Annotated in this window: 43 protein-coding genes (2 of these 43 cut by a window edge); 21 read left to right on the top strand and 22 right to left on the bottom strand. The window is 60.9% G+C overall.

The features are described from left to right. Positions 1–1,764, top strand: partial view of a sodium-extruding oxaloacetate decarboxylase subunit alpha gene (gene oadA / locus HDC30_RS12795; protein WP_097089427.1) — the 3' portion only. 45 nt of this gene lie to the left of the window's left edge; 1,764 of the gene's 1,809 nt are visible here — the last part of the coding sequence; its start codon lies off the left edge, out of view; it ends in the stop codon at positions 1,762–1,764. A 131-nt stretch (positions 1,765–1,895) separates the two neighbouring features. Here the strand turns inward: oadA and HDC30_RS12790 are convergent, their stop codons facing one another. Continuing rightward, the gene (locus HDC30_RS12790; RefSeq protein ID WP_183783307.1) at positions 1,896–4,064 is read right to left on the bottom strand and encodes an autotransporter domain-containing protein; all 2,169 of its coding nucleotides are present in this window, start codon (positions 4,062–4,064) and stop codon (positions 1,896–1,898) included. A gap of 509 nt (positions 4,065–4,573) precedes the next feature. Here HDC30_RS12790 and HDC30_RS12785 point away from each other — a divergent pair. Beyond that, positions 4,574–5,926: a HipA domain-containing protein gene (locus HDC30_RS12785; protein WP_183783305.1), complete on the top strand. Its 1,353-nt coding sequence runs from the start codon at positions 4,574–4,576 to the stop codon at positions 5,924–5,926. Continuing rightward, a complete protein-coding gene (locus HDC30_RS12780) occupies positions 5,923–6,201 on the top strand; it encodes a helix-turn-helix domain-containing protein (protein WP_027610348.1) in 279 nt (92 codons plus the stop codon). Before HDC30_RS12785 ends, HDC30_RS12780 begins: the two co-directional genes overlap by 4 nt. A gap of 31 nt (positions 6,202–6,232) precedes the next feature. Here the strand turns inward: HDC30_RS12780 and HDC30_RS12775 are convergent, their stop codons facing one another. Together HDC30_RS12775 and HDC30_RS12770 are read right to left on the bottom strand one after the other, a co-directional pair. After that, on the bottom strand, positions 6,233–7,069 hold the full coding sequence (locus HDC30_RS12775) for an amino acid ABC transporter permease (protein WP_183783303.1): 837 nt from the start codon (positions 7,067–7,069) through the stop codon (positions 6,233–6,235). Continuing rightward, a complete protein-coding gene (locus HDC30_RS12770) occupies positions 7,066–7,887 on the bottom strand; it encodes an ABC transporter substrate-binding protein (protein ID WP_027610350.1) in 822 nt (273 codons plus the stop codon). Before HDC30_RS12770 ends, HDC30_RS12775 begins: the two co-directional genes overlap by 4 nt. 111 nt (positions 7,888–7,998) lie before the next feature. On the opposite strand from HDC30_RS12770, the gene HDC30_RS12765 reads away from it, so the two are divergent. Beyond that, positions 7,999–8,898 (top strand): homocysteine S-methyltransferase family protein, encoded by a 900-nt coding sequence (locus HDC30_RS12765; RefSeq protein WP_027610351.1) that lies wholly within the window; start codon positions 7,999–8,001, stop codon positions 8,896–8,898. A 113-nt stretch (positions 8,899–9,011) separates the two neighbouring features. On the opposite strand, the gene HDC30_RS12760 is transcribed toward HDC30_RS12765, so the two are convergent. Genes HDC30_RS12760 through HDC30_RS12750 form a run of 3 tightly spaced genes read right to left on the bottom strand, consistent with a single transcriptional unit; the run spans position 9,012 to position 10,776 of the window. Further along, positions 9,012–9,683, bottom strand: coding sequence for a GNAT family N-acetyltransferase (locus HDC30_RS12760; RefSeq protein ID WP_183783301.1), 672 nt, complete (start codon positions 9,681–9,683; stop codon positions 9,012–9,014). Positions 9,684–9,695: 12 nt separating this feature from the next. Further along, positions 9,696–10,142, bottom strand: a complete 447-nt coding sequence (locus HDC30_RS12755; protein ID WP_183783299.1) for a GNAT family N-acetyltransferase — start codon at positions 10,140–10,142, stop codon at positions 9,696–9,698. A 10-nt stretch (positions 10,143–10,152) separates the two neighbouring features. Further along, entirely contained in the window at positions 10,153–10,776 is a 624-nt protein-coding gene (locus HDC30_RS12750; RefSeq protein WP_097089435.1) for an FMN-binding negative transcriptional regulator, read from the bottom strand. Between the two features lie 92 nt (positions 10,777–10,868). Here HDC30_RS12750 and HDC30_RS12745 point away from each other — a divergent pair, with 92 nt between their 5' ends. After that, a complete protein-coding gene (locus tag HDC30_RS12745) occupies positions 10,869–12,425 on the top strand; it encodes a PLP-dependent aminotransferase family protein (protein ID WP_183783297.1) in 1,557 nt (518 codons plus the stop codon). Positions 12,426–12,458: 33 nt separating this feature from the next. Here HDC30_RS12745 and HDC30_RS12740 read toward each other — a convergent pair whose 3' ends face one another. The 9 genes from HDC30_RS12740 to aspA all read right to left on the bottom strand — a co-directional run bounded on the left by HDC30_RS12740 (position 12,459) and on the right by aspA (position 34,563). Then, positions 12,459–17,012, bottom strand: a complete 4,554-nt coding sequence (locus tag HDC30_RS12740) for a hypothetical protein (RefSeq protein WP_183783295.1) — start codon at positions 17,010–17,012, stop codon at positions 12,459–12,461. Positions 17,013–17,040: 28 nt separating this feature from the next. After that, a complete protein-coding gene (locus tag HDC30_RS12735; RefSeq protein ID WP_183783293.1) occupies positions 17,041–21,615 on the bottom strand; it encodes a hypothetical protein in 4,575 nt (1,524 codons plus the stop codon). A gap of 152 nt (positions 21,616–21,767) precedes the next feature. Next, positions 21,768–22,868 (bottom strand): polyamine ABC transporter substrate-binding protein, encoded by a 1,101-nt coding sequence (locus HDC30_RS12730; protein ID WP_096795420.1) that lies wholly within the window; start codon positions 22,866–22,868, stop codon positions 21,768–21,770. Then, positions 22,865–23,890, bottom strand: a complete 1,026-nt coding sequence (locus HDC30_RS12725) for a histone deacetylase family protein (RefSeq protein WP_183783291.1) — start codon at positions 23,888–23,890, stop codon at positions 22,865–22,867. Before HDC30_RS12725 ends, HDC30_RS12730 begins: the two co-directional genes overlap by 4 nt. 269 nt (positions 23,891–24,159) lie before the next feature. Then, entirely contained in the window at positions 24,160–25,155 is a 996-nt protein-coding gene (locus tag HDC30_RS12720; protein ID WP_150370021.1) for an AraC family transcriptional regulator, read from the bottom strand. 103 nt (positions 25,156–25,258) lie between these two features. After that, complete coding sequence (locus tag HDC30_RS12715) at positions 25,259–29,875, bottom strand: hypothetical protein (protein WP_183783289.1); 4,617 nt, start codon at positions 29,873–29,875, stop codon at positions 25,259–25,261. A gap of 134 nt (positions 29,876–30,009) precedes the next feature. After that, positions 30,010–31,014: an asparaginase gene (locus HDC30_RS12710; protein WP_096795417.1), complete on the bottom strand. Its 1,005-nt coding sequence runs from the start codon at positions 31,012–31,014 to the stop codon at positions 30,010–30,012. A 171-nt stretch (positions 31,015–31,185) separates the two neighbouring features. After that, positions 31,186–32,631, bottom strand: coding sequence for a sodium:alanine symporter family protein (locus HDC30_RS12705; protein WP_027610363.1), 1,446 nt, complete (start codon positions 32,629–32,631; stop codon positions 31,186–31,188). Positions 32,632–33,138: 507 nt separating this feature from the next. Further along, the gene (gene aspA, locus HDC30_RS12700; RefSeq protein WP_027610364.1) at positions 33,139–34,563 is read right to left on the bottom strand and encodes an aspartate ammonia-lyase; all 1,425 of its coding nucleotides are present in this window, start codon (positions 34,561–34,563) and stop codon (positions 33,139–33,141) included. Between the two features lie 180 nt (positions 34,564–34,743). Here aspA and HDC30_RS12695 point away from each other — a divergent pair, with 180 nt between their 5' ends. From HDC30_RS12695 to HDC30_RS12675, 5 genes are all read left to right on the top strand, one after another. Next, the gene (locus HDC30_RS12695) at positions 34,744–35,652 is read left to right on the top strand and encodes a LysR substrate-binding domain-containing protein (RefSeq protein WP_007962273.1); all 909 of its coding nucleotides are present in this window, start codon (positions 34,744–34,746) and stop codon (positions 35,650–35,652) included. A gap of 333 nt (positions 35,653–35,985) precedes the next feature. After that, positions 35,986–36,477 carry a 5-(carboxyamino)imidazole ribonucleotide mutase gene (gene purE, locus HDC30_RS12690; protein ID WP_003229641.1) on the top strand — a complete coding sequence of 164 codons (492 nt, stop codon included), beginning with the start codon at positions 35,986–35,988 and terminating at the stop codon, positions 36,475–36,477. Positions 36,478–36,487: 10 nt separating this feature from the next. Then, positions 36,488–37,570, top strand: a complete 1,083-nt coding sequence (locus HDC30_RS12685) for a 5-(carboxyamino)imidazole ribonucleotide synthase (RefSeq protein WP_183783287.1) — start codon at positions 36,488–36,490, stop codon at positions 37,568–37,570. A 111-nt stretch (positions 37,571–37,681) separates the two neighbouring features. Continuing rightward, positions 37,682–37,927, top strand: a complete 246-nt coding sequence (locus HDC30_RS12680) for a GlsB/YeaQ/YmgE family stress response membrane protein (protein ID WP_003229635.1) — start codon at positions 37,682–37,684, stop codon at positions 37,925–37,927. A gap of 102 nt (positions 37,928–38,029) precedes the next feature. Further along, the gene (locus HDC30_RS12675) at positions 38,030–38,566 is read left to right on the top strand and encodes a DUF3299 domain-containing protein (RefSeq protein WP_027610367.1); all 537 of its coding nucleotides are present in this window, start codon (positions 38,030–38,032) and stop codon (positions 38,564–38,566) included. 151 nt (positions 38,567–38,717) lie between these two features. Here HDC30_RS12675 and HDC30_RS12670 read toward each other — a convergent pair whose 3' ends face one another. Both HDC30_RS12670 and HDC30_RS12665 read right to left on the bottom strand, forming a co-directional pair. Continuing rightward, positions 38,718–39,617, bottom strand: coding sequence for a D-hexose-6-phosphate mutarotase (locus tag HDC30_RS12670; RefSeq protein ID WP_183783285.1), 900 nt, complete (start codon positions 39,615–39,617; stop codon positions 38,718–38,720). Positions 39,618–39,675: 58 nt separating this feature from the next. Continuing rightward, positions 39,676–40,080, bottom strand: coding sequence for an acyl-CoA thioesterase (locus HDC30_RS12665; RefSeq protein ID WP_003229628.1), 405 nt, complete (start codon positions 40,078–40,080; stop codon positions 39,676–39,678). A 377-nt stretch (positions 40,081–40,457) separates the two neighbouring features. On the opposite strand from HDC30_RS12665, the gene HDC30_RS12660 reads away from it, so the two are divergent. The 8 genes from HDC30_RS12660 to HDC30_RS12625 all read left to right on the top strand — a co-directional run bounded on the left by HDC30_RS12660 (position 40,458) and on the right by HDC30_RS12625 (position 51,190). Then, on the top strand, positions 40,458–41,756 hold the full coding sequence (locus HDC30_RS12660; protein WP_183783283.1) for an MFS transporter: 1,299 nt from the start codon (positions 40,458–40,460) through the stop codon (positions 41,754–41,756). Between the two features lie 232 nt (positions 41,757–41,988). Next, positions 41,989–42,990, top strand: a complete 1,002-nt coding sequence (locus tag HDC30_RS12655; protein ID WP_011336616.1) for a phosphate ABC transporter substrate-binding protein PstS — start codon at positions 41,989–41,991, stop codon at positions 42,988–42,990. A gap of 425 nt (positions 42,991–43,415) precedes the next feature. After that, positions 43,416–45,449, top strand: a complete 2,034-nt coding sequence (locus HDC30_RS12650) for an ABC transporter permease subunit (RefSeq protein WP_183783532.1) — start codon at positions 43,416–43,418, stop codon at positions 45,447–45,449. A gap of 15 nt (positions 45,450–45,464) precedes the next feature. Continuing rightward, entirely contained in the window at positions 45,465–47,135 is a 1,671-nt protein-coding gene (gene pstA, locus HDC30_RS12645; protein ID WP_007962288.1) for a phosphate ABC transporter permease PstA, read from the top strand. A 144-nt stretch (positions 47,136–47,279) separates the two neighbouring features. Then, the gene (pstB, locus tag HDC30_RS12640) at positions 47,280–48,113 is read left to right on the top strand and encodes a phosphate ABC transporter ATP-binding protein PstB (protein ID WP_007962289.1); all 834 of its coding nucleotides are present in this window, start codon (positions 47,280–47,282) and stop codon (positions 48,111–48,113) included. Between the two features lie 70 nt (positions 48,114–48,183). After that, positions 48,184–48,945 (top strand): phosphate signaling complex protein PhoU, encoded by a 762-nt coding sequence (gene phoU / locus HDC30_RS12635; protein WP_003229617.1) that lies wholly within the window; start codon positions 48,184–48,186, stop codon positions 48,943–48,945. A 179-nt stretch (positions 48,946–49,124) separates the two neighbouring features. Further along, positions 49,125–50,084: a response regulator gene (locus HDC30_RS12630; RefSeq protein ID WP_027610371.1), complete on the top strand. Its 960-nt coding sequence runs from the start codon at positions 49,125–49,127 to the stop codon at positions 50,082–50,084. A gap of 209 nt (positions 50,085–50,293) precedes the next feature. Then, entirely contained in the window at positions 50,294–51,190 is an 897-nt protein-coding gene (locus HDC30_RS12625; protein ID WP_096795413.1) for a M23 family metallopeptidase, read from the top strand. A gap of 106 nt (positions 51,191–51,296) precedes the next feature. Here HDC30_RS12625 and HDC30_RS12620 read toward each other — a convergent pair whose 3' ends face one another. The 3 genes from HDC30_RS12620 to phoB all read right to left on the bottom strand — a co-directional run bounded on the left by HDC30_RS12620 (position 51,297) and on the right by phoB (position 54,811). Continuing rightward, positions 51,297–52,637 (bottom strand): hemolysin family protein, encoded by a 1,341-nt coding sequence (locus tag HDC30_RS12620; RefSeq protein WP_183783281.1) that lies wholly within the window; start codon positions 52,635–52,637, stop codon positions 51,297–51,299. A gap of 123 nt (positions 52,638–52,760) precedes the next feature. Next, positions 52,761–54,047: a phosphate regulon sensor histidine kinase PhoR gene (gene phoR, locus HDC30_RS12615; protein WP_207199136.1), complete on the bottom strand. Its 1,287-nt coding sequence runs from the start codon at positions 54,045–54,047 to the stop codon at positions 52,761–52,763. 74 nt (positions 54,048–54,121) lie between these two features. After that, complete coding sequence (gene phoB, locus HDC30_RS12610) at positions 54,122–54,811, bottom strand: phosphate regulon transcriptional regulator PhoB (RefSeq protein ID WP_003229608.1); 690 nt, start codon at positions 54,809–54,811, stop codon at positions 54,122–54,124. A 151-nt stretch (positions 54,812–54,962) separates the two neighbouring features. On the opposite strand from phoB, the gene HDC30_RS12605 reads away from it, so the two are divergent. Continuing rightward, the gene (locus HDC30_RS12605; RefSeq protein WP_183783279.1) at positions 54,963–55,346 is read left to right on the top strand and encodes a hypothetical protein; all 384 of its coding nucleotides are present in this window, start codon (positions 54,963–54,965) and stop codon (positions 55,344–55,346) included. Positions 55,347–55,459: 113 nt separating this feature from the next. On the opposite strand, the gene ubiA is transcribed toward HDC30_RS12605, so the two are convergent. Both ubiA and HDC30_RS12595 read right to left on the bottom strand, forming a co-directional pair. Next, entirely contained in the window at positions 55,460–56,350 is an 891-nt protein-coding gene (gene ubiA / locus HDC30_RS12600; protein WP_183783277.1) for a 4-hydroxybenzoate octaprenyltransferase, read from the bottom strand. Then, entirely contained in the window at positions 56,350–56,910 is a 561-nt protein-coding gene (locus HDC30_RS12595; RefSeq protein WP_183783275.1) for a chorismate lyase, read from the bottom strand. The genes ubiA and HDC30_RS12595 overlap by 1 nt, the downstream gene beginning before the upstream one ends. A gap of 200 nt (positions 56,911–57,110) precedes the next feature. Here HDC30_RS12595 and HDC30_RS12590 point away from each other — a divergent pair, with 200 nt between their 5' ends. Together HDC30_RS12590 and HDC30_RS12585 are read left to right on the top strand one after the other, a co-directional pair. Beyond that, the gene (locus HDC30_RS12590; protein WP_003437744.1) at positions 57,111–57,278 is read left to right on the top strand and encodes a rubredoxin; all 168 of its coding nucleotides are present in this window, start codon (positions 57,111–57,113) and stop codon (positions 57,276–57,278) included. Between the two features lie 20 nt (positions 57,279–57,298). After that, positions 57,299–57,671: the 5' end (the start) of an NAD(P)/FAD-dependent oxidoreductase gene (locus HDC30_RS12585; RefSeq protein ID WP_183783273.1), read on the top strand. The gene runs 776 nt beyond the window's last position; 373 of the gene's 1,149 nt are visible here — the first part of the coding sequence; its start codon is at positions 57,299–57,301; its stop codon lies off the right edge, out of view.

Below are 57,671 nucleotides of genomic sequence, written 5' to 3'. Positions count from 1 at the left end.
CACCAATCGCTGCTCGCCACCCGCATGCGCACTGAAGACATGCTGCCGATCTGCGACAAGCTCGATAAGGTCGGCTACTGGTCGCTGGAGTGCTGGGGCGGTGCGACGTTCGACGCCTGCGTGCGCTTTCTGAAAGAAGACCCGTGGGAGCGTCTGCGCCAACTGCGCGCCGCGCTGCCCAACACCCGTCTGCAAATGCTTCTGCGCGGGCAGAACCTGCTGGGCTACCGCCACTACAGCGACGACGTGGTCAAAGCTTTCGTTGCCAAGGCAGCGGTCAACGGCATCGACGTGTTCCGCATCTTCGACGCAATGAACGACGTGCGTAACCTGCGCGTAGCGATCGAAGCGGTGAAGGCTGCCGGCAAACACGCTCAGGGCACCATCGCCTATACCACCAGCCCGGTGCACACCATCGACGCGTTTGTGGCGCAAGCCAAGCAGATGGAAGCCATGGGTTGCGACTCGGTGGCGATCAAGGACATGGCCGGTCTGCTGACACCGTACGCCACCGGCGAACTGGTTCGCGCACTGAAAGCCGAGCAGTCGCTGCCAGTGTTCATCCACTCGCATGACACGGCGGGTCTGGCGGCGATGTGCCAATTGAAAGCCATCGAAAATGGTGCCGATCACATTGATACCGCGATCTCCAGCTTCGCCTCGGGCACCAGCCATCCAGGCACCGAGTCGATGGTTGCTGCGCTCAAAGGCACCGAGTACGACACCGGTCTGAACCTGGAGCTGCTGCAGGAAATCGGTCTGTACTTCTACGCCGTGCGCAAGAAGTACCACCAGTTCGAAAGCGAGTTCACCGCAGTCGATACCCGCGTGCAAGTCAACCAGGTACCGGGCGGGATGATCTCCAACCTCGCCAACCAGCTGAAAGAGCAGGGCGCACTGAACCGCATGGCCGAAGTGCTGGCGGAAATCCCGCGGGTGCGTGAAGACCTTGGTTTCCCGCCACTGGTGACCCCGACTTCGCAGATCGTCGGCACCCAGGCGTTCTTCAACGTGCTGGCCGGCGAGCGTTACAAGACCATCACCAACGAAGTGAAGCTGTACCTGCAGGGCGGTTACGGCAAGGCGCCGGGCGTGGTCAACGAAAAACTGCGTCGTCAGGCCATCGGCAGCGAAGAGGTGATCGACGTACGTCCGGCCGATCTGCTCAAGCCGGAGATGACCAAGCTGCGTGCCGACATTGGCGCACTGGCCAAGTCTGAAGAAGACGTGCTGACTTTCGCCATGTTCCCGGACATCGGCCGCAAATTCCTCGAAGAGCGTGCCGCCGGCACTCTCGTTCCGGAAGTGCTGTTGCCGATCCCTGAGGCCGGTGGTGTGGCGAAGGCCGGCGGCGAAGGCGTGCCGACCGAGTTTGTCATCGACGTCCACGGCGAAACCTACCGCGTCGACATCACCGGTGTCGGCGTGAAGGCCGAAGGCAAGCGTCACTTCTACCTGTCCATCGATGGCATGCCGGAAGAAGTGGTGTTCGAACCGCTCAACGAATTTGTCGGCGGTGGCAGCAGCAAACGCAAACAAGCATCGGCACCGGGCCACGTCAGCACCACCATGCCGGGCAACATCGTCGATGTGCTGGTGAAGGAAGGCGACACCGTCAAGGCTGGCCAGTCGGTGCTGATCACCGAAGCGATGAAGATGGAAACCGAAGTCCAGGCAGCGATTGCCGGCAAGGTCACCGCCATTCATGTGGCCAAGGGTGACCGGGTGAATCCGGGTGAAATCCTGATCGAGATCGAAGGCTGAGATAACTGCCGCGATTCAACGTTTTAAACCTCGGGGGGGCATGTGCTCCCCTTTTTTTTCGCCTGCAATATGCTGTTCTTTGTAGGGGCTGCCGCAGGCCCGAGCCAGCGGCAGCTACACGTCGCTTTGTGTCAGAACGCCACGCGCCACTGGCCCATCACGCCGTAACTGCGGCTGTCGCTACCGGCCTCGCCAGTGAGCCCAACGCCCAGAGTGTTACGGGCGGACAGGGTCAGATCCAGACCGGCGTCCAGCATGAAGCTGTTGCGATCCATCTCGGCCCCGGCGACTGCAAAGCTTTTGCCACCCTTGACCAGTTGCTGGCGCGTTTCGTTATCGAGCTCGCCGTAGGTATGTTTCACGCTGGCGCTGAGACGTGGCGTGAACTGCATGCCGTTGGCCAGGTGACTGGTTTTCGCCAGGCGCAGGCCGACGGTGCTGCTCGGGTTCGCCCGGGTCTGCCCCTGAACCTTGAGCGCCGCATCGCCACCTTTCTCGGTGTAACCATCACGCTGGTAGCGTTGATAACCGACGCTGGCGAACGGTTCGAAGCTGACGTTGCCACGTCCCAGGTTGTAGCCGACTTCGGCAAACACCTGCTGGGTGCTGGCGTCATAGCTGCTCTTGAGGCGATCACTGAAACCATTGAAGGCAACGCGACGTTTGCCACTGCCGTCATGACTGCCGTACGAGGCGCCCAGGCGCAGGGCGAACGGGCCGTCCTGTCGCTGGGCGTAGGCGCCGAGGTACCAACTGTCGAGATCACCGTCGAACTGCCGGGCATCGAAGCGGATTTGCGCTTTTGCGCCCATCAGGCCGACATGCCATTGCTCGTCGATTCGCCAGTCGGCCCCCATGATCAGACCTTGAGTGGAATGCTTCAGGACACTGTCGGCGTCCCGGTCGACCTTGCCGCCATTTCCCAGAGCCTGTAGCCAGACCCGCCCATTGCCTTCGCCGCCAGCCGCCAGACGCGGTGCATTCCCCGACCCCTGCGCTCCGATGCGGTTGTCCAGTTGGTGCATGGCCGAGAGCATGCTGGCGTTGAGCGGATTGACGCTGCTCAATGTGGCTTTGGCGAGGTTGGCGTTGTTGCTGGCGGCGAGTTGTTCGAGAGCCACGCTGGCCGTCGGCTTGCTGGCGCCGAGCAGGGCCGTGACGGCAGTATTTTGAGGTGTGGCCGCGCTTATGGCTGTGCTTGGTTGGCGAGATACCGCAGGTTCTTGAGGTTGCTGAGGTTGCTGAGGTTGCTGAGGGGGGGAGGGTGTCTCGTCAATGCTCTGGGCGAGTGCCTGACTATTCTGCGTGGTCGCAAGGTTTTCGAGCGGCACATCGTTACGGGCAAAGAGCAAGCCCACTCGTTGTGCTTCGTAGTGCAGCGTCGGAGTCATGTATGCCAGATCGTTTTCAACGGTGCCAAACTGCCCCTCAATCTTTCCCGCTTGCAGAATGGTGTGCTGACTGCTTTGCGGATAGTCGCCAGTGGTGACGAGTTTCAGGGTGGCGTCACCCAAATGAGCAGTTCCCTTGACGATCACGGTCGGACTGTTACCGGAGGCATCCACGGCATAGGCCAGCACGGCAGAACGGGTCAGGCGCAGATCTCCCGCGACCTTGGGGGCGCCGTAGACATCGTCGACGGTCATGCGTCCGTACACGTTCAAATGATTAACCGCACCATTCCCGGCTATATGGCCGTTTTCCTGAACCTCCACCATGCCGTCAATCAGGCCCTGGTTGGTGAGGTCGCCGCCAGACGCGACAGTGGCGCCGCCATTGATCGCCCCTTTGTTGATCAAGATGCCCTCGGTCACTGCCGAGCCCAGAATTTGCCCTTCATTGACCAGCAGAGCCTTCGGATGAACCAGTACACCGAGGCTGAAATCACCCGGTCCGCTGCGGGTCCAGCTCCCGCGCCTGACCTCCAGCCCACTGAAGTTACGGGTTTCACCCAGCACGCCTTTCCTGTTCGCGTCGAGTTGCAGCAGGTTATCGCCCCCGCCACCGTCGACCAGGCCGGCGAAACTGCCCCGAGATTGCACTGTGACAAGGTCATTGCGCTCATCGAGCGCCAGCGCCACACCCTCCTGTGCCGGATAGGCTTTGCTGACCTTCAGTTGGACGGTTTCCGGATGATTGGTGAAAGCGTTGATCGCTGATTTGAATGTTTCAGGGTAAGCGGGAGAGATGCCTTGAGTTTCAGGCGGTGCGTCCTGAGCCATGGACAGATCGGCACATCCCATGGCCAAAGCAATGGCTAATGTCAGGTGTTTTGGTCGAAAGTGGAATTGAACGGGCATCGAGTTCAGCCTCTCGTGGAAGGAGGCCAAACTCTAAGTTGGAGCCGGCAGGCGCCGATGTCAGCCGGATCGCTCGGTGCTGCGGGCTGCGTCTGTTTGATCTTCGGAAAAGAGCGGCTCGACAAAAATTGGCGGATTACGTCGTGCCGTCGCGTTGTCTTTTCCTACAAATTGAATTGCCATTAGCCGCTTGTAATGATCAGAAATTCATTTGCCAGTGCCGATCAACCCGTGGTTGCGACTGTTGCTTCCAATCTCGCCGCTGCAGGGCGAGAAAGGCATGGATGGAGGGCCTTTTGTTACTAGCGGGCGGTCCGTAAATCGAGGGGTTCTTACAGAATGAAGTCGGAGGATGACCTGCATTATTTTGCGTTCAGATGATCTTAAGCTCAGTCGTATCTGCATTTTGTTGCAGATTGCAACGCCCCATCATCCGTCGAAATGCACTATATTGCATCTGCGGGCAATAAATCGCCTGTTTGAATGCAATTAAATGCAGGTGTCGAGACATGTACGACCTGACATTACAGATATTCAGTGCTGGAAAATGGCACGACGCAATGATTCTCAGGTTCGACAATCCTGAAAAGGGGTTCGAAAGTCGCTGCAGCTTCGGCTACGAGACGCCATACCTTGTCGAAAATATTGAAGCCACAGGCTCTCCGTTTTCCAAGGCCGTCAGTGCGTTGTATCCATTGGATTGGGAAGGGCGACGCTCCAGTACGCCCGCATTTGTCTATGACACTGCCCCCGCAGGAGCGGCAAAAAGATTTCTGCTTGCGCGTCTGGGGCAGGAGAAACCGGCGCATATCGGTGCCGATCTGTATCTGCTCGGCCAGAGCACTCCAGCTCCCATTGGCAATATGCGCATAAAAGAGTCGGCCGAGGCTGTCGATGAGCGTGAGCCCATCGGATTCAAGCGTGAGGATGTTGTTCACCGCGACAGTCGCTTTCTGGAATATGCCTATGAGCAAGGTGCGGCAATTGGTGGTGCTACAGGGGCAGGCGGTGAAGCACCGAAGCTATTGTTGACTGAAAACAAGGCCGGCCTTTTGTACCCCGATGCGGTATTGGGCGATGAAGAGGTCAGGCAGCATTGGTTTATAAAATTTGCCAGAAACAAAGGAAGTCTGGTCGATCAAGATATCCTGCGCAGCGAGTTCCATTACTACAAGGCGCTTCAGAAACTCGGCATTGAAACGATCGCGGTAGAAGGTTTGGCACTAGAAGAGGCGAGTAAGCCGAGCTTGTGGATGCAGCGCTTTGATCGAGAAGTAACGAACGGTGAAGTCAGTCGTTTTGCTGTCGAGTCGATTTATTCACTGGCTCAAGTAACGGCGCCGGGAAGTGCAATGAACCATATGGATGTCATCCGCATGCTCGCCGGGCTCTGGCGAAAAGCAGGACAGGCCAGTCAGATTCCCGCACTGGTGACGGATTACTTACGTCGGGACCTGATCAACAAGATCCTCGGTAACTCGGATAACCATGGTCGTAACACCGCGATAATTCGCCAGGAAAGTTCGTTTCGTCTGGCGCCGATCTATGACTTGGCCCCGATGGTCATGGATGACGAGGGTGTGACCCGTACAACCAAATGGCCAAAAGATCTGGAGAGGGCGGGAGAGGTCGATTGGCGGGGAGTGTGCCGCGCATTGGCTGATATCACCGATCCTAAAGACCCTTTGGCAGGTTTGACCGACGCATCAGTTCCTTTCGAACGCTTGCGTGAAGATGCCCAGCGTCTGTCGGCGCTCCCCGACATATTGACGGCGAGTGGTTTGCCCGACAGAACGATGAACCACCCGGGAATCCATCTGAAAAATCTGGAGCAACGCTTGAAAGAGTGGGATCTGAAATGAGCATGACAGTAGCCGAGCGCACGGTGCTCATCGAAAACATTCAAGAGGCGCTGGCCCAAGGGACACTGGAGATCGGTGAAGCGGTTCGTCGTCTACGCGTGGAAGTGACCGGTCTGCATCAAACCCAGTTTGCCAGGATGTGCAAAATATCGGTTCGCACGCTGGTGCATATCGAGCATGGCGAGGGCAATCAGACATTGAAATCGTTGAATGCGGTGTTTCGTCCGTTTGGACTGAAAATGGGCGTGGTGCGGATCCGACGAGAGATCAATTAAAACCCGACGCTGGCGCAAGGTGCTGATTAACCTAGCTACGCCGCACATAAGCCTTACCGTAATACCGCTCCATGCGCGCCTGGATCAGCTCCAGGCAGATCGACATCAGCCAGTAAATGATCGCCGCCGTGGTCAGCATCTCGATATAGCGGTAGCTCGAGCGTCCGTAAGACTGCGCCAGAAACATCACTTCCCAGACGCCCATCACCGAGATCAGTGACGAGTCCTTGAGCATCGAGATGAACTGGTTGGTGGTCGGCGGGATGATCGTGCGCATCGCCTGGGGCAGGGTGATGCGCCAGAAGATCACGCTCTCGCGCATGCCCAGCGCCAGCGAAGCTTCGCGTTGGCCGTAGGGCACGCCGAGGATACCGGCGCGGAAAATTTCGCTGAGGTAGGCGCCGTAGTTAAGTGACAGGGCAATGATCCCCGCCACCACCGCGCCGGGCACCACACCCAGTTGCGGCAGGCCGAGGTAGATCAGCAGGATCTGGATCAGCAGCGGCGTGCCGCGAAAGAACGAGGTGTAGAAACTGGCGATCCCGAATGCCACGGCGCTTTTCGACAGGCGCGCCAGAGCGGTGACGAAGCCCAGCAAGGACGAGGCGACGATCGCGCAGGCGCAGAGAAACAGGGTCAGTGCCGCGCCCTGCGGAAAGCCGTTGGGCGCCAGGTGCACGCCGAGCAGATTCGGCAGCTTGTCGAGGATGATCGAGAGCTTCAGGTCGAAGCTGAGGAAAAAACCGGCAAACAGGCTGAACATCGCCGCCCAGGTCAGGTACAGGCGCGTGCGGAAACCAAGCAGCCGTTGCAGGCGCGATTCAGCCACCGGTTGCGGCGGCTGTGGAGGTGTCGGGAAGGCAGTCATTGGCTGATATCGGCGCCGATCCATTTCTGCGACAGCTTGCTCAGCGTGCCGTCCTGCTTGAGTTGCGCAAACACCTCGCGCACTTTGGCGTCCCACTCGGCATCACCCTTTTCGATGGCCACCGAGTTAGGTTCCGAGTACAGCGGCGCGCCGGCCAGTTTGAAGCGCTGGTCCTGATTCAGGCGCGGCTGCGCGGTCACCAGGTTGGTGAGGATGGCGTCCAGGCGCACACCGGCGCCCAGGCCCAGGTCCTGGAAGGCAACGTTGTCGGTATCGTACGGAGCGATCTGCACATCCTCGAACGGGTACTCCAGACGCGTGTCTTCGGCGCCTTCGATGACCAGATTCTTGTTCAGATAGCTTTCGTAGCTGGAGGCGCTGGTCAGGCCGACTTTCTTGCCGCTCAAGTCTTTGGCGCCGTGGATGCGATCGTCCTTGGCGTTGACCACGATCACGGCGGGCGAGGCGTAGTACTCGACCGGGAAATCGAACACTTCGGCGCGCGCCTTGCTCGGGGTCATGGAGCAGATGCAGATGTCATAGCGCCCGCTCCAGCGGCCGGCAGCGATCACGTCCCAGGATGGTGTTTCGAGGCGCAGCTTGACCCCCAGCTTGTCCGCAACGGCTTTGGCGACGTCCACGTCGAAGCCGTCGAGCTGATTCTGCTCATTGAGAAACGAGAAGGGTGGGTAGCTTTCCATCAGCACGCCGACCAGTTGTTTTTTCTGTTCGACGCGATCGAGTGTGGCGCCGCCGAAGGCTTGAGTGGACGCGGCCAGAATCGTCAGGCCCAAGGCCAGTAGCGGTTGAAGTTTCACAGTCGACACCTGAAAAAAAGGGGTTGTTATTAACCGAATGGTGCGTATTAAATAGTTATAAGAACTACTCTGGTAGTGAGTAATTTTCATAAGCATATGAGCGAAAAGCATATGGGCACAGCAAGCACGGTAATTCTCGATGGCGGCATGGGCCGTGAGTTGCAACGCGCCGGGGCGCCGTTTCGGCAGCCCGAGTGGTCGGCGCTGGCCCTGATCGAAGCACCGCAAGCTGTCGAAGCGGTGCACGCCGCCTACATCGCCAGCGGCGCCAATGTGATCACCAGCAACAGCTATGCGGTCGTGCCGTTTCACATCGGCGAGGCGCGGTTTGCCGCTGAAGGTCAGGCACTGGCGGCGTTGGCCGGAGAGCTGGCGCAGCGTGCGGTGCAGGCCTCGGGCAAAGCGGTGCGAGTGGCCGGTTCGTTGCCGCCGCTGTTCGGCTCCTATCGCCCGGATCTGTTCGAAGCGGCGCGGGTGAACGAATTGCTGACGCCACTGGTGACCGGCCTGGCGCCACATGTCGACCTGTGGCTCGCGGAAACCCAGAGCTCGATCATCGAGGCGCGTTCCATTCGCGCCGGTCTGCCGCAGGACGGCAAACCGTTCTGGCTGTCGTTTACTTTGAAGGATGAAGACACCGATGAGGTGCCGCGTCTGCGTTCCGGCGAACCGGTGGCCGAAGCAGCGGCGGTGGCGGCGGAATTGGGCGTCGAGACGCTGCTGTTCAACTGCAGCCAGCCGGAAGTGATCGGTGCGGCGATTGATGCGGCGCGCGATACCTTCGAACGCCTGGGTGTGCAGATTCATATCGGCGCGTATGCCAATGCGTTTCCACCGCAACCGAAAGAGGCGACCGCTAACGACGGTCTCGACCCGCTGCGCGACGATCTGGATCCGCCAGGGTATCTGCACTGGGCGAAGGATTGGCAGCAGCGTGGTGCCAGTCACCTGGGCGGTTGCTGCGGGATCGGCCCGGAACACATCGCGGTGCTGGCGCAAAAGTTGGGGTAAACAACAGATCAAAAGATCGCAGCCTGCGGCAGCTCCTACATGGGATTGACGTTCACCCTGTAGGAGCTGCCGAAGGTTCGGGCCGCGATCGGACGATCTTTTGCTTTGACGATTTAACTACGGCACTCGACCAACCCTTTGAGCTGCCCGGTCGGCGTCTGGTTGGCATCGCTCAACCACTGCTCGAACCCTGTCGCAATCGCCGGCCACTCCGAATCCACAATCGAATACCACGCGGTATCGCGGTTCTGGCCCTTGACCACCATGTGCTGGCGGAACACGCCTTCGAAGCTGAAGCCCAGGCGTTCGGCGGCGTATTTGGAGCGGGCGTTGCCGTTGTTGCACTTCCACTCCAGGCGACGATAGCCCTGTTCGAAGGCGTATTTGGCCAACAGGTAAACCGCTTCGGTACTCTTCGGTGAACGTTGCATTGGCGCACCGAAGGTGACGTGGCCGATCTCGATGCGCCCCTGCGCCGGGACGATCGACATCAGGCTCAGAATGCCTTGCACCTGGCCCGTGACGCGGTCGATCACGCTGAAGAAATACGGATCGCTGCTGGCCGCATGGTTGTTCAGCCAGTCATTGAAAACGCTGCGTTGCGGGAACGGCCCATAGGGCAAGTAATCCCACAGCTTCGGGTCGGCGCCGGGGCCTTCGAGCGCGTTGAACAACTCGTCGCCGTGGCGCGCCGGGTCGAGGCGTTCCAGGCGGATGAACCGGCCTTCGAGCAAGGTGGCGGTGGGGGCGGGGACGCCTTTCCAGTCGGCAAGTGCAGTGGTCATGTACGCGGCTCCTTAAATGGCTTTGCGAAACTGGATGAATCCCGGGCGCTCGGCGATGCGCTCGTAGAGCTGAATCGCGGTGGCATTGGTTTCGTGGGTCAGCCAATGCACTTTGCAGCAACCGTCGGCCTTGGCAGTGGCGTAGACGTGTTCGATCAGCAAGCGACCGACGCCGGTGCCACGAGTCTCCGGTGCCACCAACAGATCCTGCAAGTAGCAGGAGTTTTCGATGCTCCAATTGGAGCGGTGATAAATGAAATGCACCATGCCCACTGCTTTGCCGTCAGCCCAGGCGAGGGCGGCGTGGGTCGGTTCGCTCGGGGCGAGGAAGCGCTGCCAGGTGCTGTGCGTGACGGCGTCCGGCAACTCGCTGTTGTAGAAGCGCAGGTAAGCCTGCCACAACGGCAGCCAGGCGGCGTGATCACCGGCGGTCACCGGGCGGATCTGGATCTGACTCATGCTGATTTCCTTAACGCATCAAGTGGGCGAGGGTTCGGTCGGCGATGTCGGGGCTGGCAGCCAGGCCTTCGCGCACGCCGGCAATGTCTTCGGCGCTGCGGTTCTGGCTGAGCTTGCGCTTGCCTTCGAGGCGGTCGATGGGAATGGCGAAACCGACGATGGCCTTGAGCATGCCGTCGATGTAGTCGGCCGGCGCATCGTCGACCTTCCACGGTTGTGCGCGACCGGCTTCATGGCGATCAGTCAGCGTGCTGACGATGTCGAGCAGGCGCCCGCCGTCGCTGAAGGTTTCGGCGTGACCGTAGGCGTGCACGGCGACGTAGTTCCAGGTCGGCACGACTTTGCCGTGCTCAGTCTTGCTCGGGTAAAACCCCGGGCTGACGTAGGCGTCGGGGCCGGCAAATATCAGCATCGCTTCAGCGCCGTCGCGCAGGTCTTTCCATTGCGGATTGGCTTTGGCCAGGTGCCCGTACAGCGTGCCGTTCGGACCCTGTTCGCGGTGCAGCAGCACCGGTACATGGCTGGCTTGCAGGCCGTTTTCACCGTGGCTCACCAGAATCGCGAGACGGCTGGCGAGGATCAGTTCGTGCAGTTGCGACAGTTCGTCGATGGCAAAGGCGCGGGGCGTGTACATGGAGAGATTTTCCTTGGCGAATGCCTGCATCCTAGGCAGGCTATTGGTCTGTTGTAAGAGCCATTGATGACCAATTTCATAGGTCCATTGTCATGCCCGAATCGCCCACGCTGTCCATGCCGTTTAATCCGGCCGGTATCGAGCTCGACCGCCGTCAGGGTTTGAGCCGCCAGCTCTATCAGGCGCTGCGCCTGCGGGTGCTGGACGGGCGCTTGGCCAGTGGCACGCGGCTGCCGGCCAGCCGTGATTTGGCGACGGCGTTGGCGATTTCCCGCAACAGCGTGGTGCGCGCCTACGATCAGTTGTACGCCGAAGGCTTCATCGAAGGCCGGGTCGGGGACGGCACGTATGTCGCCCAGTTGCCGCAAAGCGCATTGCCCACGAAAAAACTATCCACAAAAGTATCCACAGGGTTTTCAACAAGCTTACCCACAGCCTTATCCACAAATTGGCTGGATTTACCTGTGGTTCCATCCAGTAAAGTTATCCACAGCGACGCATTGCGGCGGGTTGAAAACAATCATCTGGCCCTGCCACCCAGTGGTCCGCCGCGTGCTTTTCGGGTCGGCGTTCCAGCCTTCGATCTGTTCCCGTTTGACGTCTGGGCCAAGCTGAACGCGGCTTTCTGGCGCAAGCCGGATTTGCAGCAGTTGTGTTATGGCGATCCGGCGGGCGATGCGCGGTTGCGCGGGATGATCGCGGCCTATTTGCGCAGCTCACGGGGCATGCAGTGCACGGCTGAGCAAATTGTGATCACCAGTGGCGCACAGCAGGGCATAAGCCTTTGTGCACAGTTGCTGGTAGCGCCGGGCGACGGCGTAGCGATTGAAAATCCCGGGTATCGAGCGGCCGGTCATGCCTTCGCCGTGGCCGGTGCCCGGTTGCACGGGGTGGCGGTGGACAGCGAGGGAATCGACTGTCAGCAACTGGCAGGACTGACCGATTGCCGCCTGACCTATGTCACGCCATCCCACCAGTACCCCACGGGGGTGGTAATGAGTCTGGCCCGCCGCCTCGAATTGCTGGCCTGGGCCGAGCGCACGCAGGGCTGGATCGTCGAGGATGATTACGATGGCGAGTATCGTTACAGCGGCGCGCCGCTGGCGCCTTTGGCCGCTCTCGATCGACAGGGGCGAGTGCTGTATGTCGGCACGTTCGGCAAGGTCGCGTTCCCGGCGTTGCGCCTGGGGTATCTGGTGTTGCCGCCGGGGTTGGTGGAGGCATTTGCGCAAAGGCGTGCGGTGGATGTGCGTCACTCCGAAGTCAGTACCCAGGCGGTGATGGCCGAGTTCATGGCCGCCGGGCATTTCCAGCGGCACATCCGACGCATGCGCCGCGCGGCGCTGAGCCGACGCAATGTCCTGCTCGGTGGCTGGCCGCAGAAAATTCCGGGCGTCGGCCAGTTGCCCGGCGTTGCCGCCGGGCTGCACCTGACCGTGCCGGTCGCCAGTGTGGCGCGTGAAAGCCAACTGATCGAACTGGCGCGTAGCGTTGACGTCGAGATCAATGGTCTGAGCAGCTATTGGCTGTCTGATTCCACGACCCCGGTCGACCAGCGCGCCGGACTGGTGCTGGGCTTTGCCGCGGTGCCTGAGCGCGCAATCGAAGCGGCGCTCGAGCGTTTGCGAACCGTGTGGCACACCCTCTGAAGCGGGCGCGGATCGACGCGCCCGACGGCGGTATCACGGTTGTGCTTCGAGTTGCAGGAACAGGCTCGGATCGCCAATCCGGCGGAGCACGTAATCGATTGGCGTCAGACTTGTCAGAGCCTGTCGACGTTCTGCGCTGAGGGTCTTCAAATGCGCATCGGCGATTTTCAGGTGCGCCGCGGTGAATTGTTCCGGCGCGGCTTCGGGCGAGTCGTAGTGAAAATGCGCGAGCCATAACGGCTGATCATGCTGGGTGCTGTCGAGTATCTGATACTCCTGAAAATAATCCTGGCGCTTTTTGGTCTTGATCCGGCCCTGGATGTTCCTGACGATCCGTACCTGATGATTGTCCAGCAACCATTGCAAATAGGCTTGTCGAGGTTGGCGGTCCTTGAGCAGACTGGCGCGCACGGCGATGCCTTGAGCACGTAACCGGATTGCGGCGCTGTTGAGTTCCGCACTCAAGTTGCCCACCGGCAACCGCGTGCCACCGGCGGCGACAATGCGGGCCTGCGCCTGTTCGACGCTGACAGCAATCTGTTCCAGTCGCCGAGCCTGCTGATCGAACAGATCCTGCATGTCTGCCGGTATGCGGTTGGGCCTCAGAGCGTCACGCCGGGTCCGGTCAATGAACGCCTGCACTCGCTCATTCTGGTTCAGGGCATCGGCAATGAACTCGATGTCGCCCACCTGCGTCGTCGGGGAGGCGGTGGGTCTGACGGGAAGCATTTCTTCCAGAGGCGATTCGCTGGCGGCTGCAGGTTTGGCGGGCGCAGGGTCACGAGGCCGGCTCTTGGTGACCTTGCCAACCGGTCGGGACGGTCCTGCGACAGAGGGGCCCGGTGTGGCCGGCGTGCTGCGGGCTCCGGTTTCCGGCAGCAGTTCGCTCAGTTGCTCCTGCGCCAGTTGTCTGAATTCGCCGAGCAAGCTCCTCATCCGTGTCAGTTCCGCCGCAACCACCATGCCCGGGTATTCGCCTGGCAAGTCCCCCAGACGCTGATCGGCATCGACATAGACATCGATCAGTCGGCTCAGACGATCAATGCGCAGCGCAGTGCTGTCGCCGTTGTCGGGTTTCCTGATCAGGGCGGCATGGCGGTGTGTGGCGGTGGCGGCTTCGATTATCAGCCAACCGGTGGCTTCTCGCGCCGCTTCGGTGGCTGTTTCCTGCATGCACAACTCGTGAGACATGCCGATGGCATTGGATTTCAGGTCCCACTGGTTAAACGCCGGGAGCAGTTGGCGCAAGCGTTGCGCGGTGGTCATGCCTGCACTGCCGATGGTGTCGAGAGTTTCCAAGGAGGTACGGGACAGCTGCAGGCGGGCGATCATGTCCTGGCTCAAAGCCAGAGCCTGATGCAGTTCCTCGTTGTAACTTTGCAGCGCTTGCGGTGTATCGATGACCGTGTGTTGAGCCAATTTACGGGTCAATACTGCGTAAGCGTTGCGTTTGAGAACGAACCAGAGGCTGAGGTTTTTTTGCAGCAAAGTGGTCATGCGCTGCAATTCGACGAAATAGCCGTCGCTCCCCCCTTTGAGGCGCCATTGGCCGAGTATTTTCAAGGCCTCGTCGTAATCCCCGATCAGCTTTTCGACGTGTTCAAGGTAACACCGGGTCGCCTCTTCGTGGGCTTGTCCGGAGGCGCCAAGCATGGCTGACTGGGCTTGTTCCAGAGCAGCGTTGCCGACGGCTTCCTGACTTCTGAATGCCTCCAGAGCCGCACCGAGCTGGTTCCTCTGGATTTCCTTTTCCTTGCGCTGGGCCTTGAGCTGACTTTGCAGGCTGGTGCCCCCGGCGCCCCCGCGCAGACGCAGTCGGGTATCCACGAACCATTGGCCTTGCTGGTTGTGAATCAGCAGCGGACCGGTTTTTGACGGTGTCTGCGGATCAACGATTTGCACTTGCTGGTCATCGTTTTCAATCACGCGGAACCAGCGATCGCCCGCCTGCGCGTAGGTGCTGGTAGCGAGGCGATACAGGGTCGCCTTGCCGCGCAGCAGGGTTTCCACGGCGGCTGCCGTGAGGTCGGGAGCCGGCACGGCCAGAGTATTCAGAAACGTTGCCAAGGCACCGGGCGAGCGACGGGGCACCGAGCCGTAGGCTTCAAGCGAGGAGTAATGGCTGGCCGGGAGTTGGTCACTTAATAGCGCGGTGACGTGTGTAACCGTGGGCGGGACAGGCGCTTGTGCAGGGGCGGTCTGGATCCGGGGCAGCCCTTCGCTTTCGACTTCGCTTGCGCCTTCGCTGCGCAACGCTGTGCGGGGGCCGGTTGTGCGTTGTGTGGCCGCATGATGGGCCAGGATCATGCCCAGGTTCAGCAACATATCGGCAACGGCGCTCCACTGGGCGTGGGTATCGCCACGGTTGTGGGCATCCACGACCTGATCGATTTCGCTGATGCTTTGCCAGACCCAGATCGCCGCGCCTGCCGGGCCGCAGAGAAAGTTCGCGGCAACGTTGAACAACGCCCACCCGCTGTCTCGCAGCAAGGCCCAGCGGCGTTGCGCATTGGACAACGACTGTCGGTCGGCGAGTTCGGCCATCGCCAGTGCATGGGTCTTGAACAGCACCGGGAACACGTCGCCAGTCAGCGCCGTGGAGGCAAGCCCGACCGGCCCGGCCCACTTGACGCTGGTCCAGGGTTCGGCGAGCAATTGCGCGCCCAGCCACGGACTGGGCAGACCGATGGGGAAGGTGTATTGGGCATATTTGAAGCTGGTTTGGGAATCCGCCAGCCACGCCAGCACCGAATCTCTCAGTTCGCCTGGCTGATGGACGGCGTACAGCAGGTTTTGCGTTGAAGGGAATTGCAGCAATGGCTGCTCAAGCAACGGACGATACAGCAGGCATGGCCCGGCTCCAGGCAGACGCGGAGCAATGATGAACATGTTGGTGACAACATCGCCAACAGTCTCCCCGGCATGGATAAACGTCAGCGGACGAATGACCACAGTGTGTGGATGACCGGGTATCGGTTTGAGCCACTCCTGGACACAGCGATAACCCTGCTCATCCACGCCGCCGAGGCGACGCAGCTTGGATTCCAGTGCAATCAGCGGCAGCAGTGCGTGCAACTGGCGGATGTAAAAGCGCTGCTGCAGGGGGGCCTGCAGCGGATCGTTGATCAGCCTGTCCCTGATCAAGCCGGGGTATACCTCACCCATGTCGATCTTGTTTGCCATCTTCGTCAGGTAGGCGACAGTCAGCCACTGCGGCAGCGCTTGTGGCGGGTCGAATTGCAGAGTCGCCAGATACGGCGTGCGGTTTTGCAAGGCGTACTCGCCCAGGGTTTCGATATGGGTGTCATGCGGATCGGGCAGTGTCACGCCTCCCGATTCGAAGCTGTTGGTGATGCGGATTTGCAATTTGTCCAGAGGCAGCCCGGCCGCCGATGGCTGATCGGCAATGATCGCCTCACGCATGCAATTGCGTGCATAGGTATCGATCGGCGGGATTGGCAACAGCGCCTTGTCTGCCTGCCGGTACAACTGGCCCAGCGCATTGATCGATTGGCTGTATTGATCGAGCTCGGAAGCCGAAGCGTCGAGCAACCAGTCGGGTATCGAATCATCGAGGTCGATGAGGGTGTTTTTCTGCGGTTCGCTGGCTTGCTCGATCAGGGGCAGAAGGGAGGAGCCGTCCTCGCTTTCCTCGTCGAGACTTTGTCGGGTGATTGCCCGGATGGCATCGAGCTGGTTGGCAATCAGGACCCACGCCATGTGGTCGAAAAAATTGCCCTCGGGTTCGAACAACTGCCACTGCAGATTCTGTCCGGCCGGCAACAGTTCGATACGCTGCGGCAGTGATTCACCCAGTTGCTGCAGAGAGTCGAATGTCTCGTAACCATCTTCCACGGTGTACATCATGACCAGATCGCGCAGGCCATAGCGTCCGAAAATCACCACGGCGCCGCCCAGAATCAGGTGCCGGGCAGCGCCTTGAGCATCGACCGAGTCGATGTCGATCAGGCACACGCGGATGTCCGACAGTGTTATGTCGTGACGCTGGCGCTCCTGTTTGTCCGGGCGCCGCGAAATCGCCCGGGCGACCAGGCACTGTTCATCGTCCCAGCCCTCGGCGTTATGGACGTTCAGGGCTTCGCGCAGGGCATCGGAGAGTTCTTGCCAGCGCGGCAATTGGCGTCGGGTGCTGTTCCAGTAATCCAGCTGTCGCTCGGCGAAGGCAACAAACAACAGGGGCGCATAATCGTTGAGCAGATCGGCAATGGCCTCGATATCGACATCCATATGCACCACTGGCGTGGCCTGGTGGTTCAAGGTCAGAAAGTGTTCACCCTCCAGATAGTTGGCGCTGGAGCCGTTGAAAAATTGCCGGACGAGTGCCTCTGTCAGTGATTCAAATCGGGTCGGCAGGGCCACTCGTTCCGCGTTCAGCCATTGCCATTGTGGCGTGCCGATCATGGCCTGCTCGGGATCAATCTTGCGTTGTGGATACAGCGCTTCGAGCGCCTGACGCAGCACTGCGCTGGCGACTTCATCGACTGTGGGTCCGCGACTGGTCTGATGGACGATCTGGCTCTTTTGCAGCAATGCATGGGTTTCGGTGTTCGCTGAATGCTCAGTCATTGTCATTGTCCTTTTTGACGTTTGGGGCTTATGAGAAAAACAGCGAACGCGCCAGCTGCGGGCTGATCGCGCTGCGATAGATAGCGATGATTTGCGGGCTGCTGGTGGCTGTGTCCAGGTCGAAGGCGCCGGCCATCCGCCGTTGCTCCTGCAGTTTCAAATGGGCGGCGGTGAAGGCGTCGGCCGGTGCATCGGGGCTGTTGTAATGGAAGTGCGCGTACCACAACGTCTTGCCGGTGCGCCGCTCGCGAATTTCGTACTCCTGCAGATAATCCCTGCGCGGGCCTTTGAGGCGACGCCGGGCACGGCCAGACACAATGTCGATCTCATTTTTGTGCAATAACCATTCGACCCGCGCGGCGGTTGGCGGTTGTTGCTTGGTCATCTCGACCCGTATCCGGTAGCCCTCGGCGTACAGGCGTTCACCCGCCTGGTTCAATTGGGCGATCAGGGCTGGCGGCTCCTCGGTGCTGTTCGCCCGCAGCCGGGCCTGTTCAAGGCTTTTCGCGCTTTCGTCGAGCTGTTCGGCCTTGCGCTGGAACTGCTCTTCGATCTCCACCGGAATCCGACCGGGTTTTTTGGCATGGGCTTCGGTTTGCCGGATGAAGCTTTCTACGCCATCGAGCAGCGTCTGGCCCTGGCTGATCTGGGTGGCGAGATCCGCTACCGGAGCAGGCGGGCGGCGCCGTCCGGGCTGAATGCGTTCGACCCAGACACCGGGCGTTTTCTCGTGAAAAGTGGCGATGACGTTCCCGGTCATGGGCGCTTTCACGTCAAGCAGGACCGGTTGCCCTGGCGCCGAGGAACGCAACTCGCCGACCACTGTGCCCTTGAAGCGGGTTTTGATAATCCGTTTACGTGAGGCTGGCGCTGGCCTTGAAGGACCGGGCCGAGGCTCCACCGGCCGGTGTTCGAGGAGCAATTGCGCCAGGTGCTCTTCGGTCTGGTGCTGAAACTCGTTGATTCGTTTACGCGTATGGCTGAAGGGCGCGTCGAGCAGCACATCCTTGTGGTTGAGGGCGAAATCCTCGAACGACTGATCGATGGCGGCAAACTGTTCGAGCATGCCGTTGAGGCCTTCGATCCGCTCGTTGGCCCCCAGGCTGGTGTGGTCAAGCAGCAGTTCCTGGGAGGTCTGAATCACCAGGTTGGTTGTGTCGAGCAGGCGTACCAGATCGCCTTGTGCCTGAGTCAGCGCTGGCGAAGCCTGCTCTTGCAGGCAGATGTCGCGAGCCAGCGACACCTGAAGCGCCTTGAGATCATTGAGACTGAACACAGGCAGCTTTGCTCGATAGGTATTGGCGACTTCAGCGGCACGTTTGCCCAGTCGGCTCAACTCCTGAAAACGTGACTGGGCAAACTCGATCTTGCTGATCATGTCCTCGGTCAAATCGTACATTCTGCGGTAGGTGACGGGGTCACCGGTGCCTGCAGCCGTTTCCTCGGCCTCGAGCAGCACCAGGGTTTCCTTGAGGGTTCTGGCGAAGAGGGGGTCACGTTGAGTGAGCCATGTCTGGTTGAAGAACAACTGGGTACCGAGCATCTCGGTCATGGCGGTGCGGAAATGGGGTACGGTCTCAAGCAGGTTCAGCGATTTCAGCTGGTCGATGGGCGCCGCGTATTCCCCGGTGCGGCGTTCAAGTGCTGCAAGAAACGTGGTCTGCTGCGCCACCAGAGTGTCATCGCTGGCCGCGGTCATGGCGGTGTGAGCGGCTGTCAGCTCTGCGCGGGCCTGCTCGCGCGTGTTATCGAACTCGGTCAGTTGTTTCTTGAGTTCGGCGATGCGTTCATTGTTTTCCCGTCGTTTGGCCTTGCGCCGACTCGACAGACCACCGCCGCGCAGACGCAGGCGAGTGTCGACGAACCACTCGCCCCGCCGATTGCGGATCAAGCCCGGGCCCTGACGTCCGGGCTGTCGCTGCGAATTGATGATCGATACCTCACCGGTGTCGGCGACCGCCACTTCGAACCAGCGCTCACCCACGGGTGCGTAGTACCCGCTGGCATGTCGATAAAGGTGACGATAAAGGCCGGCGTCGCTGGCGGGCGGGGTGAGCGCTTCGGGGCGCGTAACGGCAAACCGATCCAGGGTTTGGGTCAGGCTCAGGGCGGTGTCGGTCATCAGCGAAGTCTGATGTTGCGCCGGATAATCCCCGATCACATCAGGGCGTTGCACGATGTTTACCGGCGTTGGTGGCACCGGCTCCCTGGGCTCGGTCTCGACGGTCACCGGCTTCTTTTCAGTGATGTCCCGAGGCGTCGCGTTACGGGTGCTGGCGTGATGGGCGAGCACCATGGCCAGGGTCAGCAACAGATCGGTCATCGCGGTTTTCTGCTGCCCGGTGTCGCCTGTGGCAGCGGCGTCGAAGGTTTGTTGCAGATCGTCCAGCACTTGCCAGATCCAGGCGGCGGTACCGACGGTTCGACCGAAAAACGGCAGTGCGGCGCTGAGGATCATCCAGCTCGCATGCTTGAAGCTCTCCCAGCGACTTTCGCTATTGGACACCGATTGCCGATTCGCCAGTTCGACCATTGCACTGACGTTGGCCTTGAACAGAACAGCCAGGTAATTGGTAGCGATGACTGCTGTTCCCAAGGTCAGCGTGCCGCTCATCTGCAAGGAAGTCAGTGGATCGGCGAGCAGTTGTGAGAGAGACCATACCGAGGGTCGATCATCGCTGAATACGTAATTGGCATAGTTGGCGCGTGCACTGTCCGGCAACCAGGCGAGGACCGACTGACGCAATGTCGGTGAATGCTTGATGGCGTACACCAGGTTGGCCGGCGACGGGTACTGGAGCAAGGCATGATCGGACAGCGGCCGGTACAGCAGGCAGGGTCCCTTGTCCATCTGTCGGGGGCCGATCACGAACATGTTGGCCACTTCATCGGTGGTTGTCCCCGGGCGCCACGCGGGATTGAAGGCCAGCGGCCGAATGACGATCTCCTGACCGTCCACCCGGCGATTGTCACCCAGCAATTGAACCACGGCCGCGACATAGCGATAGCCTGCCTCGTCGACCCCGCCCTGCGCGCGAATCTTCTGCTGCAACGCCAGTAACGGCAATTCGACACGCAGCCGGCTGGTGAACAGGTTCTGCCTTCGCAGGCTTTCCAGCGGGTCATCGCGCAGTTTTTGCCTGATCAGCGCAGGATAGGTCTGGCCGATATCGACACTGACGATCAACCTCTCCAGATAATCAGCCGTCATCCATGCCGGCACCGCAGTGCTGCCGATACTGCTCACGGTCTTGTTGCCCAGCGGCAAGGCAATCAGGTTCTGCAACGCCAGATCGACCAGGCTGAAGGTGCTGCGTTCGGGCTCCAGCAACGGTGTGAAACTGCCCCACACCACCACGCTGTCGACCACGATGCGAATCTCGGCCAGATTCAGTTCAGTGGCTTCGGGATGCTCCTTGAGCAGGGCCGCCTGCAGTTGCTCCAGCGCGAACTCGCGAATCGGTTTGATGCCGTCGTCAAAGGACTGCTCGGCGTTCTGACTTTGCACCTGCGCCAGATCCATCAGATGACGGCTGTAGGCAGTCAGGTCGCTGGGCGAGGCGTCGACCATCCACTCTGGCAACGCTTGCTCGACCAGGTTGAAGCGTGAAGACGACTGCTTGTCCGTGGGATCGAGTTCGTTGGTCGTGCGGCTGACGTGGGGCGTCAGGTTGGTTGTCGCCGGTTCGTTCGCCAACTCGCCAATCGCGTCGGCCTGCAGGGCGATCAGATTGCACGCCAGATGATCGAAGTAGTCACCGTCAGGTTCGATCAGCCGCCATTGCAGGGTTGCAGGCGGCGGTCCGTCCGTCTGGGTCTGCAGTGAGGCACCCAGTTCCTGCAGGGTATCGAAGGCCTGGAAACCACGAGTGATGGTGTGGGTGAGAATCAGCGTGCGGCTGCCGAGCGTGCCGATCAGTACGGCCATATCGAGGACGTGCAGGTGAGTGGAAGTGCCATCGCGCGTGGTGTCCAGATCGATCAGGCAGGCGCGGGACTGATAGCGATCATCGGTACTGCGGGCAGTTTTTTGCGGATGGTCGAAAAGACTCCGGGCCATGGCGCGCTGGTCGTCGTCCCACGCCGGGTTCGTCCCGACGTTCCACCGTTCGCGCAGGGACCTGGACAATCCCTGCCAGCGCGGGGCGGAGGCGCGGGTGAACTGGTTCCAGTAATCGACCTGTTGTTCCTCGAAGGCAACAAACAGCAGCGGCGCCAGTTCATTGAGCAGCCTGGCGATAGCCTCGATGTTGACGGGCAGTTGTACCGGTGTCTCGTGCGCAGGATGCAAGGTGAGGTAGTGCTCGCCATCCAGGTAGGTCACTGGCTTGTTGGCGACGCCATGACGCACCAGCGCATCGGTCAGCGATTCGAAGTGTCGCGGCCCGGGGACGACACGCTGGTCACGCAAGGTCCAGCCAGGTGTCACCACCATTGCCAGTCGCGGGTCGATCTGTAACTTGGGGTATAGCGTCTTCAGTGCCGGTTGCAGGGCGCGGGTGGCGACTTCCCTGATTGAGGGGCCGGCGATCAGCTGGGTGAGCAGGGCGTCCTGATCGTCCGGTAGCTTGTGGTCGGCGGGAGAGTTGAGGGTTTCTGGCATGGTCATATCCTTGGTCAGAACAGCAGACACCGCGAAAGAGGCGGCGAGCGATGCGTTGCAAGGTAGTGACGGGCCGAGCACCGAAGGTGGTAGATAAATATCGCAGACAAAAAAAGACCCGCACGGCGGCGGGTCTTGTCGTCAGCGTCGGCTCAGGTGCCGGACTTGATCTTGGTCCAGGCCCGGGTGCGTGCCCGCTCGGCATCCCGCGGCAGCGGTTGCAGGGTGTAAAGCGTGCCCATCGCCGCATCGGTCGGGTACAGGTTGGGGTTGTTGCGGATCGCCGGGTCGACCAGTTGGGTGGCGTCCTTGTTCGGGTTCGGATACCCGACGAAGTCGCTGACCGGCGCGATCACCGTCGGTTGCAGCAGGTAGTTGATGAAGGTGTAGGCGTCCTCCGGGTTCTTCGCGCCCTTGGGAATAGCGAGCATGTCGAACCAGATCGGTGCGCCTTCCTTGGGCAGGCGCATGTCGACCACTACACCGTTCTTCGCTTCTTTGGCGCGATTGGCCGCTTGCGAGAAGCTGCCGGAATAACCGACCGCGACGCAGATGTCACCGTTGGCGATGTCGGCCATGTACTTGGACGAATGGAAGTAGGTCACGTACGGCCGGATCTTCATCAGCAGCGCTTCGGCCTTGGCATAGTCCGCCGGATTTTTGCTGTTGGGATCCAGACCCAGGTGTTGCAGGGCCAGCGGCAGAATCTCCGACGGCGAGTCGAGCAGGGCGACGCCGCACTGCTTGAGCTTGCTGAGATTCTCTTCCTTGAAGATCAGGTCCCAGCTGTCCACCGGCGCGTTATCGCCCAGCGCGGCTTTGACCTTGGCCGGGTTGAAGCCGATCAGGATGGTGCCGTACATGTACGGCACGGCGAATTTGTTGCCCGGGTCGTTGGCTTCGATCAGCTTCATCAGTTTCGGATCGAGATGATTCCAGTTCGGCAGCTTGCTGCGATCCAGCGGCTGGAACACCCCGGCTTCAATCTGCTTGGCGAGGAACACGTTGGACGGCACCACCACGTCATAGCCGGAGTTGCCGGTCAGCAGTTTGGCTTCCAGTGCTTCGTTGGTGTCGAAGATGTCGTAGACCAGTCTGGTCTGGGTGTTCTGTGCCTTGAAGTCTTCCAACGCCTTGGGCGTGATGTAGTCGAACCAGTTGTAGACGCGCAGGGTACGTTCTTCGGCGTGGGCGCCGACGCTAAGCAGCGCGGCGCACAGGGCTGGCGCAATGCAGTGCTTGAGTCGGTTCATTGTTCAAAACCTTCCAGCACGTTCACCGCGTTGATGCCGATTTCTTCCACCGCGTAACCCCCTTCCATGACGAACAGGGTTGGTTTGCCGAGGGCGGCGATGCGTTTGCCCATGGCCAGGTAATCCGGGCTGTCGAGCTTGAACTGCGAGATCGGATCGTCCTTGAAGGTGTCGACGCCCAGCGACACGACGATGATGTCGGCACCGTAGCTGTCGATCTCGTTGCAGGCCTGTTCCAGTGCCGCGCTCCACACATCCCAGCCGGAGCCGGCCGCTAGCGGATAGTTGAAGTTGAAGCCTTCACCGGCCCCTTCGCCACGTTCATCTTCGTAGCCGAGGAAGAACGGAAACTCGGCTTCCGGGTGGCCGTGGATCGAGGTGAACAGCACGTCGCTGCGCTCATAGAAAATCGACTGGGTGCCGTTGCCGTGGTGGTAATCGACGTCGAGGATCGCGACCTTCTTGTGGCCGGCATCGAGGAATGCCTGAGCGGCAATGGCGGCGTTGTTGAGGTAGCAATAACCGCCCATCAAGTCGCCGGCGGCGTGGTGTCCCGGTGGCCGGCACAGGGCGAACGCACTGCGTGCACCGCGCTGGATTTCCGCTTGGGCAGTCAGCGCCACTTGCGCTGCACTGTAGGCTGCTTGCCAGGTGCCGGCGGTGATCGGCGCGCCGCCGTCGAAGCTGTAGTAGCCGAGCTGGCCGTGCAGGCTGGTCGGTTTGATCTGCCGCAGAGTGCGTGCGGGCCAGGTGTAGGGCAGCAAGTCGCCGTCGGTGTTGAATTCGGTCCAGCGTGCCCACGCACCTTTGAAGAAGTCGAGGTAATCGCGGCTGTGGATGCGCGCGATCGGTTCGAGGCCAAAATCCTTTGGCGCTTCTACCGGGCCGAGGTTCTGGTGCTGTACCCGTTGCAGCACATGGTCGGCACGCGAAGGCATCTCGAAGCACGGCTTGAGCTGGCCGTCGATGAGTTCGCAGCGGCCGTGGTGCAGGTGGTGATCGTCCGAGTAGATCGTCAGCATTTGTTGTTCTCCGCAGGGGGCTGATTCGGTTGCTCCCAGTGTTGCGGCGCGCGATGAAACGGAGAACGGCAGGAAAGGCCAAAAGGGGATCGATATGGCCAAAAACTCTGACCGCAATTCGCCCCTTGTTGGCGCAGGTTTGCACCTGTCATGGGCAGGCAATACAAACCTGTGGGAGCTGGCTTGCCAGCGATAGCGTCGTGTCAGGCGAGATCTCTGGCGGCTGTGAGGACGTCATCGCTGGCAAGCCAGCTCCCACAAAGGAATCATCAGTGCGGTCTGAACTGACTCGGCGCAACACCGCTCCAGCGCACGAACGCATGGCGGAAACTCGCGGTCTCGCTGAAGCCCAGGGTCTCGGCGATGCGGTAGATCGGCAGTTGATCCTCACACAGCATCTGCTTGGCCCGCTCGAAGCGCAGTTCGTCGAGCAGTTCCTGATAACTGCTGCCCATGTCCTTCAAATGGCGGCGCAAGGTGCGCGGCGAGCACTTCATTTGCTGGGCCAGCCCCTCCAGCCCCGGTGCTGCATTGAGCTGGGCACTGAGCAACTGGCGAATTCGCCCCAGCCACGCCTGGCGTCCGGTGAACTCGATGTTCTGTTTGCGGCAGCGGTCGGCCATGGCCTGGTGGGTGATGCTGTCGGCCAACGGCAACGGCTGATCGAGCCAGCGCCGGTCAAAGGCGAAAGCATTGTCCTTGGCGCCGAAGTGCAGCGGGCTGTTGAAGTGCTCAGCGTAGCTGTCGCGGTAATCCGGTGCGGCATGTTCAAAGCGTGTCGCCAGCAACGGCAGCGGATGCCCGAGCAGGTCGTCGCAGATGACCTTCAACGACACCAGGCAGAATTCCGCGTTGAACACCGCCATCGACGGGCTCTCGCGGTAATCGGCGGCGACGAACCAGACCCGCTCGCCATCGTCTTCCAGTCTCAGTTCGAAAAGTGTTCCCAGCAGCGCCGGATAGCGAATCGCCAGGCGCAAAGCGTCACCTAAGGTGGCACTGGTGAGCAGGGCGTAACCGAGGATGCCGTAGCAGGACACGTGCATCCGCCGGCCCAGTTCCAGGCCAATGTCATGCTTGAGCGCGACCGCGTTGGCGCAGACCTGCATTTCCTGATTGGTGGTGATGCGCGTGTCGGCACGGGCCAGATCCGCCGCACTGATGCCGCTGCCGGCCAGCAGCGCTTCGCTCGACAGGCCTTCGGTCTTGAAGGTGTTGAGCACCAGTGAGACGGCATTGAGCGTCGTGAGGTGGGAGTGGAGCATGAGGCGGCATCCGCTGGTTTTTGGCAAAAGAGGCAGCAAGTAGCGTGCCGTGCACGACGCCCACAGGCAGGAGTGACGTCGTGCACGGTCATCAGCGTATGCCTTAGCTCGCGCTGAAAAACAGCTGTCGGGCCTGCTCCACGCCGATCATGCTGCGGTAGTACGCCAGCCGTTCGGCCCGGCTCAACCCGCGAGTGCTGTCGGCATCGGATCCCAGTTGCCGCTCCGCGGGGGTTTTCAAACGTGCAGAGAGGAAGGCCTTGTCCGGCACCCATGAGGTGGAGTACAGAAAATGCGCGTACCACAGCACCTTGCGCGTGGTCTGGTCAGTGATGCTGTATTCGTCCAGGTAGAGCGCCTTGCCGCCCTTGAGGCGGCGTCGACTGACAGTTTTTGCAATACGGATGCTGTCATTGGTCTGAAGCCAGGCGACACCTGATGGTGTGGGTGATTGTGCCCTGGTCATCATCGACATGGCGGTTTTGGCCTGCTGATATAGGCTGTCGACGGCATCGCTCAGCGCCTTGTTCAGCACCGCAGCCGAGCGCTGGCTGCTGTCCGTGGCGTTGCTGTCGGTCAGGGCCTGTTCAATGGCCGCGCTGACGTGTTCCAGTTGCAGGGCGTGCTGGTGAAACAGGTACTCGATACCGACCGCCGAGCGTCCGGCCTGCTTCATGAGTTCGTTCATGCGCAGGGTGAACGCCGGCAGGCCGTCGAGCAGGTCCTGCCCCTTGTTCAGGCTGGTTTCGAGCGCTGGCGTCGGCGTCGGCAAGGCAGTGCTGATACGTTCGACCCACACCCCGGGAGTTTTTTGATGAAAGGTCGAGATGACCTTGTCCGTGAGCGGTGACTTGATGTCGACCAGGTCGGTTTCCAGGCCCTGTGCCGTCAGGCGCGGCTCGCCGATCAGCACGCCGTTGTAGCGGGTGCGGATGAACTTCTTTTTCGGCCTTGGCGGTTGCACGGGGAGCGCCGGGCGGCTGCGCAGGGTGTCGCGCTCTTCGAGCAACAGCACCAGGTTGTGGCGGGCGCTGCGGTTGAATTGCTCGAGCTGTTGGCGAAGGTTTGTCAGCGGTGCCTCTTGCACACTGTCAGCGAACGCGGACTTGAAGTCTGCCAGGCGCTCGTCGAGTACGTTGAATTGTTCGATCAGATCGTTGAGGCAGTCGATGCGTTCGTCGAGCCGGGAAACGCTGCGCTCCTCAAGGGTGTCGCGCAGCGCTTGAACGGCGATATCGGCGGTATCGACAATCTGGTCGAGACTGAGCCAGGCATCCGCGGCGGTCGCTACCGAGTGTTCGGGCAGGCAGACATTGCGCGCCAGTGTCACCTGCAGTGCCGTGAGATCCTCGATCGAGTACGCCGGGAGTGCCTTGCGGGTCAGTTGAATCAAGCGCAAGCCGTCTCTCTCGAACTCTTTGAGTTGCACCAATTGTGCCTGGATCTGCTCCAGACGCGTGATCATGTCCAGATTGAGCTCAAGCATCTGCCGCGTTTCGGCAATATGCCGGTTCTGGGGCTGTTCAGCCTGTTCTTCGAGATGATTGAGTACGCTGCGCAATGTCGGCGTGAACAGGGTCAGCGCTTCGCGAATCCCTGCATGGATGAGTTCGAGCTGCGCCTTCAGGTAGCTCAGGGATCTCTGTTGGTAGTCAGCCGTTGGCGAGAATACATGCAACGCCTTGAGATCGCTCAACGCCTGGGCATAAGCGACGCGTTGCCTGTCCAGAGACTGTAGAAAGAGCTGGCGGTGGGCCGCAGCGGTCTGAGCGGTGGCAGCGTTCATTGCCTGGCGGACCTGTTCCAGCTCGCCTTGCGCTGCCGCCTTACGGCTTTCGAAGGCGGTCAGGCGGGTGCGCAGTTTTTCCGCTTCGATGCGGCGTTGTGCTTCAGCCAGCTGTGTCAGGCCGGCCGAGCCGCCACCGCGCAGACGCAGTCGGGTATCGACGAACCAATCGCCACGCAGATTGCCGATCAAGGCTGGGCCGGTACGGGTTGGATCCTGCGGATCGATGATCATGACGGTACCGTTTTCGTCCACCGCGACCTCGAACCAGTCATGGCCCACCGGGGCGTACCATTTGCTGTTGTAGCTGTAGAGATTGCGATAGAGCCCTGGCGTGGTGTTGGCGCTACCCAGACGTTGCGGGCGAAGGATTTTGAAGTGGGACAGCACGGTGCCCAGACTTGCGGGCGTGCGATTCGCGGCGCCGCTGATATTCAGGGTTTGCTGCAGGTCAGCGGTTTCATGGGGAGCACTTTTTTCCAGTTGTTGCACGGTGATTTCAGTGGTCGTGGGGTCAGGGTTTTTCGGTGTTTCGCGTGCCGCTGTCTCATGGGCCAGCCGTGGTCGGGAGCGACCTGCGATGTGCAACGTGATCGCCATCCCCAGATTGAGCAACACCTCGGTGAACGCTGACCATTGCGCGGAAGAGTCATCCTGCTCCCGGGCTTCCTTCAGGGCTTGCAGTTGCTCCATCACCTGCCAGATCCACGTCGCGACACCCACCGTGCGTCCGAGGAACGGCAAGACGGCATTGAACAGGGTCCATCCGGCCTGTTTGAAACTGGCCCAGCGACTTTCCGCATTTGACACCGACTGGCGGTCGGCCAGCTCGACCAGCGCCGACGCGTTGGCTTTGTACAGAGCGCCTGGCAGATCGCCCTCCACGGTCTTTCTACCGAGGCTGATCGGCCCACTCATGACCCTCATTTTTTCCGCATCCACCAGAAACTCGGTGACGGCCCAGGGGGAGGGCAACGTGCCTGGAAACACATAGTTGGCGTAGTCGCTGCGCACGCGGTCCGGGAGCCAGGCGAGCACCGAGTCACGCAGACTGGCGGATTGCTGGATGGCGTACAGCAAGTTGCTGGGGGAAGGGTATTGGGTCAACGGCTGGTCGAGCATCGGTCGATACAGCAGGCACGGCCCGGCGCTCGGGTCCTCAGGACCGATCACGAACATGTTGGCGACTTCGTCATGGCTGCCGTCTGTTCTGCGTTGAGGTACGAAAGCCAGAGGCCGCATGACGATGGTCTGGTCCTCGACCATGCGATGGTTGCTGTCGGGATCCAGCACCGCGACGACATAGCGGTAACCGCGTGCGTCGATACCGGCCTTGCCGCGAATTTTCGATTGCAGGGCCAGCAGCGGCAACTGGATGCGCAAGTGTTGAGTGAACAGTGCCTGTCTCCCGGCGGAAGCTGGCGTGGTGTCGACCAACTGACGCTTGATCAGCGCCGGGTAGGTCGTACCGATATCCGCGCGGGTTACCAGGTCTTCCAGATAGCTTACGGTCAGCCATGTCGGCAATGGCTTGCCACGGGTGGAGTGCAGGGTCTTGTTGCCTACCGGCACTGCAATCAGATTCTGCAAGGCCAGATCGGTGACGCTGAAATTGTAAGTCTCGATTTTTCCCGGAACAGTAAAGGTGCCCCAGATCACCGGACTTTTGACCCGCAACTGGATCGACTCCAGAGCTGTTTCAAGATCGGTACGCTGCGCATCGGCGTGCGCGCGAAGGGTCTCGGCATGCAAGGCGTTCATTTCGCTCAGCGCGTATTCGCTGATTGGCAGGATGCCATCCAGATAGGACTTGCCGGTGTTCTGGTTATGCAGTGCAGCCAGATCCTTCAAGTGCCGGGAATAGTTGTTCAGATCCGGCAGTGATGCAGCAATGAGCCAGTCAGGCAAGGCATTCTGAAACCAGCTCAATGGCGGGCCGGGCTTTTTCGCCGTGGCGTCGACTTCGGGGGTGGCCGTGGACAATGGCTTGTCGAGCGGGGCAGGTGTGGCAGGAGAAAAATCCAGCGCGCCGATCACATCGATCTGAATCGAGACCAGTGCACACGCCTGATAATCGAAGATGCTGCCCGAGGGTTCTAGCAATCGCCAGTTCAACTGCTGGTACGGCTGAAGATTGCCCACGTGCGCAGGCAAGGATTTGCCCAGGTCATCAAGAGAGTCGAACTTCTGATAACCCTTGAGCAGTGAATGGGCGAGGATGACCGTCTTTCCCTGTTGTGTGCCGATCAGCACGGCCATCGATACTTCGTTCAGATGCTTTACGGTTGTGCCATCGATCAGATCAATGGCGATCAGGCAGGCGCTGTTCTGGTCATCGATTTTCCTGCCGGCCAGACCGGCAGTGCGATACAGCGCGCGGGCCATTGCGCAGTCACTCTCGCTCCAGCCTTGTACCTGATTGACGTTCCAGATCTCGCGCAGGGTGTTCGACAATGTATGCCAACGCGGGCCGTTGCTGTCGTCGGCGTTGTTCCAGTACGCCAGCTGTTGCTCCTGAAACGCCGTGAGCATGACCGGTGCCAGCAGGTTGAGCAGGCTGGCGATTTCGTCGATCCGTACCGGCAGGTGGACGGCCGGATCGCTGATCGGTTGTTGCGTCAGAAATTGTTCACCTTCGATATACAGCGTCGGCGTGCCCTGCACGACCTGGGCGGCGAGGATTTCGGTCAAGGCCTGGTAGGTCGGATTTCCGGCAACGATCTGTTCGTCGACGATGGACCATTGCGGCGTGCCGATCATGGTAATGCTCGGCTCCAGATCAAGCGTGGGGTACAGCTTGCGCAAATGTTCGCGCAACAGCACGGCGGCCACGTCGCGCAAGTCGGGGCCGACACTCAATTGGGTGATCAGGGCTTCGGTGGGATTGGTGCCGGCAGCCGTCTGCCGGGTGGAGCTTGTGGTTGCTGAACTCATCGTGCGTCCCTGCGTTCTGGTGATGGAGGCGATCCCGAGGACAAGTCTCGGGATCGCTCCATGCTAGGGAGGCACGATGCAGCGTGGGTGGTAGATATGTAGGGCGTCGGACTATCGCCGGCGCCGGACCAGGCTCAGCGCAATTCGCCACACAGGTCGAGTTCGATCAGACGCCGCACTTCGGCGTTGTCCAGACCCGCACCGAGCAAGCCGTGCAGCTTGCCGAACGCCGCTTCTCGGGTCATGCCGCCACCGGACAACACGCCAACGCCGCGCAAACGGCTGCCGGCTTCATACACATCCAGCTCGACCCCGCCTTCATGGCACTGCGTGACCGCAACCACCACCACACCGTTGTCCCGTGCGCGGCCGAGGCTGGCAAGGAACTCGGGATTGTCGCTCGGTCCGGTGCCGCTGCCGTAGCACTCCAGCACCAGACCTTTGATACCGCTGGCCAGCAGGCCATCAACCACCTCGGCGCCGATGCCGGGGAACAGTGGCAGCACAGCAACCTTGGCCAGTTGTTTCGGCTGGTTGTAGTTCAGTGCGGCCGGAATCGACGGCGCTTTCACCCCGCCGCCCTGACGCTCCAGGCGCTTGAACGGATGCCGGCCGAAGCTGCGCACTTTCGCGCAACGGGTCGGCGCCAGCAGCTCGCCATGGAAATACAGGTGCACGCCCGGCGCCAGACCCTGACCCAGAGCAACGAGCGCGCCACCGAGGTTTTCCCAGGCATCGCTGTCGGTGACGCCGGCCGGCAGCATCGAGCCGGTGAAACACACCCGGGCATGCAGGCCGAGCAACTGGAAACTCATCGCCGCAGCGCTGTAGGCCAGGGTGTCGGTGCCATGCAGGATCAGCACGCTGTCGCAGCCTTGCACGTCCACCGCATCGACCACCGCTTCGCGCAGTTGCTGCCAGTAGGCCGGGGTCATGTTGGCGCTGTCGATCAGCGGCGACATTTCCCGGAAGCGCCACTGCGGCACAACGAGTTCAGGCTGGCTGTGCAGGTAGTCGCGCATCCGCGCTTCGAAACCGGACGCCGGGGCCAGACCGTTGGCACTGGCCTGCATGCCGATGGTGCCACCGGTGTAGAGCACCATGACGTTTTGGGCGGCGGGAAAGGAATTGGCAATCATCTGAGGGTCTCCACAAGAGATGACATTGTAGGAGTGAGCCTGCTCGCGATAGCGGTTCATCATTCAACATTGATGTTGGCTGAAAGACAGCTATCGCGAGCAGGCTCGCTCCTACAAGTTATTGCATCACAATAACTGACGGGCGCAGGGGATGCGCCCGTCATTCACCTGTCAGCGTTGCGCTGCAGGCACGCCTTGCGGCTCGGCTGCGGTCTTGTCGGCAGCTGGCGCCTCGGTCGGCCAGGCCTTCAGGTCCAGATCCAGATCGGCAAATTTGCTGGAGTCGAACACCGGCTGCTTGATGCCCGCACGGCGCTGTTCGTCGTAGTCGCGCATCACGCGCATGCCGACCTTGAACAGCATGGCCAGGGCCATCAGGTTGACGAAGGCCAGGCAGGTCATGGTGATGTCGGCGAAGGCGAACACGGTCGACAGATCCTGCATCGAACCCCATACCACCAGCGCCAGGACCAGACCGCGGAAAACCATCAGCAAGGCGCGGTTGCGGCTGAGGAACTGCAGGCTGTTTTCGCCCAGGTAGTAGTTGTAGAGGATGCAGGTGAAGACGAACAGCGACAGCGCGACGCTGACGAAGATGCGGCCCCAGTCACCGACCACGGCGGCCAGCGAGTTCTGGGTCAGGACGATGCCGTCACCTTCGAAGCCCGGGGTGTAGAAGCCCGACAACAGGATCAGCAGCGCGGTGCAGGTGCAGATCACGAAGGTGTCGAGGAACACGCTGAAGGCCTGAACCACGCCCTGGGCGCCCGGGTGTTTCACCGAGGCCACGGCGGCGACGTTCGGCGCACTGCCCAGGCCCGCTTCGTTGGCGAACACGCCACGCTTCACGCCCATGACGATGGCGCTGCCGAGCAGGCCGCCGAAGGCCGGGTCGAGACCGAAGGCGCTCTTGAAGATGGTTTCCAGCATCGCTGGCACGTGTTCGATCTGGGTGCCGATCACGTACAGGGTCACGCCGATGTACGCCAGGGTCTTGACCGGTACCAGCAGATCGGACACTGCAGCGATGCGCTTGATGCCGCCGATGAAGGTGATGGCCAGCAGCACCGCCAGGACGATCCCGGTGTGGCTTGGGTCGAAGGCGAAGGCGTTCTGCAGCGAGTGGGTCACGGTGTAGGACTGCAGGCCGATGAAGGCGAAGCCGTAGGTGACCAGCAGCAGGACCGAGAACACCACTGCCATGCCTTTCAACTTCAGGCCGTGCTGGATGTAGTAGGCCGGGCCGCCACGGTACAGACCGTCGCCATCGGCGCGCTTGTAGACCTGCGCCAGGGTGCATTCGAAGAAGCTGCTGGACATGCCGACCAGTGCGGTCACCCACATCCAGAACACCGCACCCGGACCACCGAGGGTCACGGCGATGCCGACACCGGCGATGTTGCCTGCACCGACGCGGCCGGCAAGGCTGAGCATCAGGGCCTGGAACGAGCTGAGTTGCCCGCCGCTGCTTTTCAGGCTGTCGCGGAACACCGCGAACATGTGGAAGAAGTGCCGCAATTGAACGAAACGCGAGCGAATCGTGAAGTAGCTACCGAGCCCGACAATGAGCACGATCAGTACTTTCCCTGAGAGGAAGTCGTTGATGACTTCGAGCATGGATTTTTCCTCGCTGTTTTTTGTGTAAGCAAATGCTGGATGTTCAGAAACATCGCGTTACACCGGTTTGCGCGCGGCACGACAGGTGAGGCGAAGGTTTCGTCCCGGATCCATTTCGCGGGTTTGTTATTAGTTCGGGTTTCGCATGGGTTATGGCCTCGTTACCGACGACCGCTCACGCGAAGAGGGGCGGCACTATACCGATCAGTGCGGCGCCCGTCTGCACGCTCGTGGTGCAAGCGACGAAACGAAGCGTTGAAACACCCGGCGTTACCGGCGCCGGGCTTGTGCGGGAACTGCTCTTCTGTTGATGCAAACCCTGTGGTGAGGGGATTTATCCCCCCTCATCACAATGACTCACCTCTACATTGTTCAGTCCCCAGACATACGGGTCTCAGGATCAGAAAGTTAAAAAAAAGGGCTTGGGGACAAATCCCCAAGCCCTCAAAAGGTGAGAGGTGTCTAGTCCCTCGACCTGGTGAGCGGTGCTACAAATAACGCGTCGGCTCAGGCTTTGAGCGGAACCAGACGCGGGGCAATCATGTTTTCCGGGCGCAGGATGTCGGCGAGCATGGCTTCGTCGAGCAGACCTTCTTCGCGCACCAGTTCCAGCACGCCGCGGCCGCTTTCAAGGGCGATACGGGCGATGCGGGTGGCGTTTTTGTAGCCGATGTACGGGTTCAGTGCGGTGACCAGACCGATCGAGTGCTCGACCAGTTCGCGGCAGCGCGCTTCGTTGGCGGTGATGCCGACGATGCAGTGCTCGCGCAGCATGTCCATGGCGCGTTGCAGCAGACGGATCGAGTCGAGGATCTTGAACGCGATCAGCGGCTCCATCACGTTCAGCTGCAGTTGGCCGCCTTCGGCTGCCATGGTCAGCGCCAGATCGTTACCGATGACCTGGAAGGCCACCTGGTTAACGGCTTCCGGAATCACCGGGTTGACCTTGCCGGGCATGATCGAGCTGCCTGGCTGACGCGCCGGCAGGTTGATCTCGTTGATGCCGGTGCGTGGGCCGCTGGACAGCAGGCGCAGGTCGTTGCAGATCTTCGACAGCTTGACCGCGGTGCGCTTGAGCATGCCGGAGAACAGCACGAAGGCGCCCATGTCGGAGGTGGCTTCGATCAGGTCGGCGGCCGGCACCAGCGGTTGACCGCTGATCAGCGCCAGACGCTGTACTGCCAGCGCTTGATAACGCGGGTCGGCGTTGATGCCGGTGCCGATCGCGGTGCCGCCCAGGTTCACTTCGGTCAGCAGTTCCGGGGCCAGCGTCTTCAGACGGGCCAGGTCTTCGCCCATGGTGGTGGCGAAAGCACGGAATTCTTGACCCAAAGTCATCGGTACGGCGTCTTGCAGCTGGGTACGGCCCATTTTCAGGACGTGATCGAATTCTTTGCCCTTGGCCGCGAAGGCCTGAATCAGGCTGTCGAGGCTGGCCAGGAGCGCGTCGTGACCCAGCAGCAGACCCAGGCGGATCGCGGTCGGGTAGGCGTCGTTGGTCGACTGCGCCATGTTAACGTCGTCGTTCGGGTGCAGGTACTGGTACTCGCCTTTCTGGTGACCCATTGCTTCGAGCGCAATGTTGGCGATCACTTCGTTGGCGTTCATGTTGGTGGACGTACCGGCGCCACCTTGAATCATGTCGACCACGAATTCTTCGTGGAAATCACCGCGGATCAATCGGGCACAGGCTTCGCTGATGGCAGCGTGCTTGGCTTCGCTCAGATGACCCAACTCACGGTTGGCGTCAGCGGCGGCCTGTTTGACCATCGCCAGACCGACAACCAGTTTCGGGTAATGCGAAATCGGAACGCCGGAGAGACGGAAGTTGTTCACCGCTCGCAGGGTCTGGATGCCGTAATACGCTTGAGCCGGTACTTCGAGGGCGCCAAGCAGGTCGTTTTCTGTGCGGAAAGATGCAGCGGAGGACATGATAGAAATCATCTCGATATGGACCCGGTCTGTGCCGGAACGCTGCGAATGCTAGGCTTGTGGGATTTTTTGGGCCAATGCTGTTAAACACTGGCCTATGCACATTCGGCATAATGCCCGTGTGACGCCGCCTGCGCGGCAGACGTGTGACCTGTTTTGGTGCGTTCCCGGGAGGGCGTGATGAATCTGGAAAGCAAATGGCTCGAGGACTTCAGTGCTCTGGCCGCGACCCGCAGCTTCTCGCAGGCCGCCGAACGGCGCTTCGTGACCCAGCCGGCGTTCAGTCGGCGGATCCGCAGCCTGGAAGCTGCGCTTGGGCTGACGCTGGTCAACCGTTCGCGCACGCCGATCGAGCTGACGGCGGCGGGACAATTGTTTCTAGTGACCGCGCGCACCGTGGTCGAACAGCTCGGCGAAGTGCTGCGCCATCTGCATCACCTGGAAGGCGGGCAGGGCGAAGTGATGCAAGTCGCCGCCGCCCACTCTTTGGCGCTGGGCTTCTTCCCGCGCTGGATTGCGCAACTGCGCAACGAAGGGCTGAACATCGCCACGCGATTGGTGGCAACCAACGTCGGCGACGCGGTGCATGCATTGCGCGAAGGCGGCTGCGACCTGATGCTGGCGTTCTACGACCCGGACGCGGCGATGCAGATGGACCCGGAAATCTTCCCGTCGCTGCACCTGGGCCAGACCGAAATGCTCCCGGTGTGCGCAGCCGATGCCGATGGCAAACCGCTGTTCGATCTGGAAGGCGAGGCCAGTGTGCCGCTGTTGGCGTACAGCGCCGGGGCGTTTCTCGGGCGTTCGGTGAATGGATTATTGCGCCAGCGCCAGCTGCGTTTCACCACCATCTATGAAACCGCCATGGCCGACAGCCTCAAGAGCATGGCCCTGGAGGGGCTCGGCATCGCCTGGGTGCCGCAGTTGAGTGTGCGGGCAGAGCTGGCTCGCGGCGAACTGGTGGTCTGCGGCGGCCCGCAATGGCACGTGCCGCTGGAGATTCGCCTGTATCGCTGCGCACTGGTGCGCAAGGCCAACGTGCGGTTGCTGTGGCGCAAGCTTGAAGGCGGCGCTGCACAGGCTTCCTGAGCCACCGCAGATCCAATTGTGGGAGCGGGCTTGCTCGCGAATACGGTGTGTCAGTCGAGATTCATGTATCTGACCTGACGCCTTCGCGAGCAAGCCCGCTCCCACAGGGCGGATTTGCGGTGTTCTGTCGCTGACCTTCAAGTCAATAAAACCGGGCCTTTGGCTGATTTGACAGATGGTCGTTTCGGGGGCTGTTTATTGCTTTCTTTGCGGTATACTGCGCGGCCTTCGGCCGGTACGTCCGGCCATTTTTCGTACAATCAAGCCACGCAATCCTGCGTGGCTTGTTGTTTTTGACGCGCCTGCGGGCGCCCAGAGAGAAGAGGCGCGACGATGAGTGCACTGGTTGGCGTGATCATGGGCTCCAAGTCCGATTGGTCCACCCTTAGCCACACCGCCGATATGCTGGAAAAGCTCGGCATCCCGTACGAGGTCAAGGTGGTTTCTGCTCACCGCACCCCGGATCTGCTGTTCCAGTACGCCGAAGAGGCTGAGGGCCGCGGCATCGAGGTGATCATCGCCGGTGCCGGTGGCGCAGCCCACCTGCCAGGCATGTGTGCGGCCAAGACTCACCTGCCGGTACTGGGCGTTCCGGTGCAGTCGTCGATGCTCTCGGGTGTCGATTCGCTGCTGTCGATCGTGCAGATGCCGGCGGGCATTCCGGTTGCCACCCTGGCTATCGGCAAGGCCGGCGCGATCAACGCCGCGCTGCTCTCGGCGAGCATCCTTGGTGCCAAGCATCCACAGTTCCACGCGGTGCTGAAAACCTTCCGTGCCGAGCAGACAGACAGCGTCCTGGACAATCCAGACCCACGTATTGCCTGAGGTTGTTGAGATGAAGATCGGTGTAATCGGTGGCGGCCAGTTGGGCCGCATGTTGGCGCTGGCGGGCACTCCGCTGGGCATGAACTTCGCTTTCCTCGACCCGGCGCCGGACGCTTGCGCCGCAGCACTGGGCGAACACCTGCGGGCCGATTACGGCGATCAGGATCACCTGCGCCAACTGGCGGATGAAGTCGACCTGGTGACGTTCGAGTTTGAAAGCGTCCCGGCCGAAACCGTGGCGTTCCTCTCGCAATTCGTCCCGGTCTATCCGAGCGCCGAAGCCCTGCGCATCGCTCGCGACCGCTGGTTCGAGAAGAGCATGTTCAAGAACCTGGGCATTCCGACTCCGGCCTTCGCCGACATTCAATCGCAAGCCGACCTGGACGCCGCCGTGGCTGCCATCGGTCTGCCGGCCGTGCTGAAAACCCGCACCTTGGGTTACGACGGCAAAGGTCAGAAAGTCCTGCGCAAGCCGGAAGACGTGGTAGGTACGTTCGCCGAGCTGGGCAGCGTTGCCTGCCTGCTGGAAGGCTTCGTGCCGTTCACCGGCGAAGTTTCGCTGATCGCCGTGCGTGCCCGTGATGGCGAAACGAAGTTCTACCCGTTGGTGCACAACACCCACGACGGCGGCATCCTCAAGCTGTCGGTGGCCAGCACCGATCATCCGCTGCAGGCGTTGGCTGAAGATTACTCCAGCCGTGTGCTCAAGCAGCTGGATTATGTCGGTGTGATGGCGTTCGAGTTCTTTGAAGTCGACGGTGGCCTCAAGGCCAACGAAATCGCCCCGCGTGTGCACAATTCCGGGCACTGGACCACCGAAGGCGCCGAGTGCAGTCAGTTCGAAAACCACCTGCGCGCCGTTGCCGGCCTGCCGCTGGGTTCGACGGCCAAGGTCGGCGAGAGCGCCATGCTCAACTTCATCGGCGTGGTTCCGCCGGTTGAGAAAGTCATCGCCATCGAAGACTGCCATCTGCATCACTACGGCAAAGCCTTCAAGGCCGGGCGCAAGGTCGGTCACGCCAACCTGCGCTGCGCCGACATGGCCACGCTGCAGGCACAGATCGTCAAGGTCGAAGCGCTTATCGCCGAGTAACCACAGTTTCATCTGGCAACGGCGGAACCTTCGGGAGCCGCCGTTCTCTCATGGCAGGATGCCAAAGTCTGACTAGGCTTTGGCATATCTACCAAATCAGAGGGAAATGCCATGGGAATTATCGGAACCATCTTTATCGGCTTGATCGTCGGCCTGCTGGCACGCTTCCTCAAACCGGGCGATGACAGCATGGGCTGGATCATGACCATCCTGCTCGGTATCGGCGGTTCGCTGGCGGCCACTTACGGCGGCCAGGCCCTGGGTATCTATCAGGCAGGTCAGGGCGCAGGCTTCATCGGTGCACTGGTCGGCGCGATCGTGCTGCTGGTGATCTACGGCCTGATCAAAAAGAACTGATCCAAGCGACCAAGTCCTCTCTGCCAACGCGGCAGGGAGGGCTAGAATGCTCGGCGATTCAACGTCCTTCCTTTATCCGAGCATCTTTTACCGAGCACCTCCATGCGCCGTCTTCTGTTGACTCTTCTTTTGCTGGGCAGCGGTCTGGCCCACGCCGGCGAACTGCCGGAAACCGACTGGCTGGAACTGATGCCCAAGTCGGACCAGAAAGCCCTCGAGGCCATGCCCGAAATCGACCACAACTCCCCGGAAGCCACCGGCACCTTCACCGAGAAGGGCGGGATGAAACAGGCTAAAGGCCTGCCGGCGGTGATGTATTCGACCAAGACCGTGGCGTCGATGAACGACAAGCACATCCGCATCGGCGGCTACCCGGTGCCGCTGGAATCCGACGCCAAGGGCCGCAGCACGCTGTTCTTCCTCGTGCCGTACCCGGGCGCGTGCATCCACGTACCGCCACCGCCGCCGAATCAACTGGTGCTGGTGCGTTATCCCAAAGGTTTGAAGCTGGACGATATCTACACGCCGCTGTGGGTAACCGGCACGCTGAAGATCGAGAAAGTCAGCAATGACCTGGCCGATGCGGCGTATGCGCTGGAAGCGGACAAGGTGCGGGTGGTGCAGGAGTCTGATCTCTAACATCTGAACAATTGTAGCGAGGGGATTTATCCCCGATGGGTTGCGAAGCGACCCCCGCTTTGAATCAAGGGCAGGGGCCTGCTCCGCAGGCCATCGGGGATAAATCCCCTCACCACAAAGGCTTTCACCCACATTGATATTGCGGTGTTGGTTAGAGCGGTTTGCTGCCGATGCTGACGCCCATCGTATGGCTCGCACCCGAGGCCAGCGTGACCACATCATCCATCACATTCGCCGTCTCGATGCACAGCATGCGCTGCCAGCCATCGTTGTCCATGTCGGCCAGTGCTGCCGCGCGGTCGATCCACGGGTTCCAGATCACGGCGGTGCGTGAGCCGCTGGCGGTCAGTACGATGTGCCGTTCCCAGGTCGGGTCGACAATGCTCAGTTGCGGCGGAGCGTCGAGGTAGATGCGGTCGGTTTCGCCAGCGAAATGCAGGTCACCTTGCTGGCTGTGGGTTTTCCACTCATCCAGAGTCTCGATGTAATTCAGCCCTTCAACACCCTCGACGTGCACGTTGCGCACATCGCTGACCGCGAAATAAGTGTGCAGCGCCTGGCTGATGCTGACGGTTTCGACTCCCCGATTGTGGCTGGTCAGGCTGATGTGCAACTGATCACTCAGATGCAGGGTCAGGGTCAGATCGACCTGATGCGGCCAGCCCGGCAGGCCACCTTCGGGGTAGGGCAGCCTGAATTCAACCTTGACGCCGTCAGCCTCTGATTCGATGCCGCCCAGCTCCCAATCCATCGCCCGTACCAGACCGTGCGCGGGTGCTGGTTGCTCACCGGTGTACATGGCCTGCACGCTCTGCGGGTTGCGTTCGAACTTGCCGAACCATGGCCAGCACACCGGTACACCGGCACGGATGCTCTTGCCGGTCTTGAACACGGCCTTGTCGTTGAGCCAGATGATCGGCGGCTGGCCGTCGATCTGGTAACTGAGGATGTGCGCGCCTTGCTGGGCCACCAGCACTTCGGCCTGACCGTGGCGGATGCGCCAGCAGTTCAGTTCATCCAGTTTCACCGCTTCAACGTTGGGCGTGTTCATGGGGCAACTCTCGATCAGACACTTGGGACGACTATCGACCGCAAAACCGCGGCGATGTTTAACGCGCGCGCGGCGGCACCGAGCGGGTGCGACCGCTGCCGTCGATGGCGACGAAGACGAACACCGCCTCGGTCACTTTACGCCACTCGCTGGACAGCGGATCGTCGCTCCACACTTCGACCATCATCTGGATCGAGCTGCGGCCGATTTCCAGGGTCTGGGTATAAAAGGACAATTGCGCGCCCACCGCGACCGGCACCAGGAAGGCCATGCGGTCGATGGCGACAGTGGCTACGCGACCACCGGCCACGCGGCTGGCCATTGCGGTACCCGCCAGATCCATCTGCGCCACCAGCCAGCCGCCGAAAATATCGCCAAAGCCGTTGGTTTCGCGCGGGAGTGCGGTAATTTGCAAGGCCAGGTCGCCTTGCGGGATCGGATCTTCTTGTTCGAGCTCTATCATGCCGGGGGTGCCTCTGACCCGTGACTCTTCGTTGGTATTGCTGGTGGTAGCCGTCTTCAGGAAAAACGATTCAGCACCGAACATACTGCGTTCGTCACGTTTTCCATAGGCGCCTAAAGGGGAAACTCTGCGAAACCGGCTGATCCCGTTCAAAGGCCGGGCCAACGACGTTTTCGCACAGCAACCCCCTACAAACCGGAGCAAGGTTGCGAGTATATCGGTCGGTAGACTCCGCGACGACCATCGGGTTCTGATTTTGACCGGCAAATACGCGCCTCTATGTGCTTTTTCGAACAATTTGCTATGGTGCCGAACCTGCCCAAGCCACAGCCAGCGTTGTTGTGGCGGTAGATCCGCCTATAAGAGAAGCCCTTGCCATGACCACAGCGCCTTCGAGCCTCGCGCAGCCCGAGCAACCTGCACGCCCCCTGACCCGCAATGACTACAAGACTCTGTCGCTATCGGCCCTGGGCGGTGCGCTGGAGTTTTACGATTTCATCATCTTCGTGTTCTTCGCCACCGTGGTCGGCAAGCTGTTCTTCCCGGCCGACATGCCCGAGTGGCTGCGCCTGATGCAGACCTTCGGCATTTTCGCCGCCGGTTACCTTGCGCGGCCGCTGGGCGGCATCGTCATGGCGCACTTCGGCGACCTGCTGGGGCGCAAGAAGATGTTCACCCTGAGCATTTTCATGATGGCCGTGCCGACCCTGATCATGGGCCTGCTGCCGACCTACGCGCAGATCGGTATGTGGGCGCCGATCCTGCTGTTACTGATGCGAGTGATTCAGGGCGCGGCGATTGGCGGGGAAGTGCCGGGAGCGTGGGTCTTCGTTTCCGAACACGTGCCGCAAAAGCACATCGGCTACGCCTGCGGGACGCTGACCAGCGGTTTGACCGCCGGCATCTTGCTTGGCTCGCTGGTCGCCACGGCAATCAACAGCATTTATACACCGGGGGAAGTCGCGGATTACGCCTGGCGGATCCCGTTCCTGCTCGGCGGCGTATTCGGCCTGTTCTCGGTCTATCTGCGCCGCTGGCTGCACGAAACTCCGGTGTTCGCTGAGCTGCAACTGCGCAAGGCGCTGGCCGAAGAAGTACCGCTGCGTGCGGTGCTGCGTGACCATCGCGGGGCGATTGCGGTCTCGATGCTGCTGACCTGGCTGCTGTCCGCCGGGATTGTCGTGGTGATCCTGATGACCCCGACCGTGCTGCAGACGGTCTATCACTTCTCAGCGACAGTGGCGCTGCAATCCAACAGCCTGGCGATCGTGTTCCTCAGCGTCGGTTGCATCATCTCCGGTGCCCTGGCCGACCGCTTCGGCGCCGGCCGGGTGTTTGTCTTCGGTTGCCTGGGCTTGCTGATCAGCTCCTGGACCTTCTATCACAGCCTCGCCGATCACCCGAACTGGCTGTTCCCGCTGTATGCGTTGACCGGTCTGCTGGTTGGCACCATCGGTGCGGTGCCATACGTGATGGTCAAGGCATTCCCGCCGGTGGTGCGCTTCAGCGGATTGTCGTTCTCGTACAACGTGGCGTACGCGATCTTCGGTGGCCTGACGCCGATGGTGGTCAGCCTGCTGCTTAAAGAGAGTGCGATGGGCCCGGCCTACTATGTGGCGGTGCTGTGCGCGATGGGGATTCTGGTGGGGGCGTGGCTCTGGAAAAAGGGGCGCTGATCCGGAATTTCCTCCAGCAGTACCGGCTCTTTCGCGAGCAGGCTCGCTCCCACATTGGAATGCATTTCAACTGTGGGAGCGAGCCTGCTCGCGAATGAGGGCGACTCGAATCATTCAGTAAAACCCGGATGCTGGCCTTTCATCCAATTGTCATATTTCAGCCATAGAGTGTTCACACGGCCTGCTGATACTTGGCCCCGACTTAACACACCCTATCTGCTAGGAGTAAGGCATGAAACTGAAGCGTTTGATGGCGGCAATGACTTTTGTCGCTGCTGGCGTTGCGACTGCCAACGCGGTTGCCGCTGTTGACCCTGCTATCCCGAGCTACACCAAGACCACTGGTGTGTCGGGCAACCTGTCCAGCGTCGGTTCCGATACCCTGGCTAACCTCATGACCCTGTGGGCTGAGAACTACAAGAAAGAATACCCGAACGTAAACATTCAGATTCAGGCCGCTGGCTCCGCCACCGCGCCACCTGCGCTGACTGAAGGCACCTCCAACCTCGGCCCGATGAGCCGCAAGATGAAGGACACCGAACTGGCGGCCTTCGAACAGAAATACGGCTACAAGCCAACCGCTATCCCGGTGGCCGTGGACGCCCTGGCGGTGTTCGTGCACAAGGACAACCCGATCCAGCACCTGACCATGGAACAGGTTGACGCGATCTTCTCGTCCACCCGTCTGTGCGGCGCCAAAGCCGACGTGAAAACCTGGGGCGACCTGGGCGTGACCGGCGACCTGGCCAACAAGCCAGTGCAACTGTTCGGTCGTAACTCGGTATCCGGCACTTACGGCTACTTCAAGGAAGAAGCCCTGTGCAAAGGCGACTACAAGCCTAACGTCAACGAGCAACCAGGTTCGGCGTCGGTCGTGCAGTCGATCAGCTCCTCGCTGAACGGCATCGGTTACTCGGGCATCGGCTACAAGACTGCCAGCGTGAAGACCGTTGCTCTGTCGAAGAAAGGCAGCACTGACTTCATCGAAGACACCGAAGAAAACGCCCTGAACGGCAAGTACCCTCTGTCGCGCTTCCTCTACGTTTACGTGAACAAGGCCCCGAACAAGCCTCTGGCCCCGCTGGAAGCCGAGTTCGTGAAACTGGTTCTGTCCAAACAGGGCCAGGAAGTTGTGGTGAAAGACGGCTACATCCCACTGCCGGCCAAGGTTGCTGCAAAAGCACTGGCTGACCTGGGTCTGCAGGAAGGCGGCGCTGAAGTCGCAAAAAAGTAACAAACTGAGTCCGAGGTGAACCCCACCGGACTCAGGTAAAAGGCCGGCTCTGCCCGCAGACCGGCCTTTTACACACCTCAAATTTTCGATCCTCTGCCAGTCCCGCTGGCGGTGGATTTGCTGCGTCACTGCACTGTCATCTTTCTGTCATACAGGATCGCTAGGGTGAGCGCATGAATGATCTGGCCAATTCCCCAATGACTACGACTTCCCCTCCCAAGCGCATTGATTTCAATACGCCTGAGCTGCAACGCAAGCGCCGCATTCGCGCGCTCAAGGATCGCTTCACCCGCTGGTACGTCCTCGTTGGCGGTCTGGCGGTGCTGGCAGCCATCACCTTGATCTTCTTCTTCCTCGCCTACGTCGTTGCACCGTTGTTCCAGGGTGCCAGCCTGACCGCGAAAGAGGCCATTACCCCAGCCTGGATGCAGGACGCCGGCAAGCCGCTGATGATTTCGCTCGAAGAGCAGAATCAGGTGGCGATGCGCGTTTCCGACAAGGGCCAGGCGCTGTTCTTTGACATCGACAGTGGCGCTGAATTGAAGCGTGTCGATCTGCCTGTGCCTGCCGGCGCCAGCGTAACTTCCATTGGCGAAGACCAGCCAGGTCATCCGCTGGTAGCCGTGGGTCTGTCCAACGGTCAGGCGCTGGTGTTCCGTCACACCTATAAAGTCAGCTACCCCGATGGCAAGAAAACCATCACTCCGGCCATCGAATACCCGTATGGCGAAGCGCCGATCGCGGTGAACGAGAGCGGCGGTGCGCTGGAGCACGTCAGCCTCAACGCCACCGATTCGACGCTGATGCTGGTCGGCTCGACCGGTTCGCAACTCAATGTGCTGGCGCTGACCAGCGAAGAAAACATGATGACCGGCGAAGTCAGCAACGAGCAGAAGCGTATCGAGCTGCCGCAGATGACTGAACCGGTGAAAAACATCTTCGTCGACCCGCGCCAGCAATGGCTGTACGTGGTCAACGGGCGTGCCCAGGCCGACGTATTCAGCCTGCGCGACAAGAGCCTCAACGGTCGCTACAAACTGCTGGAAAACGCTGACGCCGAAGTCACCGCGAGCACGCAACTGGTGGGCGGCATCTCGCTGATCATCGGTGATTCCAAGGGTGGTCTGGCCCAGTGGTTCATGGCTCGCGATACCGATGGCGAGCTGCGCCTGAAGCAGATCCGCACCTTCCAGATGGGCACCACGCCGATTGTTGAAATTACCGCCGAAGAGCGTCGCAAGGGCTTCGTGGCCCTCGATGCCAGCGGCAAGCTCGGCGTGTTCCACAGCACCGCGCACCGCACCCTGCTGGTCGAGCCGGTGGCCGAAGGCCAGGGCCTGTTCGGTCTGTCGCCGCGCGCCAACCGGGTGATCGTCGAGGCCGGCGGCAAGCTGCAACCGCTGCTGCTCGACAACCCGCACCCGGAAGTGTCGTGGAGCGCGTTGTGGAGCAAGGTCTGGTACGAGAACTACGACGAGCCTAAATACGTCTGGCAATCGACGGCGGCGAACACCGATTTCGAACCGAAACTGAGCCTGTCGCCACTGACCTTCGGCACCCTGAAAGCCGCGTTCTACGCGATGTTGCTGGCCGCGCCGCTGGCGGTTGCCGCAGCGATCTACACCGCCTACTTCATGGCCCCGGGCATGCGCCGCAAGGTCAAACCGGTGATCGAACTAATGGAAGCGATGCCGACAGTGATCCTCGGGTTCTTCGCCGGTCTGTTCCTCGCGCCGTATGTAGAAGGGCATCTGCCGGGCATCTTCAGCCTGCTGATGCTGTTGCCGATCGGCATTCTGGTCGCCGGCTTCACCTTCAGTCGTCTGCCTGAGTCGATCCGCCTGAAGGTCCCGGACGGCTGGGAAAGTGCGCTGCTGATTCCGGTGATCCTGTTTGTCGGTTGGCTGTCGCTATACATGAGTCCGTACATGGAGAACTGGTTCTTCGGCGGTGACATGCGCATGTGGATCTCCCACGACCTGGGCATCACCTACGACCAGCGCAACGCTCTGGTAGTCGGTCTGGCGATGGGTTTTGCGGTGATCCCGAACATCTACTCGATTGCCGAAGACGCCGTGTTCAGTGTGCCGCGCGGCCTGACCCTCGGTTCCCTGGCGCTCGGTGCCACGCCGTGGCAGACCATGACCCGCGTGGTGATCCTCACCGCCAGCCCGGGCATCTTCTCCGCACTGATGATCGGCATGGGCCGTGCGGTCGGCGAAACCATGATCGTGCTGATGGCCACGGGTAATACCCCGGTCATGGAAATGAACCTGTTCGAAGGCCTGCGCACCCTGGCCGCCAACGTCGCGGTGGAAATGCCCGAGTCGGAAGTCGGCGGCAGCCACTACCGCGTGCTGTTCCTCTCGGCGCTGGTGCTGCTGTTGTTCACCTTCGTCATGAACACCCTGGCAGAACTGATTCGTCAGCGTCTGCGCAAGAAATACTCGTCGCTTTAAGAAAGGTAGAAGTCTGTGAAACAGAACTCCCTGAATGGATGGTTCAAGAGCGGCGCCCCGGGCGTCTGGATCAGCGGTGGCGCGGTGTCCATCGCGGTCATCATGACCATTGGCCTGCTGGCGGTGATTGCCGTGCGCGGTCTGGGTCACTTCTGGCCGGCGGACCTGATCCACGCCAGCTACGACGTACCGGGCCAGGCCAATCACCTGGTCATTGGCGAAGTGGTACAGAAAGAAGAAGTGCCGCGCGCACGCCTGAAGAGCGCCGGCCTGCCGGTGCCTGATCAGGGCCCGGAATTCATGACCCGCGAGCTGATCAAGGTCGGCAACCGTGACCTGAACGGCAACGACTTCACCTGGGTGGTCGGCGAATGGCTGACCAAGCAGACCACGCCGCCGGAACTGATGGCGATCGAGCGTCGCGAGTGGGGCAACTTCTACGGCTACCTGGTCAACGTCAAACAGGACGGCAAGGTGATCGCCGAAGGCGAAGCGGCCTGGCCTGAGCTGCAAGCGCGGATCAACCGTGTGAACGGCCTTGCTGCACAACTCAAATCGCTGGAAAAGACCGACATCGGTGCGATCAACGCAGGGCTCGAGCGCATCCGTCTGCACGGGCGCAAACTGGAACTCGACGGCAAGCTCGACGCCACCGCGCAAGCGGACATGGACGCCGAGCGTGCCGAGCTGAACGCGCGTTATCAGGACATCGAAGCGCGTCTGAGCGATCTGCATGCGCAGTTCAACCGCGACGCGTTGACTGCTCGCGATGCCAACGGCAAAGAGATCGAAATCAGCCTGGGCAAAGTGGTTCACGCCTATCAGCCGAATGCCATGGGCACGATGACCAAGATCGGTTTCTACTTCAGCAAGGTCTGGGAATTCCTTTCCGACGATCCGCGTGAAGCGAACACCGAAGGCGGGATCTTCCCGGCGATTTTCGGCACGGTGATGATGACTTTGATCATGGCGATGATCGTCACCCCATTCGGCGTGCTGGCGGCGGTCTACCTGCGTGAATACGCCAAGCAGAACGCCCTGACCCGGATCATCCGCATCGCCGTGAACAACCTCGCCGGCGTTCCGGCGATCGTCTACGGCGTATTCGGTCTGGGCTTCTTCGTCTACGTGCTGGGTGGTTCGGTCGACCGTTTGTTCTTCCCCGAAGCACTGCCGGCGCCGACGTTCGGTACTCCGGGTCTGCTCTGGGCCTCGCTGACCCTGGCGCTGCTGGCGGTGCCGGTGGTGATCGTGGCGACCGAGGAAGGTCTGGCGCGTATCCCGCGCACCGTCCGTGAAGGCTCGCTGGCGCTGGGCGCGACCAAGGCGGAAACGCTGTGGAAGATCGTCCTGCCAATGGCCAGCCCGGCAATGATGACCGGGATGATCCTCGCCGTGGCCCGCGCCGCCGGTGAAGTGGCGCCACTGATGCTGGTGGGTGTGGTGAAGCTGGCGCCGTCGCTGCCGGTGGACGGCAACTACCCGTACCTGCACCTGGACCAGAAGATCATGCACTTGGGCTTCCACATCTACGACGTCGGCTTCCAGAGCCCGAACGTCGAAGCGGCGCGGCCACTGGTGTACGCCACGGCGCTGCTGCTGGTGCTGGTGATCGCCACGTTGAACCTGTCGGCGGTGTGGATCCGTAACCACCTGCGCGAAAAATACAAAGCACTGGACAGCTGATTTTGCAGCACTGATTTCTATGTGGGAGCGAGCCTGCTCGCGAAGGCATCACCGCGGTTTCATAGACAAACCGCAGCGCCTGAATCGCCAGCAGGCTGGCTCCCACAAAAACCGAACCGAATTTGTTAGCACAGGGAGCCTCCCATGCAGCACGAAACACATACCCACGGCATCAACATGTCGGCCCTGGGTCGCGACAAGCAGAGCCTGAGCCTTGAGCAGGAAACCGTGGCCATCGAAGTCCCGGGCCTGAGCCTGTTCTACGGCGAGAAGCAGGCGTTGTTCGACGTCAGCATGAACATCCCGAAACAGCGCGTGACCGCGTTTATCGGCCCGTCCGGCTGCGGCAAGTCCACGCTTCTGCGTACCTTCAATCGTATGAACGACCTGGTTGACGGTTGCCGTGTCGAAGGTGCGATCAACCTGTACGGCAACAACATCTACCGCAAAGGTGAAGACGTTGCCGAGCTGCGTCGCCGCGTCGGCATGGTGTTCCAGAAGCCCAACCCGTTCCCCAAAACCATCTACGAAAACGTGGTCTACGGGCTGCGCATCCAGGGCATCAACAAGAAGCGCATTCTCGACGAAGCGGTCGAGTGGGCATTGAAAGGCGCGGCACTGTGGGACGAAGTCAAAGACCGTCTGCACGACTCGGCACTCGGCCTGTCCGGTGGTCAGCAGCAGCGTCTGGTAATCGCGCGCACCATCGCCGTTGAACCGGAAGTGTTGCTGCTCGACGAACCGTGCTCGGCCCTCGATCCGATCTCGACCCTGAAAGTCGAAGAGCTGATCTACGAGCTGAAGTCCAAGTTCACCATCGTCATCGTGACCCACAACATGCAGCAGGCCGCGCGGGTTTCCGACTACACGGCGTTCATGTACATGGGCAAACTGGTGGAATTCGGTGACACCGACACCCTGTTCACCAATCCGGCGAAGAAGCAGACCGAAGACTACATCACCGGTCGTTACGGCTGACAGTTGCGGTTATTCACAGAATTGACGCTGCGGCCCACCGCACCTTACCGGACGCTCCAAGGACGCCAACATGATTAGTAAAGAAGGCCTTACCCACCACATCTCCGCGCAGTTCAACGCCGAGCTTGAGGAAGTGCGCAGCCACCTCCTGGCCATGGGCGGGCTGGTCGAGAAGCAGGTCAACGACGCGGTCACCGCGCTGATCGAGGCCGACTCTGGCCTGGCCCAGCAGGTGCGCGAGATCGACGACCAGATCAACCAGATGGAACGCAACATCGACGAAGAATGCCTGCGCATTCTTGCCCGTCGTCAGCCGGCGGCGTCCGACCTGCGGCTGATCATCAGCATCTCCAAGTCGGTGATCGACCTGGAGCGCATTGGCGACGAAGCGACCAAGATCGCCCGCCGTGCCATTCAGCTGTGCGAAGAAGGCGAAGCGCCGCGTGGTTACGTCGAGGTCCGTCACATCGGCGATCAGGTGCGCAACATGGTTCGCGATGCGCTGGACGCGTTTGCCCGCTTCGACGCCGATCTGGCCCTGTCGGTGGCGCAATACGACAAGGTCATCGACCGCGAATACAAGACCGCCCTGCGCGAGCTGGCGACCTACATGATGGAAGACCCGCGCTCTATCTCGCGGGTTCTGAGCATCATCTGGGTGCTGCGTTCGCTGGAACGCATCGGCGATCATGCGCGCAACATCTCGGAACTGGTGATCTACCTGGTACGCGGCACCGATGTGCGCCACCTGGGCCTCAAACGCATGAAAGAAGAAGTTGAAGGTACAAGCGGCGAAACCGCTAATGTTCCGGGCAATGCTGACGATAAGTAAGATTGCCTGAGAAAAGCGCCCGGCCCTTTGGCCGGGCGTTTTTGTTTAGGGCGCCTGAATCAGGAAATCGAATTAAAAAGCAGCACCCGCGAACGAAAAGTCCCGGCGTGACTGAAGATTGTTGGCAATGTGCCATCAGCAAAGCGGTATGCTTGCCGGGATTTTTATAGGGGTGTTGGATGAGCAAGATCAGTGTGTTGGTCGTGGACGATGCTTCGTTCATTCGTGACCTGGTGAAAAAGTGCCTGCGTAATTACTTCCCGGGGATCCGCACCGAGGACGCCGTCAACGGCAAAAAGGCCCAGGCCATGCTGGCCAGGGAAGCGTTTGACCTGGTGCTGTGCGACTGGGAAATGCCGGAAATGTCCGGCCTCGAGCTGCTGACCTGGTGCCGCGAGCAGGACAATCTCAAGACCATGCCGTTCGTCATGGTCACCAGCCGTGGCGATAAAGAGAACGTGGTGCAGGCGATCCAGGCCGGGGTTTCCGGCTACGTCAGCAAGCCGTTCACCAACGAACAACTGCTGACCAAGGTCAAGCAGGCGCTGAACAAGGTTGGCAAGCTCGACACCCTGATGAACAGCGCGCCGACCAAGATGAACTCGGCGTTCGGCAACGATTCCCTGAGCGCATTGACCGGCGGCAAGCCTGCCGTGGTCGGTGCTGCGCCGGCGGCCGCTGCTGCGGTCAATCCGTTTGCCAAACCGGCTGTTGTCGCGCCAACGCCAGCTGCTGCGCCGTCGCGCGGTTTGCTTAACAGCCCGCCGGTGCAGGCACCGGCTGCCTCGAAAGCGCCAGTCGGTGGTCGTGGCCAGGGTCAGTTGCGCCTGCCAAGTGGCACCCAGCAATGCGTGATCAAGGCCCTGAGCATCAAGGAAGCGCTGCTGGTAGTGAAACGCACTGACACCCTGCCGCAGATCCTCGACAGCGCCGTGCTCGACCTGGAGCAGGGCGACAACGCCGAAATCGCCCGCCTCAACGGCTACCTGCACGCCATCGTTGCCCACGAGCAGAAAGCCGACAGCGACTGGCTGCAACTGACTTTCCGTTTCGTCGACCAGGATGCGCAGAAGCTCGATTACATCTCCCGCCTGATCGCCCGCGGCACGGCGCAAAAGCACTTCGTTCCGGGCGCGTAACCTCTATCGCGTGACAGTCCGTCTTCGCGAGCAGGCTCGCTCCCACCTTGAAATGCATTTCAAATGTGGGAGCGAGCCTGCTCGCGAAGGGGCCATCAAAAGCACCACCCATCTCCCGCACCTGCCAATTTGAAACATCTGTCGACTAGCCTGGTCTGCTTCACCTGCTAGGCTCATTTCCAGGCCTTCCTTCGACAGACTCTTTGCCCATGCTCGCGCGCCTGCTGTTTTTCTGTGGTCTTTTCCTGGCCTCCACCTCGACTGTGGCCATGACCATCTACAAATCCACCGATGCCAACGGTGTGGTCTCGTACAGCGACCGGCCGAGCAAAGGCTCGCAGGTGTTCGTGTTTCAGGACCGCATGGTCGAGCACCTCGAACGTCAGGTGTACCTCGACATCAAGAAACAGAAGGGCAGCGACGTGGTGTTTGTGCGCAACGATCTGTATGCGCCGGTCGAGATTGCACTGGCGTTTACCGGCCTGAGCAATGTGCGTGGCGCTCCGGCGCAGACGATTCGCCGGGTGCTGCCGGCGCGCAGCAATACGCGGTTGGCGTTGCTGACGGCGATCAGCCGGGGTCAGCCGCTGGTGTATTCGCCGCAATTCCAGTACTCGCTGGGTGACCCCACAGGAGCCGCGCAGAGCTATCGCTATCCGTTGCCGTGGCGGGGCGGGCCGTTCCGTCTCAGTCAGGGTGCCAACGGTCAGTACAGCCACTATGGGCCGAAGAACCGGTATGCGATGGACATCGCCATGCCGGTCGGCACGCCGATCATTGCCGCACGGGCCGGGGTGGTGGTGAAAACCGAAAATTCACAGAGCGGGCGCGGCAATGATGCCTCCGGCAATTTCGTCCGGGTGCTGCACGACGACGGCACGATGGGTGTGTACCTGCATCTCAAGCAAGGTTCGGTGAGCGTACGCGAGGGGCAGCGGGTGACGGTTGGCAGCCCGCTGGCGCTGTCCGGCAATACCGGCAACAGCAGCGGCCCGCACCTGCACTTTGTGGTGCAGCGCAATACCGGGCAGGGGCTGGTGTCGATTCCGTATCAGTTCAACCAGCCACTGGGGGCGTTGCCCAACTTTGCGTTGGGCAAACAGTGATGTGTTGTATCTGTTGGCCCCTTCGCGAGCAGGCTCGCTCCCACCCTGGAATGCATTTCAACTGTGGGAGCGAGCCTGCTCGCGAAGGAATCGGCGCGGTGCCCGATCAGCCCATCATCAACACCTTCGCCAGCACAATCTTCGGCCCTTTCATCTTCTTGATGATGATCCGCAGGCCTTCGACTTCCAGCACTTCTTCCTCTTCCGGCACTCGTTTCAGGGTCTCGTAGACCAGACCGGCGAGGGTTTCGGCTTCGATGTGATCCAGGTCGATTCCGAGCAGGCGTTCAACCTTGAACAGCGGCGTATCACCACGCACCAGCAGCTTGCCCGGCTGATACGCGAGGATTCCGCGCTCGGCCTTGCGGTGTTCGTCCTGGATGTCGCCGACCAGCACTTCCAGCACGTCTTCCATGGTCAGGTAGCCGATGATGTTGCCGTCGGCTTCTTCCACCACGGCGAAGTGCGAGCCGCCCTTGCGGAACTGCTCCAGCAGCTGCGACAGCGGCATGTGCCGCGACACGCGCTCCAGTGGACGGGTCAGTTCAGCCAGGTTGAACGACTCCGGAATGTGGTCCAGCGCCGCCAGTTCCAGCAGCAGGTCCTTGATGTGCAGCAGGCCGACGAACTCCTGGCGCTCGCTGTCGTACACCGGATACCGGCTGAACTTGTGGCGACGGAACATCGCGAGGATTTCTTTCAGCGGCGCGTTGAATTCCAGGGTGATCAGGTCTTCGCGGGAGTTGGCCCAGTCGACCACTTCCAGTTCGCCCATTTCCACCGCCGATGCCAGCACGCGCATGCCTTGGTCGCTCGGGTCCTGGCCACGGCTGGAGTGCAGGATCAGTTTCAGTTCTTCGCGGCTGTAATGGTGTTCGTGGTGCGGGCCGGGTTCGCCCTGGCCGGCGATCCGCAGAATCGCGTTGGCGCTGGCATTGAGCAGGTAGATCGCCGGGTACATCGCCCAGTAGAACAGGTACAGCGGCACCGCCGTCCACAGCGACAGCAGCTCCGGTTTGCGGATCGCCCACGACTTGGGCGCCAGCTCACCGACCACGATGTGCAGGTAGGAAATGATGAAGAACGCGGTGAAGAACGAAATGCCTTTGACCACTTCCGGCGACTGCACGCCGACCGCGCTCAGCAGCGGCTCGAGAAGGTGCGCGAACGCCGGCTCACCGACCCAGCCAAGACCGAGGGAGGCGAGGGTGATACCGAGCTGGCACGCCGAGAGGTACGCATCGAGCTGACTGTGTACGGTGCGCAGGATATGCCCGCGCCAGCCGTTCTTGTCAGCGATGGCCTCGACCCGGGTCGAGCGCAGTTTGACCATGGCGAATTCCGCCGCAACGAAGAAGCCGTTGAGCAAAACCAGGATCAGAGCGAAAAGAATCATGCCGAAATCGGCGAAAATCGTAGCGAGGGACAAGCCAGGGGAAGGGTCCATGATGGAGTTTTGCAGGTTCCGTGTGATTCGTAAGAGAGAAGAAATCGCGCCTGAAAGGCAGACGCAAGTCAGCCAATGTAGCGGCTGACATGGCGATTGCCTAGTGGCGCGTGCTGGCCGGTATCACTCGGCGGCGCTGATGGCCCGTGCCTGGGCCACCTGGGCCGGGGCGAAATGGCAGGTGAACGTGCTGCCATGACCGGGCACGCTGCTGATCTCCATCCGCGCGCGGTGGCGCAGCAACACGTGTTTGACGATCGCCAGACCGAGCCCGGTGCCGCCAGTGTTGGAGTTGCGGCTGGAGTCGACGCGGTAGAAGCGTTCGGTCAGGCGCGGCAGGTGCTTGCTGTCGATACCGATCCCGGAATCCTGCACGCTCAGGTGCGCGCCTTGCTCGTCGCCCCACCAGCGAATGCGGATGTTGCCCTCGGCCGGGGTGTATTTCACCGCGTTGAACACCAGGTTGGAGAAGGCGCTGCGCAGTTCCGCCTCGCTGCCCTTGAGTAGGATGCGCGCATCGGCTTCGAGAGTGATTTTCTGGTTCTTCTGCCCGGACAACTGCTGGGCGTCGCTCTTGATTGACTGCAGCAGGGCGTCGATCTGCACTGGCTGGTTGTCCGACGGGTAATCGGTGGCTTCCAGTTTCGCTAACAGCAGCAGGTCGTTGAGCAGCGTCTGCATGCGCCCGCCCTGTTGTTGCATCTGCTGCAGCGCGCGGCTCCAGCGCGGGTTCACTTCCTCGACATTGTCGAGCAGGGTTTCCAGATAGCCGCAGATCACCGTCAGCGGCGTGCGCAGTTCGTGGGAGACGTTGGCGATGAAGTCTTTGCGCATCTGTTCCAGCTGATGGATGCGCGTGACGTCTCGCACCAGCATCAGGTGTTCGTTGTTGCCGTAGCGCGTCAGGTACAGCTGAATGCGCACCCGATCATTGGTCGGCGAAGGGATTTCCAGCGGTTCGGCGTAGCTTTCCTGCTCGAAGTATTCCTTGAAGCGCGGATGCCGTACCAGGTTGGTCACCGGTTGGCCGCTGTCCTGCGGGGTCTTGAGGCCGAGCAGGGTTTCGGCAGCGCGGTTCCACCATTCCAGGTTGCCGTCGCTGTCGAGCATGATCACCGCGTCTTTGAGCGCGGCGGTGGACTCCTGCACCCGGTCGATCACCGCTTGCAGGCGCCCGCGCACCCGTTGGTCGCGGCGTTGCAGGTGGTAGATGCTGTCGAACACCTCGCCCCACAGGCCATAGCCGTCGGGCGGTGCTTCATCGGGTTGGTGCAGGCGCAGCCATTCGTGCAGACGCAACAGTTGCTTGAGCGTCCAGGCCAGGTAAATGCCCAGGCCGGCAGCGAGGCTCCAGCCGTAATAGCCGGTGATCAGGCCGATCACCAGACACGCTGTGACCAGCAACAGCATGTGGCGAATCAGGGTGCCATGCCAGTTTTGATTCACGGAAAATACGGTCCTTGTCAGCGAGTCTGGCGGTCGGATCAGGCCTTGGTGGAAAACCGGTAGCCGGTGCCGCGCACGGTTTGTACCAGATTTTCGTAGGCGTCGCCGAGGGCCTTGCGCAGGCGGCGGATGTGCACGTCGACGGTGCGCTCTTCAACATAGACGTTGCCGCCCCAGACCTGATCCAGCAACTGCCCGCGCGTGTAGGCGCGTTCCTGGTGGGTCATGAAAAATTGCAGCAGACGGTATTCGGTCGGGCCCATCTCGGCCGGACGGCCGTCGATGGTTACGCGGTGGCTGATCGGGTCGAGCAGCAGGCCGCCGACTTCGATTGGCGCTTCGCCATCGGTCGGGCCGGCGCGGCGCAGCACAGCCTTGAGGCGTGCGACCAGTTCGCGTGGAGAAAACGGTTTGGTGATGTAGTCGTCGGCGCCGACTTCAAGACCCTGGATCTTGTTGTCCTCTTCGCCCTTGGCGGTGAGCATGATGATCGGGATGTCTCCGGTCAGCTCGTCGCGCTTGAGACGGCGGGCCAGTTCGATGCCGGAGGTGCCAGGCAGCATCCAGTCGAGCAGGATCAGGTCCGGTTTACGGTCAACAATGATGGCGTGTGCCTGCTGCGAGTTCTCCGCCTCGAGGCAGTCATAGCCGGCCATTTCCAACGCAACGGCGATCATTTCGCGAATGGGCGCTTCGTCGTCGACGATCAGAATGCTCCTGCCAACCATGCCTTAATCCTCTTGTCATTTAACTGTCTTGCGCCGCATTAGATAACGGAATTATTGCAGTCGTGTGACAGTATTTTAGTCGCCCGGCGGTTGGCGTGATCCTGGACTAAGCTCTAAGTCCGAATCCTGACAACCACAAAAGAAGGTTTCCATGACTCAAATGACTGCTTCTTTCAAAGCCCTGCTGCTTGCCGCCGCCGTGGCGTTGCCATCGATGGCGTTCGCTGCTGACCCTGCGATGGAAAAGGACGGCATGTTTACCGATCACAAGGGCATGACCCTGTATACCTTCGCCAAAGACTCTGCGGGCAAGTCCATGTGCAACGACAAGTGTGCGGCGAACTGGCCACCGCTAATGGCTACGGCCGGCGACAAGTCCATGGGCGACTGGACCGTGATCAAGCGCGATGACGGCAAGATGCAATGGGCCTACGAGGGCAAACCGCTGTACACCTTCGTCATGGACAAGAAGGCTGGTGACATGACCGGTGAGGGCAAAATGGACGGCGCCTGGCACGTCGCCAAGGCCAAGTAAACGCAAATCCCCTGTGGGAGCGGGCTTGCTCGCGAAGGCGGTGTGTCAGTTGACGAAGAGGCCAACTGACACGACGCCTTCGCGAGCAAGCCCGCTCCCACAGGTTCTAATCTTCAGCGCAATGCGTAATCCAGCACAATCCCGACGAAAATTGCCAACCCGGCCCAGTGGTTGTGCAGAAACGCCTTGAAGCAACGCATGCGGTCGCGATCACGGGTGTACCAGAACTCCCACGCATAGCATCCAGCGGCCACCAACAGGCCGAGATGGAACCAGATGCCCAGCTCGAACTTCGACCCGGCCAGCAGCAGGCAACCCAGCGACAATGCCTGCAAGCTCAGGATGATCACCCGATCCGCATCGCCGAACAGAATCGCCGTGGATTTCACGCCGATCTTCAGGTCGTCGTCACGATCGGTCATCGCGTAATAGGTGTCGTAACCCACCGTCCACAACAGGTTGGCGATCCACAGCAGCCACGCGGCGGCGGGCAGTTCACCGGTTTCAGCGGTGAACGCCATCGGCATGCCCCATGAGAACGCCGCGCCCAGTACCACTTGCGGGTAATAGGTGTAGCGCTTCATGAACGGGTAGGTGAACGCCAGTGCCAGACCGCCGAGCGACAACCAGATGGTCGGCGCATTGGTGCACAGCACCAGCAGGAAACTCACGCCCATCAGCAGCGCGAAGAATACCAGCGCCTCTTTCGAACTGATCTTGCCGCTGGCCAGCGGTCGTTGCGCGGTGCGTTTGACGTGGCCATCGACCTTGCGATCGGCCCAGTCGTTGATCACACAGCCACCGGCGCGGGTCAGCACCACACCGAGGACGAAAATCACCATGTTGGCCAGCGACGGCGAGCCCTTACCGGCAATCCATAGCGCCCACAGGGTCGGCCACAGCAGCAGGTAGATGCCGATCGGCTTGTCCATGCGCGTCAGCTGAATGAAATCCCAGGCGCGCGGGTTCAAGCGGTTCAGGGACTTGAGCAGGCTCTGGTACATCAGCAGTTCTCCGGATGGGCGCGGGCGGCGCTCCACAGGGGCGGCAGGAAAATCTCCGCCACCAGTACGCTCAAGGCGCCACGGTCAAAGCGCGAGCGCCGGCCCCACAGCTCCGGGGCGCGGCAGGCTGGCGGCAGCCAGTCTTGCGGGTAGTGACAGACCTCGATGGCGCGGCGCTGGAAGGCGTGGTCGCAAAACAGCAGTTCGCCCAGCGAGCGGCTGCCCAGTTCGTCCATGTGCAGGCCGTCGCCTTGCAGGGCGGCGCGTGACGCCACGCTACGGGCGAACACCCAGGCCTCGCCGTGACCGCGCAGATACACCTCGCGCACCCAGCCTTCGCTGCCTTCGGCCAGATCCAGCGCCGCGCATTCGTCGCTGCGCAAAGTGTCCCAGCCTTCGAACAACGGTGTGACGCTGAAGCCGTCATTCGACAGCCGCGTCAGGCGGCGGGTCAGCGAGCCTTCGTCGAACAACCAGTTCAGGGTCAACGAATCGGGAAGGGACGTCAGTCGGCTTTGAGTCAGCCAGAGCGGGGTCGGGCAGGCATTTGAATGTTGCACAATGAGTCATTATTGGCCGCAAATGAGGCGGCGAGCTTAACATGGCGTGCTTCGAATTTGATGGATCCGGGTCGCCGTTGCGCCGAACAGGCTTGCATCTGCCCGGCACCCTCAGTACAAAACGCCCTGAGCCGGATGGCAGCGCTCCCACCATCGACCGTCCGCGCCGACAAAAGCCTGAATCCTGAGGAAGTACCTGAATGAAAAAGTGGCAATGCATCGTCTGCGGCCTGATCTACAACGAAGCCGACGGTTGGCCGGATGACGGCATCGCGCCGGGCACCCTGTGGCAGGACGTGCCGGAAGACTGGCTGTGCCCGGACTGCGGCGTCGGCAAGATGGACTTCGAAATGATCGAAATCAACTGAGAAAAACCAAGGAGTAAGGCATGAACGCACCTGTCGTAATCGTCGGCACCGGGCTTGCGGGCTACAACCTGGCCCGCGAGTTTCGCAAACTCGATGGCGAAACCCCGCTGCTGCTGATTACCGCAGATGATGGCCGCTCTTACTCCAAACCGATGCTCTCCACCGGTTTCGGCAAGAACAAGGACGCCGATGGCCTGAGCATGGCCGAACCCGGCGCCATGGCCGAGCAGTTGAAGGCCGAAGTGCGCACCCACACGCGCATCAGCGGCATCGACGCCGGCCACAAGCGCCTGTGGATCGGCGAGGAAGCGGTGTACTACCGCGACCTGATCCTCGCCTGGGGTGCGGAAACCGTGCGAGTGCCGATCGACGGTGACGGTGCTGATCTGGTGT

The organism is Pseudomonas sp. JAI115 (assembly GCF_014200835.1).
Taxonomy (GTDB): domain Bacteria; phylum Pseudomonadota; class Gammaproteobacteria; order Pseudomonadales; family Pseudomonadaceae; genus Aquipseudomonas; species Aquipseudomonas putida_A.
The sequence above is the reverse complement of the archived record's forward strand: the minus strand, read 5'-3'. Positions and strand labels throughout refer to the sequence as shown.

What these genes read in the sequence shown, in the direction of transcription:
- HDC30_RS12790 (WP_183783307.1), bottom strand. Translation starts at nt 4,064, where the DNA reads ATGCCCGTTCAATTCCACTTTCGACCAAAACACCTGACATTAGCCATT.
- HDC30_RS12785 (WP_183783305.1), top strand. Translation starts at nt 4,574, where the DNA reads ATGTACGACCTGACATTACAGATATTCAGTGCTGGAAAATGGCACGAC.
- HDC30_RS12780 (WP_027610348.1), top strand. Translation starts at nt 5,923, where the DNA reads ATGAGCATGACAGTAGCCGAGCGCACGGTGCTCATCGAAAACATTCAA.
- HDC30_RS12775 (WP_183783303.1), bottom strand. Translation starts at nt 7,069, where the DNA reads ATGACTGCCTTCCCGACACCTCCACAGCCGCCGCAACCGGTGGCTGAA.
- HDC30_RS12765 (WP_027610351.1), top strand. Translation starts at nt 7,999, where the DNA reads ATGGGCACAGCAAGCACGGTAATTCTCGATGGCGGCATGGGCCGTGAG.
- HDC30_RS12760 (WP_183783301.1), bottom strand. Translation starts at nt 9,683, where the DNA reads ATGACCACTGCACTTGCCGACTGGAAAGGCGTCCCCGCCCCCACCGCC.
- HDC30_RS12755 (WP_183783299.1), bottom strand. Translation starts at nt 10,142, where the DNA reads ATGAGTCAGATCCAGATCCGCCCGGTGACCGCCGGTGATCACGCCGCC.
- HDC30_RS12750 (WP_097089435.1), bottom strand. Translation starts at nt 10,776, where the DNA reads ATGTACACGCCCCGCGCCTTTGCCATCGACGAACTGTCGCAACTGCAC.
- HDC30_RS12745 (WP_183783297.1), top strand. Translation starts at nt 10,869, where the DNA reads ATGCCCGAATCGCCCACGCTGTCCATGCCGTTTAATCCGGCCGGTATC.
- HDC30_RS12740 (WP_183783295.1), bottom strand. Translation starts at nt 17,012, where the DNA reads ATGACTGAGCATTCAGCGAACACCGAAACCCATGCATTGCTGCAAAAG.
- HDC30_RS12735 (WP_183783293.1), bottom strand. Translation starts at nt 21,615, where the DNA reads ATGCCAGAAACCCTCAACTCTCCCGCCGACCACAAGCTACCGGACGAT.
- HDC30_RS12730 (WP_096795420.1), bottom strand. Translation starts at nt 22,868, where the DNA reads ATGAACCGACTCAAGCACTGCATTGCGCCAGCCCTGTGCGCCGCGCTG.
- HDC30_RS12725 (WP_183783291.1), bottom strand. Translation starts at nt 23,890, where the DNA reads ATGCTGACGATCTACTCGGACGATCACCACCTGCACCACGGCCGCTGC.
- HDC30_RS12720 (WP_150370021.1), bottom strand. Translation starts at nt 25,155, where the DNA reads ATGCTCCACTCCCACCTCACGACGCTCAATGCCGTCTCACTGGTGCTC.
- HDC30_RS12715 (WP_183783289.1), bottom strand. Translation starts at nt 29,875, where the DNA reads ATGAGTTCAGCAACCACAAGCTCCACCCGGCAGACGGCTGCCGGCACC.
- HDC30_RS12710 (WP_096795417.1), bottom strand. Translation starts at nt 31,014, where the DNA reads ATGATTGCCAATTCCTTTCCCGCCGCCCAAAACGTCATGGTGCTCTAC.
- HDC30_RS12705 (WP_027610363.1), bottom strand. Translation starts at nt 32,631, where the DNA reads ATGCTCGAAGTCATCAACGACTTCCTCTCAGGGAAAGTACTGATCGTG.
- aspA (WP_027610364.1), bottom strand. Translation starts at nt 34,563, where the DNA reads ATGTCCTCCGCTGCATCTTTCCGCACAGAAAACGACCTGCTTGGCGCC.
- HDC30_RS12695 (WP_007962273.1), top strand. Translation starts at nt 34,744, where the DNA reads ATGAATCTGGAAAGCAAATGGCTCGAGGACTTCAGTGCTCTGGCCGCG.
- purE (WP_003229641.1), top strand. Translation starts at nt 35,986, where the DNA reads ATGAGTGCACTGGTTGGCGTGATCATGGGCTCCAAGTCCGATTGGTCC.
- HDC30_RS12685 (WP_183783287.1), top strand. Translation starts at nt 36,488, where the DNA reads ATGAAGATCGGTGTAATCGGTGGCGGCCAGTTGGGCCGCATGTTGGCG.
- HDC30_RS12680 (WP_003229635.1), top strand. Translation starts at nt 37,682, where the DNA reads ATGGGAATTATCGGAACCATCTTTATCGGCTTGATCGTCGGCCTGCTG.
- HDC30_RS12675 (WP_027610367.1), top strand. Translation starts at nt 38,030, where the DNA reads ATGCGCCGTCTTCTGTTGACTCTTCTTTTGCTGGGCAGCGGTCTGGCC.
- HDC30_RS12670 (WP_183783285.1), bottom strand. Translation starts at nt 39,617, where the DNA reads ATGAACACGCCCAACGTTGAAGCGGTGAAACTGGATGAACTGAACTGC.
- HDC30_RS12665 (WP_003229628.1), bottom strand. Translation starts at nt 40,080, where the DNA reads ATGATAGAGCTCGAACAAGAAGATCCGATCCCGCAAGGCGACCTGGCC.
- HDC30_RS12660 (WP_183783283.1), top strand. Translation starts at nt 40,458, where the DNA reads ATGACCACAGCGCCTTCGAGCCTCGCGCAGCCCGAGCAACCTGCACGC.
- HDC30_RS12655 (WP_011336616.1), top strand. Translation starts at nt 41,989, where the DNA reads ATGAAACTGAAGCGTTTGATGGCGGCAATGACTTTTGTCGCTGCTGGC.
- HDC30_RS12650 (WP_183783532.1), top strand. Translation starts at nt 43,416, where the DNA reads ATGCAGGACGCCGGCAAGCCGCTGATGATTTCGCTCGAAGAGCAGAAT.
- pstB (WP_007962289.1), top strand. Translation starts at nt 47,280, where the DNA reads ATGCAGCACGAAACACATACCCACGGCATCAACATGTCGGCCCTGGGT.
- phoU (WP_003229617.1), top strand. Translation starts at nt 48,184, where the DNA reads ATGATTAGTAAAGAAGGCCTTACCCACCACATCTCCGCGCAGTTCAAC.
- HDC30_RS12630 (WP_027610371.1), top strand. Translation starts at nt 49,125, where the DNA reads ATGAGCAAGATCAGTGTGTTGGTCGTGGACGATGCTTCGTTCATTCGT.
- HDC30_RS12625 (WP_096795413.1), top strand. Translation starts at nt 50,294, where the DNA reads ATGCTCGCGCGCCTGCTGTTTTTCTGTGGTCTTTTCCTGGCCTCCACC.
- HDC30_RS12620 (WP_183783281.1), bottom strand. Translation starts at nt 52,637, where the DNA reads ATGGACCCTTCCCCTGGCTTGTCCCTCGCTACGATTTTCGCCGATTTC.
- phoR (WP_207199136.1), bottom strand. Translation starts at nt 54,047, where the DNA reads ATGCTGTTGCTGGTCACAGCGTGTCTGGTGATCGGCCTGATCACCGGC.
- phoB (WP_003229608.1), bottom strand. Translation starts at nt 54,811, where the DNA reads ATGGTTGGCAGGAGCATTCTGATCGTCGACGACGAAGCGCCCATTCGC.
- HDC30_RS12605 (WP_183783279.1), top strand. Translation starts at nt 54,963, where the DNA reads ATGACTCAAATGACTGCTTCTTTCAAAGCCCTGCTGCTTGCCGCCGCC.
- ubiA (WP_183783277.1), bottom strand. Translation starts at nt 56,350, where the DNA reads ATGTACCAGAGCCTGCTCAAGTCCCTGAACCGCTTGAACCCGCGCGCC.
- HDC30_RS12590 (WP_003437744.1), top strand. Translation starts at nt 57,111, where the DNA reads ATGAAAAAGTGGCAATGCATCGTCTGCGGCCTGATCTACAACGAAGCC.